Below are 56761 nucleotides of genomic sequence, written 5' to 3'. Positions count from 1 at the left end.
TGATGATCGCCGCCAGTTTCAGCGTTTCGGCGATCTCGCGGGCCGCCAGCGAAATGGCGTCGGCGCCGGTCGCTTCCGGCTCGGAGCGCTGGGCATTGATGATGCCGGCATAGGTCGGATCGGTTTCCACCTTGGTGGCGATGCGGTTCATCATCGCCACGGCTTCGACCGGATAGGCACCCGCCGCCGATTCCGCCGACAGCATGATGGCGTCGGCGCCCTCGAACACCGCGATCGAGACGTCGGAGACTTCGGCGCGGGTCGGGACCGGGGCGGTGATCATCGATTCCAGCATCTGCGTGGCGACCACCACCGGCTTGCCGGCGCGGCGCGCTGCGCGCGTGATCTGCTTCTGGATGCCGGGCACCGCCTCCAGCGGCATCTCGACACCGAGATCGCCGCGGGCGACCATCAGCGCGTCGGACAATTCGATGATCTCGGCCAGCCGGGCAACGGCCTGCGGCTTTTCGATCTTGGCCATGATGAGCGCCCGGCCGCGCGCGATCTTGCGCGCTTCGGCCAGATCTTCCGGCCGCTGTACGAAGGACAGCGCGATCCAGTCGACGCCCGTGGCGAGCACCGCGTCGAGATCCTTGCGGTCCTTCTCGGTCAGCGCGCCGACCGGCAGGTCCGTATCGGGCAGGCTGACGCCCTTCTTGTCGGAAATCGTGGTGCCGGCGACGACGGTGCAGGTGATCGACCTCCCATCGCTCTTCACCGCCTTCAGCTCGAGCTTGCCATCGTCGATCAAAAGACGGTGACCGGCCTCGACCGAACTCAGGATCTCCGGATGCGGCAGGTAAACCCTGGTCGACGTGCCGGGCTCGGGATTGTCGTCGAGCGTGAAGGTCTGGCCCGGCGTCAGCACTTCCTTGCCATTGGCGAACTTGCCGACGCGCAGCTTCGGCCCTTGCAGGTCGGCGAGGATGCCGATCGGCCGGCCGACCTTTTCCTCGACGGCACGGATGCGGGCGACCAGCGTGCGCATCAATTCATGGTCGGTGTGGCTCATATTGATGCGGAACACGTCGGCGCCCGCTTCGAACAATTTCTTCAGCATCTCCTCGGAGGAGGAGGCCGGACCGATTGTGGCTAGGATCTTGACCTTGCGGCTGCGTCTCATTGACTGTTGGTTCCCGGGGCGGCTGGAGCGCCTCCCGTTGCGGGCTCATCGGTCAGCTGGACCATCCAGCTTGCCTGTTCGCCCGTGTCATATTCCTGAAATCCGGCGCGCTGGAAGCCCCGGGCGACGCAGTCGTTTACGCCGGCGATCTTGAACTCTTTTTCAGCCACGCACATGTTGATCGGGCCGTCCCAGCGTCCACCGCGCTCGGCGTCTTCTGCATAAAGATAGTAAAACCTTGATGACAGCGGTCCTTCGATCAGCGTCTTGCAGCTCGATCCTTCGATGTGCCACCAGCCCTCGGTGATCCAGCCTGCCTTGGCGCGATAGCCGATGCCGACACCGACCAGGTTCTGCGTGGCGTTGCAGACGCGGAAATCGGCGCGCGCCGGCGAGGCCATGACCATCGCCGACACGCCAACGGTCAGGATCAGGAACGGCATGGCAAAGGCGGAGCGCATGCGCTGCCTGCCGGCGGACCTCATCGCAAAACCCCTCAAGAACCACATCAGCATCTCTCTGCGCCCCTTTTCGGAAAAGTCCGGGCGCATGTCAACGCGCCGTTTTGATCAATTCCAATCGATTTAGGAAGGCTCCCGGCGCACTATCCGTCGCCCCTTGCCAGATTTTCCGGGAAACCTTGGCCAAACAACGGCATTGCGCACGCGTCGTCTTCGTGGAATGACGATAGCACCCTCCCCGGAAGCCAGCGAACAGACCATTTCCCGCCAATGACCCGATCCACAGTTTTCGCGCCTTTCGACATTGTCGAGGGCGACCGCAAGCGGGGCATCGTGCTTCTGGCCGATCATGCCCGCCGCGACCTGCCCGACGACTATGGCAGCCTCGGCCTGCCCGCGGCGGAATTCGAGCGCCACATCGCTTATGATATCGGCGTCGAGGCGGTGACACGCGAACTCGCCGCCACGCTCGACGTGCCAGCGGTGATCGCCAATTTTTCGCGGCTCTTGATCGACCCCAATCGCGGCGAGGACGATCCGACGCTTATTCGCCAGCTTTATGACGGCACCGTCGTGCCGGGAAACTATCCTATCGCGCCGGAGGAGCGCGAAAGGCGGCTCGATCGCTTCTACAGGCCTTATCACGACGCCGTCGGCGCCATGATTGCCTCGGTCGCGCAGGCTTCCGGCTTGGCGCCCTTCATCTTCTCGGTGCATTCCTTCACGCCCGCCATGCAAGGCAGGCAACGTCCCTGGCATGTCGGCATTCTGTGGGACAAGGACGACCGGGTGGCGCGGCCGCTGATCGACATGCTTGCCGAAGACAAGAACCTCGTCGTCGGTGACAATGAGCCCTATGACGGCGCGCTGCGCGGCGACACCATGTTCAGGCATGCCATCGTCAATGGCTACGCCCACGCGCTGATCGAAATCCGTCAGGACCTGATTTCGGACCAGAAGGGTGCGGTCGCCTGGGCGCAGCGTCTGGCGCCGATCGTTGACGCCATCGACCGCCGTCCCGATATACATGCGGTAAGGATGTTCGGCTCGCGCACCGGGCCGTTATGACGGAGGTTTCGATGACCGAACTCAGCGACGAGCAGAAGCGCGACTTCGAGGCGGCGGCCTTTCGCCGGCTGATCGAGCATCTCCGGGAACGCAGCGACGTGCAGAACATCGACCTGATGAACCTCGCCGGCTTCTGCCGCAACTGCCTGTCGAACTGGTATCGCGATGCGGCCAATGCCGAGGGCGTCGATCTCTCCAAGGATCAGTCGCGCGAGATCGTCTACGGCATGCCCTATGCCGACTGGCAGGCGCTCAACCAGACCGAAGCGTCGGATGCCAAGAAGGCGGAGTTCGAGGCCAGGCGGCCGAGGGACCACTGAGCCGAAGCGCCTTGCTCGCGGACCTCACGGCTTCGTCAATCTAGGGTCTACGCGCGTCGCTTCGCTCCTTGCTCCGCCCGTGGATGACGACGTGGAGGATGTTTCGGCCAAGCGCCAACGTAGATAGTCCGCCACGCACGCTCACGGTTACGCTTCATAGCTTGGTCCAAGCCTTTCCCGCTGCAATCGCTTGACTACGAATTGAATCGATCTAATTTGCCGCGCAAAGCCATTTTTGGACCGGATTCGCCTTATGAACGTCTCGAACGCCATGCAAATTGCCATTCGCGGGCGATGGGCCGTGGCGGCCATTTTTCTCGCCAATGGCTTCCTGACCGGCAGCTGGGCGCCGCAGATCCCGGTGTTCCTGACCCGGCTGGACATCTCGAAGTTCACACTCGGCCTGTTGATCCTGTTGTTTGGCGCCGGCGCGGTCACCGCCATGACCTGGTGCGGCCACCTGATCTCGAAACATGGCTCGCGCACCGTGCTGCGCTGGTTCGGCCTTTGCGGCAGCCTCGGCCTGCTTGTCGTGGCGCTGGCGCCCAACGTGCCGCTGGCGGCTATCGCCATGTTCATCTTCGGCGGCTCGATCGGCGGCATGGATGTCGCCATGAACGCCAATGCGGTGGTGGTTGAGCGAAAACTGTCCCGCGCCATCATGTCGTCCTCGCACGGCTTCTGGAGCCTTGGCGGTTTCGCCGGCGGCGCGCTCGGCGGCTTTGCCATTCAACAATACGGCCACCTCGCCCATGCCGCGGTCGTGACCGCGCTTGCCTTCGCGGCGATAGCGCTGGCGGTCGGGTATCTCATCGCCGAGGACAGGCCCCAGGCGGCCGAGCATCACAAATTCGCTCTGCCGGCAAACCCGCTGGTCTACCTGATTGGGCTGATGGCCCTGCTGACGATGATCTCCGAAGGCGCGGTGCTAGACTGGGCGGCGCTGTATCTCCGGCAGGAACTCGGCGCCGATCTTGCCGTCGCCGGTCTTGCCTACGCTGCCTTTTCGGGCGTCATGGCGATCATGCGCTTCTTCGGCGACGGCGTGCGCAACCGCTTCGGCGCGGTGGCGACGCTGCGCGGTTCGGCTATTGTCGCCGCCGCCGGCATGCTGGTCGCCGGCCTGTCGCCCTCACCCTGGCTCGCCATCGCGGCCTTTGCGCTGTGCGGCTTCGGCATCGCCAACATGGTGCCGATCATCTTCTCCGCCGGCGGCAACCAGGAAGGCATGTCATCGGGCACCGGCATGAGCGTCGTCACCACCATGGGCTATTCCGGCATCCTGGTGGCGCCGTCGGCGATCGGCTTCGTCGCCGAACATTCCAGCTTCGGACCTATCTTCATCGCCATGTCGGTGCTGCTGATCGTCGTCTTGCTGATGGCGGGTCTCGCTCACCGCGCCGAATTCGCACCCGCACCCGCCGAGTAGCGCTTCAGTTCCTCGTGCAGGAAATCCGCCACGCGGCGGATGCGCACGCTGCCGCGCACGTCGCGATGCATCGCCAGCCATACCGGCAGCTCGGGCAGCGGCAGGCCGGGCAGCACCTTCTCCACCAGCGGATCGCGATCTGCCAGCGGCGCCTGGCCAAGGCCAATACCATTTCCCGTCCGCACCGCCTCCCACAGGACCATCTGGCTGTCGGCCCTGAAGCGGAAGCTGCTTCGGGTGACCGGAATGCCCAATTGCGTAAAGCCTCGGATCATCTCGTCGCTGCGATCGAAGCCGATCAAGGGGTGATCCACGAGATCGGCTGGCCCGAGCGGGCGGCCGCGCCGATCGAGATAGGCAATGGCCGCGCAGGCACAGAGCGGGATATCGCAGACCTTGCGCGCCACCAGTTCGTTCTGCGCCGGTTTGACCATGCGGATGGCGATGTCGGCATCCCGGCGCAGCAGGTTCTCGACCTGGTTCGACGCGACGATCTCGACCTCGATGCCGGGTTCCTCGATGCCGAGCCGCGCCATCATTTCGGGCAGCACATAGGCCGCCACCACTTCGCTGGCGGCGATGCGCACGGTGCCTTCGATCGCCTCGACCGAACCCAGCGCCAGCCGTGAAAAAGCACTCGCCTGCTCGCTGACCGTCTTGCCGCGCTCGAACAGGGTGGCCCCGGCTTCCGTCAGCGCATAGCCGCTTCGACCACGCCGGAACAGCGTGACGCCGAGCTCCTGTTCCAATTCCGAGATGTGACGCCCAAGCGTTGGCTGGCTGGCCGACAGTTTTCGCGCCGCAGCCGAGAGGCTGCCGGTTTCCGCGACCGTGACGAAGCTCTTGATCAGGTTCCAGTCGATGTCTGCCATTCAAGAATGAATATCAAACCTGCATCCATGGTCAATTTCAATTCATCGATTGGGCAATCATATTCGCCCTGCAAACACCGATACGGATTGCAACCAGCAACCAAGGAGAACTTCGAAATGACCAAGATCGCACTTACCGCCGCCGCCAGCACCGCTTTTGCCGGCAGCGACAAGTATGGCTCGGACAATGCCAGCCAGACGGCCGTCGCCAGCACCGACACCACGATCACCACGTCGATCGGCAAATCCGATGGGACCGATCGGAAGCCGGTCGTCCAAGGCAGCAACCGCGACCTCTTCGGCAAACGCTGAGCCAAGAGAAATCACGAAGCGACGGGCTGGTCCTGTCGCCTCGAACAAGGAGACGAACAATGACCAAGATCGCAATTCTCGGCGCCAACGGCCGGCTCGGCCGCGTGGTTGCCAAAGCCTTCATCGACGCCGGCTTCGATGTCCGCGCCGTCACCCGCACCGGCAAGGGGCCGGCCGAACTCAAGGGCGCCACGGCGGTCACCGGCGATGCGCTGGACCGTCAGTCGCTGATCCGCGCCACCGAAGGCGTCGACATCATCTTCAACGGCCTGAACCCGATCTACACCGATTGGGGCAAATGCCTGCCGATGGCGCAAAATGTCATGGCCGCCTGTCATGCCAACGACGCGCTGCATCTGTTCCCCGGCACCGTCTACAACTACGGCTCGCCGATGCCGGCGGTGATTACGGAAGACACCCCGTTCCATCCGACTACCGAAAAGGGCCGCATCCGCTGCGCCATGGAGGAGCTGTTCCGCCGCGAGGCAGACGCGGGCCACGTGCGCACCATTATCTTACGGGCTGGCGATTTCTTCGGCGGCACCGGCAGCGGCTCCTGGTTCGACCTTGTCGTCGCTGCCAAGATAAGCAAAGGCGTCTACACCGCGCCCGGCCCGGCCGACCTCGTGCATGAATGGGCCTATCTCCCGGATTTCGCCGTGGGCTTCGTCGCGCTGGCCAAGAACCTCGACAAGCTCGGCTCCTATGAGGCGCTGAACTTTCCGGGCCACGCGGTCACCGACCTGCGGATCAAGGCGGCCGCGGAGAAGGCCGTCGGCCGTTCGCTCAAGATGACGTCGATGCCTTGGTGGGTGTTACGTGCCGGCAGCCCGTTCGTGGCGATGTGGCGCGAGATCGTCTCGATGTCCTACCTGCGCTTCGAACCGCACCAGCTGGCTTCGACGCGGCTGGAGAGCATCATCGGTGAGATCCCACATACGCCACTGGATCAGGCTGTCGCCCAGGCTCTCGGCGACATCGGCATCGCCACTGTGAACGGCGTTTCGAAAGCTGCCTGAACGCTCTATCTCTCTGTTTTGACGCAATTCCGAAGGGAAAGCGGTTTGACACTTTTCCAGCAATTGCTCGAGGGCGGCGAGCCAACTCAGAGCCGCCCCATCAGCAGCAACACCAGAACCACTACCAGCACCACGCCAAGAATACCCGACGGTCCATAACCCCACGAGCGCGAATGCGGCCACGCCGGCACCGCGCCGATGATGACAAGGATCAGGACGATGATGACGATGGTGCTGATCGGCATGAAGAGACCCCGCGTGTGAATTCGTGCGGGGGAACAATGCAAAAGGCCGCCCGGTTGTTCCGGGCGGCCTTTTGCATTCCAAATCACGCAGCCTGCCTATTCGGCGGCTTTCGGAAAGGCGATCGCGGGTTCCGCGCCGGCTTCCGCTGCCGTCGCCTCCGACGATATCTCGCCCTTGCCGCGCCGGAACAGCCGGCTTAACAAGCCGCGCCGCGCACCGGGCTTGACCTTGGCGCGGGTGAACACCATCAGCATCGACGGCGTCACCACCAGCGTCAGCACGGTGGCGAAGGACAGGCCGAAGACGATGGCCGAGGAAAGCGAAATCCACCATTGCGTCGACGGCGCGTTGATCGTCGTCTCGTGATGGAAGATTTCCAGCCCCAGGCCGAAGGCGATCGGCAGCACGCCGAGGATGGCCGACACCGCCGTCAGCACCACCGGACGCGCACGCTCGCGGCAGGTCTGCAGCACCGCGTCCATCTTGTCCCAGCCTTCTTCACGCAGCCGGTCATAGGTATCGATCAGCACGATGTTGTTGTTCACCACGACGCCGGCCAGCGCGATGACGCCGATACCAGACATGACGATGCCGAACGTCTCGCCGGTGATCAGCAGGCCAAGGAAAACGCCGATCGTCGCCATGACCACGCAGGACAGTACCAGCCAGACGCTGGTGAACTTGTTGAACTGCGCCAGCAGCACCAGGAAGATCAGGAAGATCGCGGCACCAAAGGCCTTGCTGAGGAAGGCGCTGGCTTCGGCGCTGTCCTCGTTGGAGCCGGCCAGCTTCCAGCGGATGCCGCTGCCGAGGCCCATGTCGGTGACGGCCTGGGTAACCTCCTGCTGGACGGCGGCGACCTGGGCGCCAGCCGTAACGTTGGCCTGCACCACCACGGTGCGGGCGCCGTCTATGCGGTTGAGGATGCCGACGCTCGGCTTCGCCTTGCGGACGACAAAGTTCGAGATCGGCACCGATCCTTGCGAGGTCTGCACCCTGAGCTCGGCGAGCGTGGACAGCGTGCGCCGGTCCTCCGGCAGGCGCAGCCGGATGTCGACCGCCTTGTCGGCGCCGGCAGGCCGGTATTCCGACAGCTTCAGACCATTGGTGACGAGCTGCACCACCGTACCAACCGAAGTCGGGCTGATACCGTATTGCGCGGCCTTGGCCCGGTCGACCTCGAGCGCCCAGTCGACGCCGGGCGGCGGCAGGCCGTCGGAAATGTCGATGACGCCAGGCACCTTGGCAATGCGCGCGGCAACGGCCCGAGCCTTGTCGTCGAGCCCCTTGGGATCGACCGCCGAAAGCCTGATCTGGATCGGCTTGCCGGTCGGCGGCCCGGCTTCGGGAACGCGAACCTCGACGTCGACGCCGGGAATGCCGGCCATGACGCCGCGCAGATCGTTCAGGATATCATTGGCCGATTTGCGTTCGCGCCAGTCGATGAACTCATACTGGATGACACCGACGACGTCCTCCGGCACATCCTGGCCGCCGCCTTGCGACTTGCCGACGCGGGTATAGACCGACTTGATGCCGGGCCAGCCGAGCAGCCTGTTTTCGGCAATCTTGGTCGCCGTGTCCATTTCGGCCAGCGAAAGGTTGCCGCGGGCATGCACGTAGAGCAGGCCGTAGTCGGGCTCGACACTCGGGAAGAACTCGACGCCGGCACCGTACTTCGAATAGCCGACGAAGATGCCGGCCAGCAGGACGACGGTGAGCACCATCACGGTGATGGGGAAGCGTACCGCCTGTTTGACGACAGCCATGTACCAGCCATCGCGATTGCCATCCTCGTGATGCTGCGGCGCCTTGGCGAAGATTGCGCCCAGTGTCGGCGCGAAGACCAGCGCATAGAGCATCGATGCCGACAGTGTGACGATCAGCGTGATCGGCATGTACTTCATGAAATCGCCGATGATGCCGGGCCAGAACAGCAATGGCGAGAAGGCGGCGATGCGCGTCATCGTCGCCGCGATGACCGGACCGGCCATGCGCTTGGCGGCGAGCGCGAAAGCTTCCTGCTTCGGCATACCCTCGCTCATGCGCCGTTCGGCGAATTCGGTGACGATGATGGCATCGTCGACCAGCATGCCGACCGCCAGGATGAGGCTGAACAGCACGATCATGTTGATCGTGTAGCCCATCATCGCCAACAGCAGGATGCCGATCAGGAAGGATGATGGAATGGCCAGCCCGATGAGCAGTGAGGCACGCCCGGACAGCGCGTAGAGGATGACGATGAACACCAGGATGACGGCGATCATCACGTGATTCTGCAGGTCGCCGAGCAGCTGGTTGACGAAGACCGACTTGTCCTGCGTGTAGGTGACGTGCATGCCCTCGGGCATGGTCTTGACGAAGGTGTCGGACACCTCCCTGACCTTCGTCAGCGTGTCGATCAGATTGGCGCCGATGCGCTTCTTCACCTCGATGGCGATGGCCGGCTTGCCGTTGAGGCGCGTGATCGTCGTGGCGTCGGCGAAGGTCGAACGGATCGTCGCTATGTCCTTGGCCTGCACGACGGCATTGGGGCCGGCAACGACCGGCAGCGCCGCCACATCCTCGGGCGTTTCGATCAGCGACGGCACTTTGACGGCGTATTTGCCTTCGGAGCCTTCGATATTGCCGGCGGCGACCAGGCTGTTGGAAGCGCCGACGGCACCGATCAGCTGGTCGAGCTGCAAGCCATAGGACGACAGCTTCATCGGATCGATGACGACTTCGACGAGATCGTCGCGCGAGCCCTGCAGCGAGCCTTCGAGAACACCGGGCACCTCTTCGATGCGGTCGCGCAATTCACGCGCTGCGGCGGTCAGCACGCGTTCGGGCAGATCGCCCGACAGTGTGACTACCAGCACAGGGAATTCGGAGATGTTGATTTCGGTGACGACAGGCTCCTCAGCCGCCTGCGGAAGGTCGGCCTTGCCGTCCTGTACCTTGGAGCGCGTGTCTTGCAGCGCTGTCGCCAGGTTCGTCTGCGGCTGGAACTCGACCATTACATAGCCGCCGCCCTGGAAGGCGGCCGAGCGCATCTCCTTGAGGCCTTTGAGGCTCTTCAGCTTGTTTTCCATCGGTCGCAGCAGAAGTCGCTCGGAATCCTCCGGCGAGATGCCCTGATAGATCAGGCTGACATACATATTCGGAACCGGAACATCCGGCTCCGCTTCCTTCGGCGTCGACTGATAGGCGAACCCGCCAGCGATTAAGAGGAAGACGAGGACCGCGATGGTCAGGCGGGCGTTGTTGATCGCGAGTTTGACGATATCCATGGCTTGTGCCTGCTGTTGCGCGGGGGAGTGGCGAACGGACTGCCGTCGCAGGGCAAGGCCCGGCGCTGGCGCCCTGCGCTACTGCGTCCCCGCGGTGGCTTCGCCGATCAGCTTGTTGATGGTCGCCTGGTCGGCCTCGACGGGCTTGACCTCATCGCCTTCCTTCACCAGCTCCTGACCGGCAACGATGATGCGCGCATCGGCCGGGATGCCGCCAAGCACGAGGCCGGTCGGCGTGTCGTCGACCAGGTCGATCGGGAAGAACGCCACCTTGTTGTCCTTGCCGACGGCGCGGATGCCGAGATCGCCCTTGTCGCCGAGCGTCACCACCGAACGCGGCAAAAGCACCGCGTCGGTCGGCAGCGCGCTGAGCTGGATTTCCGCCGTCATGCCGGCCGGCACGGAGCCGTCGGCATTGGGAATGGCGACCTCGATACGGAAGGTGCGGGTCGCCGACGACGCATCGCGGCTGATGTAGCGCACCGTGCCTTCGACCGTCTGGCCGCCGACCAGCCGCACATTGGCCTTGTCGCCGAGCTTGAGATAGCCGAGGTCGCGCTCGCTGATCTCGCCGCGCGCGATCACCGGATCGAGCTTGAGGATGGTCGCCACCTCGCCGCCCTGCATGACGGAGCTGCCCAGTTCCACCGGCACCCGGTCGATGACGCCGTCGAACGGCGCCTTGACTTCGTTGCGGTCGAGCTCGGCCTGCGCGGTATCCAGCTGCGACTGCGCCAGGGTCAGATTGGAGCGGGCGGTGTCGAGCTGCAGCTTGGGCAGATTGCCGGTCTTCATCAGCCGCAGCGACGCGTCCAGCTCCGCCTGGCGCTGCGCCACAAGCTGCTTGGCGTTGTCGACCATCGAGATCTTTTCTTCCGCCGCGAGCATCAGCACCAGGTCGCCAGTCTTGACGTGATCGCCTTGCTTGACTGGCAGCTTGTCGATCACGCCGGCGACACGCGTTGCGAGCACCGCGCGCTTGTCGGCCTCGGTCAGCCCGGAAATGCGGATGGCGCGCGCATAGGTCTTGCGCGGCGGCGTCACCACCGCGACGGTGCGCAACACCGCCTTCGGTTCGGCTTCCGCCGCCTTCGGCCTGCTGGCGTCTGGCGCCTTGCCTTGCTCGACTTCGGCTGCCTTGGCCTTGTTTGCGGCAACGCTGCCGACCGATGAGAACTCGCCAGTCCCCATCCAGGCCGCGAAGCCAATGAGCACAACAATGGCTGCAAGCTTGTGAAACCTGATCTTAGGCATCGTCATTTGTCCACTGCGGGTTCGGCCAGCACCGCGCCTTCATAGCGCGGGCGCGTCGCCGATATGGGTGCGCGCCTGACCGGGTTCAAATTGCCGTGATCGGCGAGCGCGCTTCTACATCAAAGTTGCACCGCAATATAGTCCGAAAGTTGCAGCAGCATTGCGTGACCGGGCAAGGTGTGGCCGCCGGGAAACGGTTCTCGATCTGCTAAAATACTGGTTCAGTGGCCTCGCTGCCAGCTCACGATCCGCCTTTACTGACCAGCCTCAAACGACTGATCTGTCATTGGCGACGGGCAGCGCGATGCACGCCGGGATGGAGCCGTCATCCTCGCTGGATACTTTACGAGGATACCCATTTCGAGGAACGGGCCAGAAGATTTTTGGCCAGCGAAGCAATATCGAAGCGCGGCTTCGTGAAGTTGGCTAATACATTGAAATTCCTGGCAAAAGGCCAAAGCGAGCCAATAAGGCGAGGTTCTCCGAGGCAGGTCGCCGGCATAGGGTCCGGCGCCGCGAGGCGTCGACACGCTGCCGCGCGGAATGTCGGGGATCGGCAAGGCCCACCGGTTCGCGGTGAACGCCGGGCACGGTGCGGCTGCGCAAACCCGGACTATTTTCCGTGCCGGTCGCAGAGGTTGGTGTGGACCGCTCCGCGCACCACTGTCCAGCCATGCCGTGCGACAGCGCGCAACGTCGCTGGCAGCAGGCGTCAGCATGATGAAGCCTCCCACACACGCGAAGGTTGTCGCCCCGCCGGATCGCCGGATTGCCAGGCGCCATCCAATGACAGCGGGCGCCGGCGGGTTCAGGCCCGGCGGCGCTCCGCCTCCGGGTTCTTGCGCGCGGCAAGAAACTCCTTGACCCGGCGGCCGGGTGCTGGACCACGCACCGGCTTGTAGCCATCGCCGAGTTCGCCGGAAAGATCCAGCGTCGGCCGCTTGCCGACGGCGTCGTAGTTTTCCTCCAGCCAGTCGCTGGCGGCGGTGCGGCCGAGATCTCTGAGATAGCTCAGGAACGCCCATTCGGCATTGACCTTGGACGAAGCCGACAGATCCTTGAACGCCTCGTCGGCATCGATGCGGTGCATGCGGATGTCGCGGTATTCGCCATGCGGCAGGCGGCCGGCGGCGATCAGTTCCTTGACGAAGGCGATCGACCGGAATTCGCGCAACAGCCCCGCGTTGAAGGTGATCTCGTCGATCCGGTTCTGGATCTCGTTGGCGCTCTTTGGCGTGCCCTCGCGCACCACCGGATTGATCTGCACCAAAAGCACATCCTCGGTCGCCGCCGACTTGAAGAACGGGAACAGCGCCGGATTGCCGCCATAGCCGCCATCCCAATAGGGTACGCCCTTGATCTCGACGGCGCGGAACAGTTGCGGCAGGCAGGCCGAGGCCATCACCGTGTCGAGGTCGATCTCGCCGTCGGAGAACACCCGCAACTGCCCGGTCTCGACATTGGTGGCGGAGATGAACAGCTCCATCGACTTGCAGGCGCGGACATTCTTGAAGTCGATCTCCTGCTCCACCACGTCGCGCAGCGGATTGAGGCCGAGCGGGTTGGCGACATAGGGCGAGAACACCCGAGACATGGTGTCGAAGACGACGTAGCCCGGCGTGTTCTCGATCGACCAATTGCCCCAGGCGACGTCCCACGGCATCCGTTGCACCGGGCTGAACCGGCCTTTCGCCGCCACGGCACGCCAGAAATCGTGCAGCTTCTTGCGCGCCCCGTCGACACCGCCGCGCACATATCCGTCGGCCAGCGCCACGGCGTTCATGGCGCCGGCGCTGGTGCCGGAGACGGCCGATATCTCCAGCCTGCCATCCTCCAGCAGCCGGTCGAGCACACCCCAGGAAAAGGCGCCGTGCGAGCCGCCGCCCTGAAGCGCGATGTTGATCCTCTTCTTTTCCTCCGCCTTGCCGTTCTTCGTCATGGCGTTCCTGTCATGCTGATGCGCCAAGCTGCCCTCACGTCATTGAAAGGAAGCAACTTCCGGCGCCCTATGTTGCAGTGCAGCATATAAGGACGGACCAAGGCAAGAACACGAACACGGTCGCGTGATCACATCAAATTTCGGTCATGCGGAAAAGCCCCTCCGCTTCAAGCGGAGGGGCTGGCTTCTCTAATCGGCAGGGAAGCCTAAGCGACCAGATCCGGCACGGGGCCGATATAGCGCGATTGCGGGCGGATCAGCCGTCCGGTCGTCTGCTGTTCGCGCGCGTGTGCGATCCAGCCGCAAACGCGGCCGGCGGCAAAGACGTTGCTGAAAGCCTGCGGCGGAAAACCCGCCGCTTCCAGCACCAGCGCGGTGTAGAACTCGACATTGGTCTGCAGCGAGCGCTGCGGCTTGGCGATCCGCAGCACCTCGAGCGCCGTCTGCTCGACCTTTTCGGCGAAAGCCAGCCGTCGGCCGGTCTCACCCTCGCCGCCGAGCTGCCGCACAACCGCTTTGAGGACATCGGCGCGCGGATCGCGCACGCGGTAGATGCGATGGCCGAAACCCATGATGCGCCTGCCATGCGCGATCTCGTCGCGCAGCCAGCCGGCCGCGTCGCCATGCGCCTCGATCGCGTCGAGCATTTCGATGACCGGGCCGGGCGCGCCTCCATGCAGCGGCCCCTTGAGCGCGCCGAGACCTGCCAGCACCGACGAAGTCAGCCCGGCCAATGTCGAAGCGACGACGCGGGTGGCGAAGGTCGAGGCGTTGAGACCATGGTCGCAGACGGTCACCAGATAGGTGTCGAGCGCCTTTGCCATCGCCGGCGATGGAACGGAACCCCTGAGCATCCGCAGCATGTCGACGGCATGACCAGCCTTGTCGTCCGGCGCCACCGGCTGCTCACCGCGCCGCAGGCGCAGCAGAGCAGGCGTCAGCACCGCCGGCGCCGCGATCAGCCGCAAGGCGTCCGTCAGGGTCTCGCCGTCGGGCAAAAGAGCCATCCCTGCGCGCATGGCGCTGTAAACGTCAAGCGGCGCCAGCAAGGTCAGCGAAGGCAGGAGCCGGTCGAACACCTCGCCGCGGGCCTCGCCCAGCCTCGCCGCCAGTTCGGCATCACCAGGCAGATCCTCGAAGAAGCCATCGAGCAGCAGGCGCACCACTTCCGGATAATTCCATCGTCCGGCCAGTTCCGGCAGCGAATGGCCGCGGATCGTCAGGCGGCCGCCCAGGCCATCCACGTCGGACAGCACGGTTTCGGCCGCCACCACATCATCGAGCCCATTCGCCATGGCCTTGTCTCCTTGAAGCTTTTGCGGATCGGAGATAGAGCTAGGCAAAGCGGTCATCAATCTTGATCAATAGAATCAATATCAAGGCCAGAAATGTCGGAATGGTTGTCGCGGGAGGAGGCGCTGGAGAGGCTCAAGGTGCGGCCGCAGACGCTCTATGCCTATGTCAGCCGCGGGCGCATCGGCATGCGCCCGGACCGCGGCGATCCGCGCCGCAGCGAATATCGCGCCGACGACATCGCAGCACTTGCAACGCGCAGGGCACGCGGACGCAGACCCTCGGCCATAGCCGAAAGCGCCATTGCCTGGGGTGAGCCGTCGATCGTCACCGCGGTCTCGACCGTTTGGCACGGCCAGCTCATCTATCGCGGCAAGGCCGCCGCCACGCTGTCCAACCATGCCACGCTGGAGGAGACCGCCAGCGTGCTTTGGGCCCTGCCTGAACCGGTCCATTTCGAAGCGCCTGCGCCGGATGCACCGCATCAGTTCGGCCGCGCCCAGGCCTTTGCACAACTCGCCTTGCTCGCCGGTCAGGGGCGACCCTCGCTTGGGCGCAGCGCCGCCTCGCTGTGCGCAGACGCCGCGCGCGCAATCGGCACGCTCGCCGGCGCCCTTGGCGCTTCGGCGGGACCGGATCCGGTGCATCGGCGACTGGCGCGGGGCTGGTCAGTCGATGATGGCGGCGCCGAAGCGATCCGCCGCGCCCTCGTGCTGCTCGCAGATCACGAACTCAACGCCTCGACCTTCGCCGCCCGCGTCGCGGCCTCGACCGGCGCCTCGCCGGCCGCTTGCCTGCTGGCCGGCCTCGCGACACTTTCGGGCCCGCGGCACGGTGGGGCCGGCGAAGCCGTGATGCAGTTGGCGGAGGATGCGGCGCGCCATGGCGCCGATGCCACGATCCGGCGCTGGCTTGGCCATGACCGGCCGCTGCCTGGGTTCGGCCATCAGCTTTATCCCGAGGGCGATCCCCGGGCCACGGCGCTTCTGTCGGCCATCGGCAATACCGACGAGACCTTGCGCGCACTGGAAGCGGCCGCCACTGCCGCGACCGGCGCCCGCCCGAACATCGATTTTGCCTTGGCCGTGCTGACGCGCGGCCTCGGTCTGCCGCGCGACGCGCCCTTTCATTTGTTCGCGCTCGGACGCAGCGTCGGCTGGGCCGCGCACATGGTCGAGCAGATCGTCAGCGGCAGCATCATCCGGCCGCGCGGCCGCTATGAGGGACTGTTGCCCTGACGGCGGGCGAAACCGTCAGGTGGCGTTGGTCCCGAACCGCGCCCGGTACGCGGCGGGCGTGGTCGAGAATTGTTGACGAAAGTGATGCCGCAACGTCGCCGCCGCGCCAAATCCGGCGGTCTCGGCAATCCGCTCGATCGGCATGCTCGTGTCTTCCAGCAGCGTGCGCGCCCGCGAAAGCCGTTCCGAAAGCAGCCAGCGCGCCGGCGTGACGCCGGTTGCGGCCGCGAACCGGCGCAGAAATGTCCGCTCGCTCATCCCGGCCAGGCCGGCCAGGATGGCGACGGGATAATCGGCGGAAATATTGGCGCGCATCCTGTCGATCAACGGTCCAAGCCGGCTGCGTTCATGGATCTCGGGAACCGAGTTCTCGACATACTGCGCCTGGCCGCCATCCCGATGTGGCGGCACGACCAGTCGGCGCGCAACCATGTTGGCCGCCTTGGTGCCGAAGTCGCGCCGCACCAGGTGCAGGCACAGATCGATGCCGGCAGCACTTCCGGCCGATGTCAGCACACTTCCCTCATCGATATACAAGACGTCCGGGACCACGGCGATGTGGGGATACATCTCCCTCAGCCTCTCGCTGTAGCGCCAATGCGTGGTCGCCCTCTTGCCTGCCAGCAGGCCGGCCGCGGCAAGCACGAAGACGCCCGAGCAGATGGACAGAATGCGTGCGCCCCGCTCGCTGGCCTTGCGAAGCGCTTCGATCAACAATGGCGGCACAGGACAATCCACACCGCGCCATCCAGGCACGATCACCGTGCCGGCCTCGCCGATCAGATCGGGCCCGCCATCGGCGACGATGCGCACACCGCCCATCGCGCGCATTTCACCGGCATCTATGCCGGCGACGGCGAAGCGGTACCAATCCGCGCCCATCTCCGGCCTGGGCAAGGCGAACATTTCGGCCGCCACGCCAAATTCGAACGTGCACAACCCGTCATAGGCAACGGCAACGACAAGCCGATTGGCAAGGGGTGGATTAGTGGGGGGTGGATTAATGGGGCGCGGATTGGCGAGAGGCAAGTTTGGCATGATCTTGACGATATATGGCAAAGCTGCCAGCTGCAATCGCCTGGCTCGCCGCGCTATCTCGGATCCATCAACGGATGGAGACCAGCTCCGTCAGAGATGGAGACATTTGATGAGCTACGTGACAGACATACCGGCGGCATCGCCGGAGATTGCCCGGGACCATTTCCTGCACCGGCTTTCCGTCGAGACCGACTGTTCCGACGTCGCCGCCACTCTACGCGCCGGCGAGCCGGACTTTGTCCTGCTGCACGTGGTTGGTTCGCCGCAAGCCTATGAACGCCGCCATGTGCCGGGCGCCCTGCATCTACCGCACCGCGAGATATCGGCCGGGCGGATGGCGGAATGGCCGGCAGGCACGCTGTTCGTGGTCTATTGCGCCGGCCCGCATTGCAATGGCGCGGATCGGGCGGCCTTCAGACTTGCCAGCCTCGGCTTGCCGGTCAAGATCATGATCGGTGGCATTTCAGGCTGGCAGGACGAAGAGCTTGCTTTCGCCTCGGGCAAGGAGCCTGGTACTTTTCCGGCATGATCCAAACGCGGAGCCCGGCGGGCAAAACGGCGACGGTTATCGTGCGTCCGTTCGAGCGGCGGGATGTCGGCGCGGTGCTCGTCCTCATGCGGGCGCTGGCGGTGTTCGAGGGCTATGACGACAAGTTCCGCGTCACCGAAGCGGACATCGTCGAGCATGGGCTCGGACCATCGCCCCGCTTAGGCGTGTTGGTGGCGGAAGTCGACGCGGCGATCGTCGGCATCGCCGTCCACTATCTCATACCCTGGACCTACGATCTGAAGCCGGTCGTGGTGCTCAAGGAACTCTACGTCGCCGGGGCGGCGCGCGGCATGTCGGTTGGACATGCCCTTGTCGGCCGGCTCCGCGACCATGCCATCGGCATTGGCGCATCCGCCATCAAGTGGACGGTGTTGCGATCCAACGAGCCGGCCAAGGCATTCTACCGCTCGCTCGACGGGCAGGCAGACGACATCTGGGAATTATGGCAGCTCACGATCGACGGGTAAGGCAAGGGCCGGATCTGGCCCAAGCCTTGCCGATGACCAGCCGGCTCACGACATCGTGTCGAGTTTGCGCTGCATGGCCGCGATCTGATCCTTCAGCTGTTGCAGATCGTCGGGCTTTTCGGGCTGCGCTTCTTTCCTGGCCGGTTCGGCAGGGGCCGCTGCGGGCGCCGAGCCCGCGGGCGGAAACGGTGTGAACAGCCGCATCGCGTTCTGGAACATTTCCATGTTGCGTCGCGTCTGCTCTTCCAGCGCCTTCATCGGCGTCGCCATCTTCATGACGTCGAGCGGCGACTTGCCGATGGTGCCCTTCATCTGCTCGCGAAACCGCTCCTGCTCCTTGGAAAAGGCGATCATCGACTGTTCGAGGAAGCTCGGCACGATCATCTGCATCTGGTCGCCATAGAAGGCGATCAACTGGCGCAGGAACGGGATCGGCAGCATGTTCTGCCCATCCTTGTTCTCAAGCTCGAAAATGATCTGTGTCAGCACCGGATGCGTGATGTCGTCACCGGTCTTGGCATCCTGGACGGTGAACTCCTCGCCCTTCTTGACCATTTCGGCCAGGTCCTCGAGCGTCACATAGGTGCTCGTCCCCGTATTATAGAGGCGGCGATTGGCGTATTTCTTGATAATGATCGGGTCGTCTTTTGCGGCCATCTGCATCCTCCCCGGACACCGGCGCGCCTGAGTAAGCAGCCGGTAACGATTGCGCCCTTTTTGAGGATATGCGCAAAAGCCTCATAATTCCAAGCAGTTTGTGCAGTGCGGCATCATTTAATGCTGCAGGACGGGCACAATATGCTGCGCAGCAATGCAAGGACCGCCTCCATGGCAACATGCGGCCTGCTTGCGGCGCATGGGCGCCATGCCCATTTCAGGTTTGACTTGGATCATGGAAAGGGCAAGAAAAGTCGCCAACAATGCCCAAAAACACGACAGCTCGAAGTCTGGAGAAGAAAATGTCCTCTGCCAATTCCATCGTTGTCGCCAGTGCCGCACGCACGGCCGTTGGCTCCTTCAACGGTGCTTTCGCGGCCACCCCGGCGCATGAACTCGGCGCCGTCGTCATCAAGGGGCTTTTGTCGCGCGCCGGTGTCGAGGCCGCCGAAGTCGACGAGGTGATCCTCGGTCAGGTGCTGACCGCGGCCCAAGGCCAGAACCCGGCCCGTCAGGCCTCGATCCTGGCCGGCCTGCCCAAGGAGACCACCGCCTGGGGCCTCAACCAGGTTTGCGGCTCGGGCCTGCGCGCCATCGCGCTCGGCATGCAGCAGATCGCCACCGGCGACGCCAAGGTGATCATCGCCGGCGGCCAGGAGTCGATGTCGATGTCGCCGCACGCCGAACATCTGCGCGCCGGCGTCAAGATGGGCGACTACAAGATGATCGACACCATGATCAAGGACGGGCTGTGGGATGCCTTCAACGGCTATCACATGGGCAACACCGCCGAGAACGTTGCCCGCCAGTTCCAGATTACCCGCGACGACCAGGACCAGTTCGCGCTGGCCTCGCAGAACAAGGCCGAGGCGGCGCAGAAGGCCGGCAAGTTCAAGGACGAGATCGTCGCCTTCACCATCAAGGGCCGGAAGGGCGACACCATTGTCGACCAGGACGAGTACATCCGCCACGGCGCGACGCTGGATGCCATGACCAAGCTGAAGCCGGCCTTCGACAAGGAAGGCACCGTGACTGCCGCCAACGCCTCCGGCATCAATGACGGTGCGGCCGGCGCTCTGCTGATGAGCGAAGCCGAAGCCGCAAGGCGCGGCATCACGCCGCTGGCGCGCATCGCCTCCTGGGCAACCGCCGGCGTCGACCCGGCGATCATGGGCACCGGCCCGATCCCGGCTTCGAAGCGCGCGCTGGAGAAGGCTGGCTGGTCGGTCGGCGATCTCGATCTGGTCGAAGCCAACGAGGCTTTCGCCGCGCAGGCTTGCGCGGTCAACAAGGGTATGGGCTGGGATCCCTCGATCGTCAACGTCAACGGCGGCGCCATCGCCATCGGCCATCCGATCGGCGCTTCCGGCGCCCGCATCTTCAACACGCTGGTCTTCGAGATGCGGCGCCGCGGCGCCAAGAAGGGCCTCGCCACATTATGCATCGGCGGCGGCATGGGCGTCGCCCTGTGCGTGGAAGCGCTATGACAAATCCTTGACGGGCGGCGCGAGCCGCCCGTTTCATATCCAGTGCCTGCCAAGCCCGACAACAGGGCGATATCAAAAGGGGAAACGCATGACCAAGGTAGCAATCGTCACCGGCGGATCGCGAGGCATTGGCGCGGCGATCTCGATCGCTTTGAAGAACGCCGGCTATTCGGTCGCCGCGAACTACGCCGGCAACGATGAGGCGGCGGCGAAGTTCAAGGCCGAAACCGGCATTCCGGTCTACAAATGGTCGGTCGCCGACTACGACGCTTGCGCCGCCGGCATCAAACAGGTCGAGGCCGATCTCGGCCCGGTCTCGGTGCTGGTCAACAACGCCGGCATCACCCGTGACGCCATGTTCCACAAATTGACGCGCGAGCAGTGGAAGGAGGTCATCGACACCAATTTGTCGGGCGTCTTCAACATGACGCACCCGCTTTGGGGCGGCATGCGCGACCGCAAGTACGGCCGCGTCATCACCATCTCCTCGATCAACGGCCAGAAGGGCCAGGCCGGCCAGGTCAATTATTCCGCCGCCAAGGCCGGCGACATCGGCTTCTCCAAGGCACTGGCCCAGGAGGGGGCTCGCGCCGGCATCACCGTCAACGTCATCTGCCCGGGCTATATCGCCACCGAGATGGTCAAGGCGATCGACGAGAAGGTGCTCAACGAGCGCATCCTGCCGCAGATTCCGGTCGGCCGCCTTGGCGAACCGGAAGAGATCGCCCGCTGCGTCGTCTTCCTCGCTTCGCAGGATGCCGGTTTCATCACCGGCTCGACCATCACGGCCAATGGTGGCCAGTACTTCACTTAAGGCTTCGCGACGATCGTCAGGCGGCCCGTTTCAGATGCAGACCGGCTTCAGACTTGCTGGCCGCGACTGATCCCGGCTTGCCCGACGGCGCCGGAAGCCGAGCCAGTGGCGCCCGGCTTAGCCCTGACAGTTTCAGCGCGATGCGACGCTTCAGCGGCGGGCTGAGGTTCACCACGGAAAGCGCCAGATTACGCAGGAACCGCTTCACCGGATTGCGGGCAAGCGCCATGTCGGTCATCCTGCCCGCGAGGTCGAGGACCTCCTGAGCCGCCGGGCGGCGCAGCGTTTCATAAAGGTCGAGTGCCGCCTCGGAACGAACGCCGTTCACCACATCGCCAAGCAACTGGCCAAGCACGACCGCATCGATGATGCCTGTGTTCATGCCTTGCCCACCCGCTGGGCTGTGGACATGGGCGGCATCGCCCATCAGGAACAGCCGGTCCTTGCGATAGGCCCGGACCAAGCGATGATGAACGCGGAAGCGCGAACTCCAGCTGATGCCCAGCACCCGGGCTGGCTTTCTGGTCGGTCCGCGGCTGTCGAGCAGCGCTTGGATGTCGGCGGCATCGGGTTTTTCCGGCGCCTCATCCATTGTCGCGACGACACGATAAGATCCGTCCGGAAGTGGCGCCACCACCACCAGTCCAGCCGGGGCAAAAAACAGCGACACCTCCGTCGGCCCAACCGGCCAGTCGAGATGAACGTCTGCCAGCACAAACGAACCGTCATAGGCCTCGCCGTCGAACTCGATGCCTGTCGACTTGCGTACTAGGCTTTGCATGCCGTCGGCACCGACGACGTAGCGCGCCGATATGATTTTCTTTTGGCCGTCTTGAACCACTGTCACCTGCGCGCCGTCACTGTCTTGAGCAATCGCCACAGCCTCTACTTCTCGATGAATGGTGCCGCCAAGTGCAGAGATCCGTTCGGCAAACACCTGCTCGGTCAGATTCTGCGGCAGCATCATCAAGTAAGGATATCTCGATGGGAGCTTGCCGAAATCGAGCTTAAGCAGCGCCCTGTTTCGGTCGCGTATCGCGAAATCTTTCAGCTTGACCGAAAGTTCGCTCAGCCGCTGGGTGACGCCAAGCGGTTCGAGCGACTCCAGTGTTTGCGCATGGATGACACCGGCGCGCGACGTCTGCAGGCGGTGAGCAAGCTTCTCGATCAGCACGTGATCGACGCTGGCCTGGTGCAGAGCAATGGACAGCGCCATGCCGGTCGGGCCGGCCCCGATGATCAGGACTTCAGTTTTTTCGGGCAGCATCTTCTCATCTCCGTTTATCAACAGTCGTTGACTTTTCAGCGAGGTGCATTGCATTTGTCAACAGCCGTTGGCATATGCTTCCTCATGACCGAGAATCAGCCGAAAATCACCAAGTCAGACCGTACACGGGCTCAAATCCTCGAGGCCGCGCGCCAACTTTTCGCCGAGCGCGGCTATGACGGCGCCTCCATCCGGGACGTTGCAGCCCAAGCCTCGATCGATCCGGCGATGGTGATCCGTTATTTCCACAGCAAGGACGAGTTGTTCGCCAGGGCGGCAGTCGTGGACCTGCAACTGCCCGATCAGCGGGTCGATCCAGCCGCTGTCGGCGAGACGCTGATCAGGCGCTTTCTCGTGAACTGGGAAGGTCCAGCCAACGGACCCGGAATGATAATTCTTTTGCGCTCGGCGGCTTCGAACGAGCACGCAGCCCACAAGGTCCGCGATGTCTTCGCTAACCAGGTTAGGCCCATGGTCGCTTCGATCGGCGACCCGGCGGATGCCGGCAGACGTGCCGGACTGGTTGCCAGCCAGTTGCTGGGCCTCGCCATGTGCCGATACCTGCTACGGCTTGAGCCGGTGGTAGCGTTGTCGCCCGAAGAGATCATTCGAGATGTCGGCCCCGTATTGCAACGCTACGTTATGGGTCACGATGCCCATTGAATTGTGCGGCACGTGCCCGAGTGGCACGCAAAGGTTAATGGCGGCAGCGCCGTCTGTGCGAACCCTGTGATCAAGCCTGTGGATTGTCGGTGGATAAGCTGTTCACAACTCCACATATTGGAGGAACAAAACGGGAAAATGTCGCTGGCGCCGTTTTGTCGCCGATTTGTTCTGGCTTTGAGCGGAAGTTAACATTAATGGCCAGGAATCGCTCGGAACTCCTTAACACTCAATTCAGAAAGATTAACAATTTCATAATCTTGCGCAAAAGGCATCGAGCCGTTTCCGTCATTCTCCGGCAAAGCTTAACGGCATGGCCCGCCAAGCACAAAACGGGCCAATTCCGCGATTCAGCATGTGGTGAGAGTCAGGGTCCGAAAATCCATATGTAGCCGTGAACAAAAGCGGAATCTCGGTGAGTCAGCGATTCGTCGCCGATTCGTTCCAGACTCGTTCCAACTGTTAAGCAGCGACTTATTTGCGGATAGAAGCGAGCGTCCCCAGCGACCTGCCGGAACATTCCGCTTTCGCTTCGCGCCCGAAATCCCTATGTGTCGCCTGTCATACGCGCCGCCCAGGCACGCTCCCGACAACGAGTGGCCAGAAAGCCTTATTTCCGAGCCGATGAACATCCAGCCGAAACACACCCAGCCGCTGATCCTGTCGGGGCGCGACGTGACCGCCGTGCTTGGGCCGACCAACACCGGCAAGACCCATCTCGCCATCGAGCGCATGGTGGCACACGAAACGGGTGTGATCGGCCTGCCGCTCAGGCTGCTGGCGCGAGAAGTCTACACCCGCGTCTGCGAAAAGGTCGGTGCCCACAAGGTGGCGCTGATCACCGGCGAGGAGAAGATCCAGCCGCCAGGCGCGAAGTATTCCGTCTGCACCGTCGAGGCCATGCCACGTGAGACGGATGCCGCTTTCGTCGCCATCGACGAAGTACAGCTTGCCGGCGACCTCGAGCGCGGCCACATCTTCACCGACCGCATCCTTCACTTGCGCGGCCGCCAGGAGACGCTGCTGCTTGGTGCCGCCACCATGCACGGCATCCTGCAGCGCCTGCTGAAGGGCGTCTCGGTGGTGACGCGGCCGAGGCTGTCGCATCTCGCCTATGCCGGTTCCAAGAAACTGACCCGGCTGCCGCGCCGCACCGCGATCGTCGCCTTCTCCGCCGACGAGGTCTACGCGATTGCCGAGCTGATCCGGCGCCAGCAGGGCGGTGCGGCCGTCGTGCTCGGCGCGCTCTCGCCGCGCACCCGCAACGCCCAGGTGGCGCTGTTCCAGTCGGGCGATGTCGACTATCTCATCGCTACCGATGCCATCGGCATGGGCCTCAACCTCGATCTCGACCACGTCGCCTTCGCCCAGAACCGCAAATTCGACGGCTACCAGTACCGCAATCTGACGGCGGCCGAGCTTGGCCAGATCGCCGGCCGCGCCGGCCGGCATCTGCGCGACGGCACCTTTGGCGTCACCGGCCAGGTCGACCCGCTCGACGAAGAGCTGGTCAAGAAGATCGAAGGCCATGACTTCGATCCGGTGAAGGTGCTGCAGTGGCGCACGGCACAGTTCGATTTCGCCAGCCTCGATGCGCTGAAGCGCTCGATCGAGACCAACGCGCCGGTCGAGGGCCTGACGCGCGCGCTGCCCGCGGTCGATGCACAGGCGCTCGAATATTTGTCGCGCGACGGCGACATTCGCGCGCAGGCCACCGATGCCAAACGCGTGGCGCTGCTGTGGGAAGCCTGCGCGCTGCCCGACTACCGCAAGATCGCGCCGGCCCAGCATGCCGACCTCATAGCCTCGATCTACATGGACCTCGTCCGCCATGGCCATGTCGACGAAAACTACATGGCCGAGCAGGTACGCCGTGCCGACACCACCGAGGGCGACATCGACACGCTGTCGCACCGCATCGCCCAGATCCGCACCTGGACATTCGTGTCGAACCGGCCCGGCTGGCTGGCCGATCAGGCACACTGGCAGGAAAAGACGCGCGAAATCGAAGACAGATTGTCGGATGCGCTGCATGAGCGGTTGACGAAACGCTTTGTAGACCGCAGGACTTCCGTCCTCATGCGGCGCCTTAGAGAAAATACCATGCCTGAAGCCGAAATCAGTCCTACCGGAACCGTCCTTGTCGAAGGCCACCATGTCGGCGAGTTGCAGGGGTTCCGCTTCACCGCCGACCAGACCGCCGGCGGCGAAGACGCCAAGGCCGTGCGCACGGCCGCGCAAAAGGCGCTGGCCGCCGAATTCGAGGCGCGCGCCGAACGCTTCGGCGCCTGCGCCAATGGCGACCTGGCGCTTGGCTCGGACGGCACGCTGCGCTGGATCGGCGCGCCGATCGGCACGCTGGTTTCCGGCGAGGACGCGCTGAAGCCGCGCCTCGTATTGCTGGCCGACGAACAATTGACCGGCTCGGCGCGCGACAAGGTCGCCGCGCGCGCCGAACGTTTCGTCAATTTCCAGATCGAAACGCTGCTGAAGCCGCTGGTCGACCTGAAGAATGCCGAGCAGATCTCCGGTATCGGCCGCGGCATCGCCTTCCAGCTGGTCGAGAATTTCGGCGTCATCAACCGCCGCGATATCGCCGAGGAGATGAAGTCGCTCGACCAGGAAGGCCGTGCGGCGCTGCGCCGGCTCGGCGTGCGCTTTGGCGCCTACCATGTCTTCGTGCCGGCACTGATCAAACCGAACCCCGCCGGGCTGGTGACCTTGCTGTGGGCGCTGATGAACGATGGCAAGGACAAGCCGGGTTTCGGCGACGTCGTCCACGCACTGGCGTCGGGCCGCACGTCGGTGGTCATCGATCCGGCCTTCGACAAGGCCTTCTACAAGCTCGCCGGTTACCGCAACCTCGGCCGCCGCGCCGTGCGCATCGACATATTGGAGCGGCTGGCGGATCTTATCCGTCCGGCGACCAACTGGAAGCCTGGCCTCGGCCAGCGGCCGGACGGCGCCTATGACGGCCAGTCCTTCATGGTAACGCCGCCGATGATGTCGATCCTCGGCGCCACCGCCGACGACATGGAAGAAATCCTCAGGGGTCTCGGCTATCGCTCCGAGCCGAAGCTGGCCGCCGAAGTCAAGGCACGGCTCGACGCGCAGGACACTGCCGCGCGGGAAGCCGCCGCGGCCAAGCTCGCGGCGGAAGAAGCCGCTCGCGCCGAGCAGGCCAAGGCCGCGGAGGCTGCCGCAACGGATACGGCCGCGGAAGCCGCGGTCGAGATATCGGAATCGGCTGCCGTCGAAGCCACCGTTGACGTTCCGGCGGAAGCCGTCGCGGAAGCGGCTGCGGAGCCCGCCGCGCAAGAGCAACCGGACGCTCCGGCCGAGGCCGTGGAGGAGCCTGCAGCGGAGGCCGTCGCCGAAGCCGCTGCGGAACCTGCTCCCGAGCCCGAGGCGGAAGCCGAGCCCGTCGAGGCCGCGCCAGTGGAACCGGTTTCCGAGGCTTCGCCGGCGACGGAAGCGGTTTCGGGCGAGCCTGCCGCGGTCGCCGAAGCGGCCGCCGGCGAGCCCGCTGCCGAAGCTCCCAAGCCGATCCTGTTGTGGCGCCAGGGTCGTTTCGAACAGCGCCCCCGCCATCACGAAGGCCGCAACAACCGCCAGCGCAACGGACAAGGCCGTGGCCGAGGCAATGCACCAGCCGATGCCGGCGGCGCACCGGCCTCTTCTGGTCCCGGAGAACGGCCCGCCCAGGAAGGGCGGCGCGACGGCGCCGGCAAGCCGCGCTTCGACCGTTCGAAGTTCAAGCCCAAGCCTCAGGGTGAAGGTGAACAGCGCCGTGACGGCCGCCCGCAGGGCGAGCGTCCCGAGCGCCGCGAAGGCCGGCCCGACTGGAAGGGCGGCAGGCCCGACGGCAAGGGCGGTCCTGATCGCGGCAAGGGCGGCGCCAAGCCAGCCTTCCAGCCGAAGCCGCGCGAGGAACGTCCGGTACGCTTCGACCCGGACTCGCCCTTCGCCAAGCTCGCCGCCTTGCGCGACCAATTGAAGAAGTAATGCATGTCGCCGATAACGACATGCATGGACCAAAGACCTGAAGCGCGTCGCAGACGCGACACGCTTTAAGCTCGGTTCGTTCGATGGTTGCTGAAGGCCGCCAGCGCATCGACAAATGGCTGTTCTTCTCGCGCGCGGTGAAATCGCGTTCGCTGGCGGCCAAACTGGTCGTCGCCGGACGCGTGCGCATCAATCGCGACAAAGCAGCGCAGGCCTCCGATCTGGTCAAGCCGGGCGACGTGCTGACCATCACGCTCGACCGGCGTATCTTCGTCTGGAAAGTGCTCGGCACCGGTGTGCGGCGTGGCCCGGCGGAGGAAGCCCGCACCCTGTATGAGGACATGTCGCCGCCGCCCACGCCGAAGGGCGAGGCGCTTCCCGACGCTATCCCTGCCCTGCGCGAGGCCGGCAGCGGCCGTCCGACCAAGAGAGAACGCCGCCAGACCGACCGCTTGCTTGGCGAAGAGTAAGGCTTGCCGCTCGTAACGCGGCTGGGCAATGTGGCACAAGATGCGGATGCGGGACAGAACAGAACCCGGCAAACAACGCGCTCCACTCGACATCACGCATCCTTGGAGCGCTTGCCGCTTGGAATTCCATTCCGGAAACGCCGAGGCCGCCAGGCATGGCAACCCTTGCAAGCGACTGACAAAGGCGTTACCTCACGGAAAAAGCCCAACAAAACTGGCCCATTCAAGCTGGGACGTCCCGGAGCCGATCGATGACCTATGTCGTGACCGACAATTGCATCAAATGCAAATATATGGACTGCATCGAGGTCTGTCCGGTCGACTGTTTCTATGAAGGCGAAAACATGCTCGTCATCCATCCCGACGAGTGCATCGACTGTGGCGTCTGCGAGCCCGAATGCCCCGCCGACGCTATCAAGCCCGACACCGAGCCCGGCCTCGACAAATGGCTCCAGATCAACACCGAATACGCCGAGAAATGGCCCAACATCACCGCCAAGAAGGAGCCGCCGGCAGACGCCAAGACCTTCGATGGCGAGGCCGGCAAGTTCGAGAAATACTTCTCCGCCGAACCCGGCGAAGGCGATTGACAATACGGCCGTAAAGGCTTGTATGACGTTGCGTAACAGGCGCGCGGGATTATCCGCCTTGACAGGCGGCGCTGACCTGTGGCCTTCGCGAACTCAGCAAAACCTTGATTCTTCCGACTTTTTGTGTTACATCAGCGAAACATGCCGGTGACACAACGTCGATTTATGGCGCAGACGCCCCAAATCACTGAAAGGTGAGAAACCCATTCCGGACCAGAGCGATCTGGGCCAGGCGATCGCAATCATGCGGTTTGCCGGTCCCGGCTTTTCCGGTGGGTTCATCTGTTGTGCGGCTAACGGTCGGTGACCCCGATCGCACGAGTTCAGCCGGCACCGCCGCCGGCCCACAACAAGGAGTTCAGGGCGTAATGGCAACGATCACCCCGCAGAAGAAGTCCACCGGTGCGCGTCACGGCTTCAAGACCGGCGAGTACATCGTCTATCCGGCGCACGGCGTCGGCCAGATCGTGTCGATCGACGAGCAGGAAGTGGCTGGTCACAAGTTGGAACTGTTTGTCATCGACTTCCAGAAGGACAAGATGCGCCTGAAGGTGCCGGTCGCCAAGGCGACCTCTATCGGCATGCGCAAGCTGTCGGAAGAGGATTATGTCGAGCGCGCGCTGAAGGTCGTGCAGGGCCGTGCCCGCGTCAAGCGCACCATGTGGTCGCGCCGCGCCCAGGAATACGATGCCAAGATCAATTCGGGTGACCTGATCTCGATCTCGGAAGTCGTGCGCGACCTCTACCGCGCCGACAACCAGCCGGAGCAGTCCTATTCCGAGCGTCAGCTCTATGAGGCGGCGCTCGACCGCATGGCCCGCGAGATCGCGGCCGTTAACCGCATGTCGGAAACCGAAGCTGTGCGCCTGATCGAGGTCAACCTCAACAAGGGCCCTAAGCGTGGCGCCAAGGCCGACAATGAGGAAGCCGAGCAGGAAGAAGCCGCCTGAGCGCTTTCGAATTTGAATTTGAAAAACCCGGCCTCGCGCCGGGTTTTTTGTTGCTCGGACAAGCAAGGGTCGCACCTAAAGCGCGTCGCGTCGAAACGGATGCATGCGGCGCGCTTTAGGTCTTTGTTTTTATGCATGTCGTTCTCCCAGAACCGAGGTCACTTCTGGGCGACATGCATTAATCTAAGCCTGACCGCCGCTCTCCTTCTCGGCTTCCTGCTTCAGCGTCGCGATGAAGCGCTTGGTCCGTTCACGCTCCGGGTTGCCGAACAAAGTGGCCGACGGCCCCTGCTCGACAATGACGCCGGCATCGAGGAACACCGCTTCCTGAGCGATCTTGGAGGCAAGCCGCAGGTCATGCGTCGCCATCACCATGGTCGTGCCTTCGCTGGCGAGCTTGCCAAGCACATCGACCACTTCTTGCGCCAGTTCCGGATCGAGCGCCGAGGTCGGTTCGTCGCACAGCAGCACCTTCGGCGACGGGGCGAGAGCCCGGGCGATCGCCACGCGTTGCTGCTGGCCACCCGACAGCGTCGCCGGCCAGGCATCGGCCTTATGCGCCATCCCGACCTTTTCCAGCAAGGCGAGCGCCCGCTCGCGAGCCCTCTCGGGCGACCACTTCAGCACTGTGACCAGGCCTTCCATGACATTCTCGATCGCGGTCCGGTGCGGGAACAGCTGGAAATTCTGGAACACCATGCCGGTCTGCAGGCGTAACCGCCTGATATCCCCGGCCGGCACTTTGCCCCCCGGGCGGAACTCGAGCATCTCGTCGCCGATCCGCACCGTGCCCGAGGTCGGAATCTCCAAGAGATTGATGCAGCGCAAGAGCGTGCTTTTTCCGCCGCCCGAAGGGCCGACAAGGGCGGTGACGCTGCCTTCGGCGATGGCGACGGTCACGCCCTTCAGCACGAGATTGTCACCGAAGCGTTTTTCGATGTTGCCGAGGCCGATCATGCGCGCGCCTCCAGGAAGCCGCCATAGCGGTTGAGCCGGGTTTCCAGCCGCGTCTGCAAGGCCGACAGCACCGAGCTCAGCGCCAGATAGAGGATCGCCGCCTCGACATAGAGGATCAACGGCTCGTAGGTGGTGGCGACGATGCGCTGCGCAGCCTGGAACATTTCCGGCACGGTGATGGCGGCGGCTAGCGACGTGTCCTTGACCAGCGAGATGAAGGTGTTGGAGAGTGGCGGCACCGCGACCCGTCCGGCTTGCGGAAGGATGGTGCGCCGCATCGCCTGGCTCCAGGTCATGCCGATCGAATAGGCGGCCTCCCACTGGCCTTTCGGTACCGAGCCGATGGCCGCGCGGATGATTTCCGACGTGTAGGCACCGATGTTGAGCGTGAAGCCGATCAGCGCCGCGGTAAAAGCGTCGAGCAGGATGCCGACCGATGGCAGGCCGTAGAAGATCAGGAACAGCTGCACCAGAAGCGGCGTGCCGCGAAAGATCCAGACATAGAAGCGCACCAGCATGACCACCGGCTTTGGTCCGAATAGCCGGCCGAGCGCTGCACCCAGGCCAACCGTCAAGCCAAGGACGAAGGACAACAGCGTCAACGGCACGGTGAAGATCAAAGCGGCCCAGAGCAGCGAAGGCAGCGACTCCAGCATCAGTTGCAGCCAGTGCGGCACGAAAGACCCTCCGGATTAGTGCAAGTCGCCCAAAAGTGACCTCGGTCTTGGGGAACCGACATGCGTAAACAAAGACCTAAAGCGCGTCGTATCAATCCGTTTCGACGCGACGCGCTTTAGTCGAAACCGCGTCGTCGAAATGCGAATGCGTCAGCCATATCACGACAAAAGCGGCGAGCCGTCAAAGACGCTCGCCGCTGGATACGCTGCGGGGCCGGAACCGGCCCGCCCTCGAAAAGCCTACTTCGAAACGTCCTGGCCGAAATAGGTGTCGGCGATCTTCTGATAAGTTCCGTCAGCCTTGATATCGGCCAGCGCCTTGTTGATGGCGGCGACCAGTTCCGGGTCGCCCTTGCGCACGATGACACCGGAATAGTCGGCGTTGTCCTCTTGCGCGGCGATCTTCACATTGGCGTCGGGCTTGTGCTTCTTGAAGTCGAGAAACGACAGGCTGTCATTGATGGTGGCGTCGGCGCGGCCGGTCAAAAGCAGCTGGATCGACTGGTCGAAGCCGTCGGTGCCGACCAGCTCCGCACCGTTGGACTCGGCCAGCTTGCCGAAGTTCGAGGTCAGCGACTGGGCTGACTTCTTGCCTTTGAGATCGGCGAAGGTCTTGATGTCGGTGTTGTCGCCGCGCACGATCAGCACCGCCTTGGAGGCGATGTAGGGATCGGAGAAATCATACTTGGCCTTGCGCGCGTCGGTGATGCCGACCTCGTTGATGACGGCGTCATAACGGCTGACGTCGAGCCCGGCGATCAGTCCGTCCCACTTGCCTTCGAGGAATTCGGCCTTGACGCCGAGCTTGTCGGCAATCGCCTTGGCGATCTCGACATCGAAGCCGACTAGGGCGCCGGAAGCGTCATGGTAGGTGAACGGCGCATAGGTGCCTTCCGTGCCGACCTTGAACACGCCGGCCTGCTTGATCTGGTCGAGGTTGGCGCCGGCATGGCCTGCCGTGACCGCCAGGGCCTGCAGCGTTCCGGCTACGATAAGCGACTTGAGCCATTTCATCTTTTTGTGATCCCGTCCTTGGCCTGATATCCGGCCTGTTGTGAGGGTTGGAAAATGACAGATGAGAGGCAAAAGAATAAGGAACCAGATTTCAAAAACAAAGAAGTCCAGAAACCAAATTCTCCAAAAGCGATTTTTTGCAGCGCTTGAACGCCTCTGGCAACTTCATCGAAATCGCCCGGACGGCATCACCCGCCTGCCCGCGCCAGCGGAACCTTTCCCGCGCATGGCAGTTTTGGCTGTTCTAGGGCGCGATGCCGCGATTTCAACCGGTCCCCCGCCAAGTTCGTAACGTCAGTCATATCGCCTGAGCCAGGGAGCGCCTCATGATGGAAGACACGGCAGGACGGATCATGGTCCGCGCGGCAATGAAGGCTCCCTACCTCGAACGCGACGAGGAACATCGGCTTGCCTTGCTCTGGAAAGACGACAACGACCAGAACGCGTTGCACAGCATCACCGTCGCCCATATGCGGCTGGTCATTTCAATGGCCTCGAAATTCCGCCACTACGGCCTGCCGCTTGGCGACCTGATACAGGAAGGTCATGTCGGCCTGCTGGAAGCCGCCGCCCGTTTCGAGCCCGAGCGCGAAGTGCGGTTTTCGACCTATGCGACGTGGTGGATCCGCGCCTCGATGCAGGATTACATCCTGCGCAACTGGTCGATCGTGCGCGGTGGCACCAGTTCGGCGCAGAAAGCCCTGTTCTTCAACCTGCGGCGGTTGCGTGCCCGGCTGGCAAATGGCCCAGAGCCGCTCTCCAACACAACCCTCTACCGGGAGGTGTCGGTGGCGCTTGGCGTCTCCGAGGCCGATGTGGCGATGATGGATTCGCGGCTGTCGGCGCCCGACTCCTCATTGAACGCGCCGCTCGCAGACGATACGGGCGCTACCGAGCGAATGGATTTTCTAGTGTCGGACGACCCCCTGCCCGACGAGATCGTCGGCGACAAGATCGACGTCGCGCGCCGCTCGCTTTGGCTGAAAGAGGCGCTTCATGCGCTGAACGCGCGCGAACTCAGGATCATCGAGGAACGCCGGCTGAACGACGACGGCGCCACGCTCGAAGCACTCGGCGAGACGCTCGGCATTTCCAAGGAACGCGTCCGCCAGATCGAGGCCCGCGCCATGGAGAAACTCAAGGTTGCGCTGGTCAAGCAGAACCCGGAATTCATGGCGACAGCCGCCTGACGGTAAAACAGAGACACAAGAGCAAAAATATCAGATTTATCTCAAATAAAATATGTAACCCTCTCGGTGACATATTTAGAGATGTGGAATGTGATTTCTCTAACAGAGAAAATCATGGCAAAAAGCCCTTTCTGGCTACCAGACCGTAACAAAGGTGGGTTTTGCCATGCTAAGGCGCTACGCGTTCCTTGCTGCCTTGATCCTCGTGAGCCTCTCCACATTCGACGCTCGCGCCGATCGAAGGATTGCACTCGTGATCGGCAATTCGCAGTATCGGGAAATCCCGGCGCTCAAGAATCCGGACAAGGACGCTGAGGACGTTTCGAATACGTTCCGGCAGGCCGGTTTCGACGTGTTCGTCGCCAAGGATGTGACCAAGCTCCAATTCGAAGAGAAGTTCCGCAACTATCTAGCCGCCGCCAACGGCGCCGATCTCGCCGTCGTCTATTATTCCGGCCATGGCTTTCAGATCGGCGGCGAGAATTTCCTGATCCCGGTTGACGCGTCGTTGACGGATGCGGCCGACATGGAGGTCCAGACGATCAGACTCAACGACGTGCTGCAGCAATTGCGCACTAAGTCGAAGATCCAGGTGATCATCCTCGATGCCTGCCGCAACGATCCGTTCCCGCGCAAGGACTACTGGCTGCGCGACCAATTGATCGTCTCCGGCGGGACCGGGCTGGCGCAGGTAACAGGCTCGCAGAATGCACTGATTGCGTTTGCCACCGAGCCCGGAGCCGTCGCTTATGACGGGTCCGGCGATCTTAGCCCCTTCTCATCCGCCTTTTCCCGCCGCGCCCTGGCGCCGAACCAGGAAATCCAATCCGTCATGGCCGCCGTGCGCCGGGATGTGGTCAAGGCGACCAATGGCAGGCAGGTTCCGTGGGAGAACTCCTCGCTGATCGATGACGTCGTGCTAATGCGCGCGCCGGGGCAACCGGCGCTGCCGGCGCCCGACGCCCAGCAAAACCAGCAGGTGGTGGAGCGCGGAATCCAGGTCGCCACTGCCGCCGAAGCTCTCGATAATCGTGACATCAATATCCCGGTCGGCGTCGGTCCGGTTGCGCTGAAGCTGGATTTTCCGGCCAGGAATGACCCGATCAGCCTCAAACTCGCGGGCTATCCGGCAGTTGGAACGCTGTCCCTGCCGGATCGCGTCCTGTCGCCGCAGTCGAGCCTGATGGCTGCTGAGGTCGGCCAATTGCGCTACGAGCCTCAGATCGGCTCGGCGGCTCCCGTCGAAATTGACTTTCAGATACGCGCCGGCAACGCATCGAAACGGGCGACGATGAAGCTGTCTCCCAGCGTAGACCCCTGCGACCAGGCCGCCGGCGAGCCGCTCGATCCGCAAGGCGTCGTCTCCGGCCGGTTAGAGAACGAGATCGCGGACGGCGCGGTCGGCGCCTGCGAGGCGGCGGTGAAAGCCTATCCCGATATCGCCCGCTTCCGTTATCAACTCGGGCGGGCGCTGCTGGTCGCCGGCAACATCGACGAGGCCAGGAAGGCTATCCAGGAGGCATCCGACAAGGGACACGTCCGCGCCATCTACGAACTCGGCCACCTCGCCTCCTCGGGAATAGGGGTGGTCGTGAATGCCACCCAAGGGAATGGCTTCTATTCGCAGGCGTCCGACAGGGGGGACCCCTACGCCATGAATGCGTGGGGCCACGCCCTGTTCAATGGCGTCGGCGTCCAGCGCGATACCGGCAAAGGGCTTGACCTCATGCTCACGGCAGCAGCGATGGGGAATATCAGCGCCATGAATGATCTTGCGATGATCTTCAACGAAGGCCGCAATGGAGTGCCCGCCGATCCGGCCCGTGCTCTGGCTTTCCTCAAGGCCGGCATCGAACGGCAAGAGGCTTATTCGATGGGCATTCTCGGTCTTACGCCCAAGCGAAGCACGGTGACGGTCGCGGCGTGTACGCCTAAGGTGGTGACGAAAATCATCACGAAGATAAAGCTGATCCGTACACCTGTGCCAAAAGCGCCGCCGCCGAAGATCGCCAAGCCAAGGGTTCCGATTGTGCCAGGGGAAACCGGATCAGCACCCTGGCGTGGCGGCAATAGCGGCGACCACGACTCCAACACCGGCGGTGGCGGCAATCCCGGATGACGACAGCAACGCCATGGCCGCACCGTCCGAACAGGCAGTGTCGAAGCTGATTGTTCCGCAGCCGGCTGAACGCCGGCACCGACTTACTTGTCGGTGACGATCTTGACCTTGTCGCCGGCCGAAACCGCGGCACCCGGCGACAGCGCATTCAGCACCCGGAACAGGTCAAGCTTGCGGTCGACGCCCACCATCTGCGCGGCGAGCGAGCCCATGGTCTGCCCGGGCTGCACGGTGAGCACGCGGATGTGCAGCGGCTTCAAGGCCGCCTTTTCGGCAGGACTGAGGATACGGAACGAACCGCTGACAGAACGCGCCACCGTCTCCAGTGAGGTGCTGGCCGAGGGTGCCGCGGTCAGCAGCCGGTAGACCTGGCCGCCGGCGCGGATCACCGCGATGTCGAACTGCCAGCCTTCGGCGCCGGCATGCGCGGTCGCGGCCTCGTTGCCGTTGATGGTTTCCTGCTTGACGCTGCTGTCGTCGAGGCCGGCCACCCAGCCGCTTCTGATATAGTCGGTCAAAGCTCGGTTCTTGTCGATCGAAACGCCGTCGAAGCGGATCGCGATGTCGCCTGGCCCGGTCGCCGTCACCGCTGCCGCCGAATTGTCGATGATGAAACCGTCCGGCACCGTGAACGACACGCCCAGGCCCGGATGCAGGAAGGTCTCGCCGCGCACATAGCCTTCTTCCGGCGTGTCGCCATAGAGCAGCCCGTCTATGCCGGCCAGAAAGGAATCGCGGTCGCGCGTGCCGACGCCGGGCGCGCCGAACTGGCGGGCATGGCGTTGCGCCAGGTCGATGCGCTGCGGCGTGTTCGGATGCGTCGCCAGGAAGTCGAGGCTGGCGTCGGTGGCGCCTGATATCGAGCGGAAATCGGTATAGGCCGACATGGACTGCAGGAAGCGGCCGGCGGCATAAGGATCATAGCCGGCTTCGCCGATCGACTTGATGCCGATGGCGTCGGCCTCCAGTTCCTGATTGCGCGAGAACTGCGCCAGCCGGAGTTTGCCGCGGATCAGTGCCGCCTTGGCGGTCGGGCTGTCGCCCAGCACATCCGAGACCACCTTGGTCGCCAAGCCCTCCTCGGCCTCGAGCTGCTGGCGTTGCAGGCCGTGATTGGCGGTGACATGGCCCATCTCATGCGCGATGACGGCGGCGAGTTCGGACGAATCGTTGGCCAGCGCCAGCAGACCGCGCGTGATGTAGAGATACCCGCCAGGTAACGCGAAGGCGTTGACGTTGGGCGAATTGAGGATGGTGATGCGATAGGTCTGGGTCGGGTTGGCCGACACCACGGTCAGATTGCCGACCACCTTGGCGACCATGCGCTCGAGCTTGGGATCTGAATACTCGCCGCCATAGGTGGCCAGAATGCGCGGATGCTGCGCCTTGGCCATCTCGGCAAGCTTGCTGTTGGCGACGACATTGTCGACCGTGATCGGCTTGTCGGATGGCTGGAAGCCGGATTCCTGGACGTCCGGCGGCGTGAACATCTGGCAACTTGCCAGCGCCACGGCCAAGCTGGCCAGCGTCATGAAGCGCGCCAGCGGATTCCTTCTTGATCTGTCAGTGCCGATCGCCAGAACGGCTTCCTTTCAGGTCCCGGCGCATGACCACGAAAATCGGGGGCGATCCTCGGAACCTGTCATGCGCAAAACAAACTTCTACAGCATCCGTCACGCGTCCCTCGAGGCGTGCGGCGGATGCTGTAGGCAAATCACGGCTTGTGCCGGACCAGTAGGGCGGACCTAGCCACACTACTTCTGCCATGGCAAGCAAGCGCCCCATCGCCTGAGGCTGGTTTGACCGTAAATTATGTCCGCTTCCGGGCAATATCCCGTGATACGGCATTCCCGGCACCCGCACCGATATAGCGCCGGAACGCGTCGGGACCAGCCCCGGCAAAGAAATCGTCCGCCGTGCCGGTGGCCGCGACAGTGCCATTGTCCAGAAACACCACATTGCGGCCGATCCGGCGGGCGTCTTCGGGCTGATGCGTGACGAACAGCACCGTCATGCGGCGTTCATCATGAACAGCTGCCACCAGATCGAGCATATCGTCGCGCAAGGCCGGCCCGAGCGAAGCAAAGGGTTCGTCGAGCAGAAGCACCGGGCGATCGCGCACCAGAACGCGCGCCAGGGCAACGCGCTGGCGCTCGCCGCCGGAGAGTTCGCGCGGCAAGCGATTTTCCTTGCCGGCAAGGCCCGTGCGGGCAAGCGCCCCGGCGATATCGGCGCGGTCGGCTTCGGTCAGCCGCAGCGATGGCGAGCGGCCGAGCCCGACATTCTGCTCGACGCAAAGATGGGCGAAAAGGTTGTTTTCCTGGAACACCATCGACACAGGCCGCGCAGCCGGCGGCGCGGCGCTCACATCCGCCCCACCGATCAACACATGGCCGGACCCAGGCGTCTCGAAGCCGGCGACCAGATTGAGCAGCGTCGACTTGCCCGAACCGCTCGGCCCCATGATGGCGGTGATTTCCGCTGCGGCGAATTGGACATCGAAGGCGAGTTGAACCTCGCCATAGCTGAACGAGACCTTGTCCAGCCGCACCGGAACGCCCCTCCTGCCCATCGCCCCGTCAGACATTGCGGGCCTTCTCCCTTCCCAGCCAGTCCGCAGCCAGCACCAATGCGAGGCAGACGAGGCCAAGCAACAGCGCCAGCCCGGCAGCGTCCGCGGTGCGGTAGCTGCCCATGCGCGCCAGCAGAAGGTAGGGCAAGGTCTGCACGGAATCACTGCCGAACAGTGCGATGACGCCGAGATCGCCGAGCGACAACGCCATGGCGAAAGCGAAAGCGGTGGCGAGCGGACGGCGCAGGGAGGGCCAGTCGACCAGCCGCAGCCTGGCCCAGCCGGAAATGCCGAGCTGCGCGCAAAGCCGTTCGTGACGCTCGCTCGCTGCGTCATAGGCGGGACGGACGGCGCGCAGCGCGAACGGCATCGCCATGACAGCGTTGACGGTGACGACCATGACAGGGGCGATGGCAAAGACATCGCCGGCATGACGCAGCAGGAGGAACCAGCCGGCACCGATGACGATGGGCGGCACGACCAGGACAAAGCCCGCGCCGGTATCGGTTGCATGTTCGAGCAGCGTCCTTGCGCCGGCACGGCGGCTCAGCGCCAGTGCCCGGCGCGCCATGGTCAGCGCCAGCGACAGCATCACCGAAAGCAACGCCGACAGGAAGGCGAGCACGGCACTCGTGAATGTCGCCTGGCGGACAGTGGCCTCGCCGGCAAGCCGGCCGAGATCGGCGCCCAGGCCGGCCGCCACGGTCGCGGCCATTGGCCCGACGACGAACAGCAGCGCCAGCATGATCAGCCCGGCGTTGAACACGGCTTCGGTACCGTTGACGGAGAGATAGCGGCGCGGTGCGACCGGCAGGTTGGTGTCGCCGACGACGTTGGCGCCGAGCCGCGTCAGCGCCAGCACCACGATGAAGGTCACGGCGATCTGCAGCATTGTCAGGGCGACAGCCCGCGCGGGATCGAAATCGAAGCGGAGCGCCTGGTAGATGCCGACCTCGAGCGTCGTCGCGGCCGGCCCGCCACCAAGCGTCAGCACGATGGTGAAGGAGGTGATGCAGAGCATGAAGACAAGCCCGGCGACGCCAGGCAGGGCGGCGCGCAGCGTCGGCCATTCGATCAACCGGAACGCCGGCGGCGCGGCCATGCCGAGCTGGCTCGCCAGCCGCCATTGGTCGGCGGGGATGGTCTGCAGCGCCTCGAGGAACAGCCGTGTTGCCAGCGGCAGGTTGAAGAAGACATGGGCGACGAGAATGCCGGACAGGCCGTAAATGCCTGGCCAGCCCTGGCCGCCAATCGTGCTGAACAAGCCGGCGAAATAGCCGGCGCGGCCATAAAGCGCCAGGATGCCGAGAGCCGCAACGATCGCTGGCAGCGCCAGCGGCACGGCGAAGAGCCGCAGGATAGAGCCGCGGCCGAGAAAACGCGGATGCCGCGACAGGGCACGTGCGACGAAGAGTGCCGGGACGACCGAAAGCAGGGTCGACAGCGAGGCCTGCCAGAGCGTGAACCGGACGACTCGAAGGAGATAGGCATCGAAGGCCGCCCAGGCGCCCGAGAAGTCGTGGGCGCCCTCGACGAGCAGTCCGGCGAGCGCGCCGCCGATCAACAATGTGATCGCGGCGAGCGCAATGACGCCGGCGGCGACGCGGGGATCGGTCGGACGCGCCGGCGCCATCGCTTCGTCTACTTGCTCATCACCGCCAGCCATTCATCCACCCAGGCCTTGCGGTTGGCCGCGACCTCCTCGGGGCTGAACAGCAAGGTCTTGGTCGGCTTGACCAGTTTGTCGAAGGCCGGGTTGAGCGGCTTGTCCGTCTTGCCGGCGGGGAACATCCAGTTGGTCTCCGGGATGGCATCCTGGAATTTCGGTCCGGTCATGAAGGCCATGAACTTTTCCGCCAGAGGGTTCTTGGCGCCGGTAGTGGTGATGCCGGCGACCTCGATCTGCAGATACTCGCCTTCTTCGAACGAAGCCGCCTGGTAGCGCTCAGTGTTCTCCGCGACCATATGGTAGGCCGGCGACGTCGTGTAGGACAGCACCATCGGCGCCTCGCCCTTGGTGAACAGGCCATAGGCCTCGCTCCAGCCCGGCGTCACGGTCAACACCTTGGATTTGAGCTTGGCCCAGGCCTCCGGCGCCTTGTCGCCATAGACCGACTTCACCCACAACAGCAGGCCGAGGCCCGGCGTCGAGGTGCGCGGATCCTGGATGACGATCTTGTCGTCGGCAGTGCCTTCGACCAGTTCCTTCAGGCTTTTCGGTGGGGTCTTCAGCTTCTGCGTGTCGTAGACAACCGCGAAATAGCCATAGTCGAAGGGAACAAAAACGTCGTCGGTCCAGCCGCCCGGCACGCTGACATCGCTCACCGCGCCATGCGGGGCGAACAACCCGCTAGCCTTGGCATCGGCGGTAAGATTGGTGTCGAGGCCGAGCACGATATCGGCCTTGGTCGACGCGCCTTCGAGCTTGACGCGGTTGAGCAGGGCGACACCATCGGCGACCGAGACGAACTCGACGTCGCAGCCGCATTCGGCCTCGAATTCCTTCTTCACCACCGGACCTGGCCCCCAGTCGGCGGTGAAACTCTCATAGGTGTAGACGGTGAGCTTGTCCTTGGCCAAGGCCGGCCCGGACAGCGCCATGATCATGGCGGAAACAACAGAGTATAAAAGCGTGCGCATCGGCGCCTCCTTCGTTCGAATTGAAAGGAATTGAGGCGTCGGACTGTCCGAAACGTCTAATCCCTCCGCCGGTACAAACCGGATCAGGTTCAGCGGGTTGGCGAGATTGCCTCTCAGCCGGTCCGCGAAGATCGCGTCCGGCACCCCGTTAGAGCGTTTCGACACATAGGCCCGGTCGGCGAACCACGCAAGTGGCAGTTTGCCGGCCTTCCGTTTCAGCTGCCGGGCTGGTACAGGCCACCGGATATGAGCACATTCACCATCCTGCTTGGCGGCGATCTCATCCGCACGCCCCGGCTCGACCGGCAGGTCGAAGGCTCGCGCGTCATCGCCGCGGACGCCGGCATCGGCCATGCCCGACTGCTCGGCCTTGTGCCTGAACTATGGGTGGGCGATTTCGATTCTGTTCCCGCCGATCTGCCCGCCGACCTCGCTTCGGTGCCTCGCCAGACCTTCCCGGCGGAGAAGGACAAGACCGACGGCGAACTGGCGATCGCCGCCGCGCTCGAGCGCGGCGCGACCCGCCTTGTGCTGGCCGGCGCGTTCGGCGGCAAGCGCGCCGACCACGCCTTCCTGCATCTGGCGCTCGCCCTGCGCCTGGCCGAGGCCGGAACGGAGGTGCTGCTGACCAGCGGCGCCCAGGAAGGTGTCCCCTTGCTGTTGGGAAAGGCCGGCTTCGATTATACCGACGGCACGCTGTTTTCGATCCTCGGTTTTTCCGAACTTGCCGGCCTGACCGTCACCGGCGCCAAATGGCCGCTCAACCAGGTCGAGGTCGCCTTCGGCTCGTCGCTGACCATTTCCAACGAGGTCAAGTTCGACAAGACCGGCCGCCGCCTCGAAATCGCGCTCGGCCACGGCCGCGCGCTGCTGCTCGCTCATCCCCATCCCTTGCCCGAAAGCTGACATGGCCCCGCCCCTCCTCAATCTCGACGGGATAAGACTGACGTTCGGCGGCACGCCGCTGCTCGATGGCGCCGCCTTGACCGCTTCGGCCGGCGACAAGATCGCCCTCGTCGGCCGCAACGGTTCGGGCAAGTCGACATTGCTCAAGATCGCCGCCGGCCTGATCGAGCCGCAGGATGGCGAGGTCTTCCGCCAGCCCTCGGCGACCGTCCGCTATCTGCCGCAAATGCCAGACATGGAAGGATTCGCCACGGTGCGTGCCTATGTCGAGGCCGGGCTTGGCCCCGCCGACGACCCCTACCGCGCCAGCTATCTGATGGAGCATCTCGGCCTGACGGGTGACGAGCGGCCGGGCGACCTGTCCGGCGGTGAGGCAAGGCGCGCCGCCCTTGCCCGCGTCATGGCGCCCGAGCCCGACATTCTGCTTCTTGATGAGCCGACTAATCATCTCGATCTTTCGGTCATCGAATGGCTGGAAGAGGAGCTTGTCCGCACCTCCTCGGCGCTGATCGTGATTTCGCACGACCGCCGTTTTCTCGAACGCGTCTCGCGGGCCACCGTCTGGCTCGATCGCGGCCAGACCCGCAGGCTGGACAAGGGTTTTGGTCATTTCGAGGAATGGCGCGACCTGGTGCTGGAAGAGGAAGAGCGCGAGCAGCACAAGCTCGGCCGCCAGATCGTGCGCGAGGAGCACTGGCTGCGCTATGGCGTGACGGCGCGGCGCAAGCGCAACATGCGCCGGTTGGGCGAGTTGCAGACCATGCGCCAGCGTTTTCGTGGCCATCGCGGCGCCGAAGGCACCGCGACCATGGTGGCGAGCGACGCCGCCGAATCCGGCAAGCTGGTGATTGAGGCGAAGAACATCGAGAAGAGCTTCGGCGATCTCACCGTGGTCAAGGGCTTCTCCACCCGCATCCAGCGCGGCGACCGCGTCGGCCTCGTCGGACCGAACGGCGCCGGCAAGACGACGCTTTTGAAGATGCTGACCGGCGAACTGGCGCCAGATGCCGGCTCGGTTCGGCTCGGCACCAATCTGGAGATCGCCACGCTCGATCAGAAGCGCGAGGCCGTCGACCCGCAGGAGACCCTGGCGCAGTATCTGACCGACGGGCGCGGCGAGAACCTCGTCATCAATGGCGAGCAGCGCCATGTCGTCTCCTACATGAAGGATTTCCTGTTCAAGCCGGAGCAGGCGCGCACGCCGGTGCGCGAGCTTTCCGGTGGCGAGCGGGCACGGCTGATCCTGGCGCGCGTGCTGGCCCGGCCGGCGAACCTGCTGGTGCTCGATGAGCCGACCAACGATCTCGACATGGAGACGCTGGAGCTTCTGCAGGAGCTGGTCGCCGGTTTTGCCGGCACCGTCATCCTGGTCAGCCACGACCGCGATTTTCTCGACCGCACGGTCACAAGCATCATCGCGCCGGACGGCGGCGGTCGCTGGATCGAATATGCCGGTGGCTATTCCGATATGCTGGCGCAGCGCGGCGGCACCAGGCTCGACGACCGCAAGGCGCGCGCCAGGGCCGAGGCCAGCGATGCGCCGGCGGCGGGCAAGAGTGAACCGGCAGCGGCGAAGGGGCCCGCGAAAAAACTGTCGTTCAAGCAGAAATTCGCCCTGGAATCCTTGCCGAAAAAGATCGAGGCGGTGACCGCATCGATCTCCCGGCTGGAGAACAACATCGCCGACCCCGCTTATTACGAGCGCGATCCGGCCTCGTTCCAGAAGACCATCGCCGCCCTTGACAAGGAGCGCGCGACGCTGGCCGCGCTCGAGGAAGAGTGGCTGGAACTGGAGATGCTGCGCGAGGAAATGGAAGGGTAAGAAGTCTAGGCCGTAGGCCGATCAATCGACAAAGATTTGTCGATTGAAGCGACGACCGGTGAAAGCCCGGAGGGCTGGAAGCCACGGCGGAGGGCTATCAGCCCCACCTGATTGTTGCCTCGATCCCGGAATGCGCATACATTATGCGCATGTTGCGGAGGCTAACATGCGAAAGATTGCCTTGAATGCGATCCGTCAGCCAGCAAATCTGTCGATCGACTCGAACCTTATGAGGGAAGCCAAGGGCCTTGACGTCAACGTCTCGCGCGCGGCGGAAGCGGGTATCGCGGAGGCGGTGGCTGCCGAAAAAACACGGCTGTGGAAGCTTGAGAACCGCGCCACGATGGATGCGTGGAACGACTATGTCGAGAAAAATGGCATTCCGCTGGACGAGTACCGGCAGTTCTGATGCCTCGTTATGATGTCTTCGCCAGCCGCATTGAAGGCAACTACCTGCTCGACGTTCAATCCGACCTGCTCGACAGTTTCAACACACGGGTAGTCGTCCCGCTCTTGCCAGTCGCAACAGTGCCGCCACCAATGCGAAAACTTCACCCTATTTTCGAGATCAACGGCCGGAAGTTGATCATGGCGACCCACCTGATTGCCGCCGTTCCAGCGAGCGAATTGGGTGAAACTCGGCTGAACCTGACGAAGCATCACGACGACATCGTCGCCGCGCTCGACATGCTATTCCAGGGCTTCTGAGCGAAGGGTAGCCTCCACGGCGTGCCCTCTCAGCCCGCCGTCTTCGCCTGCCAGGCCTTGATCGCCTCGTCGAACACCTTTTCGCCGGGAATGCCCTTTTCCATGGTCAGCAGCGCCCGCCGACCGGTCTTGTAGACGACCGGCACGTCGATCCAGTCCTGACCACGCAGCAAGGTCATGTTGGCATCCTCGTCGGCCTTGGTATCGTTGAGCGCGACGAGGAAGAAGCCGTCGGCGATCTTTGCCGGGATGCCGATCAGCGGGCTGCCTGCATCCTGCTCCGAACTCTTCATCGCGACGCGCAATATATTGTCGACACCGCCGCCTTCAAAACCTTCAGGCGTCAGGAAGATCATCTCTATGATGTGGCTGGCCGGCAGCGTCTGGTCGGTGTTGCGGCGTATAGTCATGCGCAACTGGATGTCCTTGCCGGGGATGGTCGCCTCGGCGCGGATCGCCGGTTCCGGCGGCAGGTCGCCACCGGGCGATTCCTGGACCAGCGACCAGACGATGCTGCCGGGCTCGGCCGAACCCTGCGCGGTGCTGGTGCGCTCCTCATAGAAGATCGCCTTCTGGCCGACTGGCACCGAGGCCTGCGTCGCCGGAGCGGCCGCCGGTGCCGCGGGGGGCGTGGCGGCTGCTGGAGCCGCCGGGGTGGCCGCCGCATCGGCCGGTGGCACGGGTGCGGTTCCGTTGGCAGGTGGCGTTGCGGCGGGCGCGGTGGCTGCCGCGGGCGCGGTGCCTGCCGCGGGTGCGGTTGCGGCAGGTGTGGCCGCAGCCGGCGCATTGGCAGCCGGTGCGGGTACTGCCGGGGCTGAAGTGGCCGGCGCATTCGTCGCCGATGGCGGCGTCGTCAGCGCGGCGACGGATTCACCCTCGCCTATGCCGGTCTGTCCGCCGGCCGGGCCGGGATCGGTCTCACCGCCTTCCGGCGTCAGCCGCTGCGTGAATTTCGTTCCTTCAGCACCGGCCGCGGGTGCCGGCGCCGCAGGCTCTGTCGTCGGCTTGGCCGGCGCCGGCTTCACCGGCTCGGTCTTGGCGACAACCTTGTTGCCGCCGCCGAGACCCAGCATCTTGCCGAAGGCGTCCTTGTTCAGCCAGATGCCGTAACCGCCGCCCGCAACGACCAGCAAGGCAACGACGGCAGCGATCAGCCCACCATAGCCGCGCTTGCGCTCGGCCGGACGCAGGCGCTGGAAAGTGTCGTCGGCCACAGGCGCTTCATCATTGGCGAAGACGTCGTCCTGATCGTCGTCCCGGACCATGTCCATTCCTGGCAGGGTCTTCTCCGAGAAGTCCGGGGCGGGTTGCGCCGGCGCGGGCCTTTGCCAACTCGGCTCCGTCTTCGCGGCAGGGGCAGGTGCCGCCCGATAAGGTTCGGGGCTAGCCGCGGGCGGCGGCGCCTTATACGGCTCAGGCCTGTATGGTTCTGGTCTGGCAGAGGCGGGCGCCGGCTGATACGGAGGCGAAGCGGGGAGGGAATCGGGCTTGGCTGGCTGCTTGGTGTGGCTTGGCTGATTCTTGTTGCGGTCGATGGAAGAAAAGATGTGCTCCAGCTCGGCGAGCGGGTCTGTTTCCGGCGCGCTCTTGGCATAGTCCCGCTCTACACTGGAGATCGCATCTTCCAGACCACGCTTCTGCCTGGCGGCATCCGACGGTGACAGCGGCGGATCGCGCTGGGCAATCTTCGCTGCAATCGTCGAGCGGGCCTTGTCATAGACCCTCGCCCGCATCTCCGGCGACTGATCGCTGAGATTGTCTATCGTTTTTTTCAGAACAACAACGAAATCTGCCATGCTTCAGTCGACCTGTAGTTTGCTTCCGCGCCGGCCCCCGCAAATCAGCCGCGATGCCCGGAAAGGCTTCAGAAACTAGTCTTGAAACGGATCGGTCACAAGTATCGTGTCGTCCCGTTCCGGGCTGGTGGAAAGGAGCGCGACCGGTGCGCCGATCAGCTCCTCGATGTAACGGACATACTTGACGGCCTGGGCCGGCAGGTCGTTCCAGCTGCGCGCGCCGGCGGTGGTGCCTTTCCAGCCCTCCAGCGTCTCGTAGACCGGTTCGACGCGCGCCTGCGCGCCCTGGCTGGCTGGCAGATAGTCGATCATCTCGCCGTCGAGGCGGTAGCCGGTGCAGACCTTGATCTCGTCCAGCCCGTCGAGCACGTCGAGCTTGGTCAGCGCGATGCCCTTGATGCCGTTGACGGCGACGGCCTGGCGCACCAGCACCGCGTCGAACCAGCCGCAGCGGCGCTTGCGGCCGGTAACGACGCCGAACTCATGGCCACGCGTGCCGAGGAACTCGCCGATCTCGTTCTTCTGTTCGGTCGGGAACGGACCTTCGCCGACGCGCGTCGTGTAGGCCTTGGTAATGCCGAGCACATAGCCAATGGCGCCCGGACCGACGCCCGACCCGGCCGCCGCTTGTCCGGCAACCGTGTTGGACGAGGTGACGAACGGATAGGTGCCGTGGTCGATGTCGAGCAGCGTGCCTTGCGCGCCTTCGAACAGGATGCGCTCGCCGGCGCGGCGCTTGTCGTCGAGGATTTTCCAGACCCGGTCCATATAGGGCAGGATCTGGTCCGCGACCGAGGTCAATTCGGTCATGATCGCGTCATGCGTGACTTCGCCATGGCCAAGCCCGCGGCGCAGCGCATTGTGGTGCGTCAGCAACCTGTCGACCTTCAGGGGCAGCGTTTCCAAATCCGCCAGATCCATCACCCGCACCGCGCGCCGACCCACCTTGTCCTCATAGGCCGGACCAATGCCCCGGCGGGTCGTGCCAATCTTCGTTCCGGAATTTGAGGCGGCGTCCTCGCGGAATCCGTCCAGCTCCCGGTGCAGCGACAGGATAAGCGCCGTGTTTTCGGCTATTTTCAGGCGATCCGGCGTCACTTCGACGCCCTGCGCCTTGAGCTTCGCCGCTTCCGCCACGAAAGCATGCGGGTCGAAGACCACGCCGTTGCCGATGATGGACAGCTTGCCTTGCCGCACGACGCCGGACGGCAACAGCGACAGCTTGTAGACCTTGCCGTCAACGACCAGCGTGTGGCCGGCATTGTGGCCGCCCTGGAAACGCACCACGACATCGGCGCGCTCCGACAGCCAGTCGACGATCTTGCCCTTGCCTTCGTCGCCCCACTGCGAGCCGACGACCACCACATTGGCCATGTTTCTTTTCCCTTGAGACGCCGCCGAGCGGCTTGGATATGGTTCGAAACGACAGGCCTCTATAGCGTCAAGACCTCGCGAGTGCGACCTTTCTTTGCCGCCGAAAATGCGCTGAGGCACAACAATTTTCGGCTGTGACATCATTTACTTGGGCTGACGGCGGCAATAGGCCGGCAAACACCGCAGCGTATCCACCGCGGCCGGAACCAGCGATGCATCGAAACGCCTACATATTGCTGCTGCTCACCACCTTGCTGTGGGGCGGCAACTCGGTGGCCGGCAAGCTTGCGGTCGATCACGTCTCGCCGATGACGCTGGTCTTCCTGCGCTGGGCACTGGCGGTGGCGATCCTGCTGCCGATCGGCTGGCGCACGATCCAGGAGGACTGGCCTGTGGTACGCAGGCACTGGTTCGTCCTGGCGGCACTCGGCGCCAGCGGCTTCACGCTGTTCAACGTGATCTTTTACTCGGCACTCAACTACACGACCGCCATCAACGTCTCGATCGAACAGGCGGCGATACCTATCCTGATCATCGTCGCCAACTTCATCTTCTTCCGCCTGCTCGTGAACTGGGCGCAGATTGCAGGCGTCGTGCTGACCATTGCCGGCGTCGTCCTGACCGCTTGCCACGGCGACCCGCGCCGGCTGCTGACGCTGGAGCTCAATTTCGGCGACGCCATCATGCTCATCGCCGTGCTTCTCTACAGCCTGTATTCGGTTGGGCTGCGGCTGAAGCCGGTGATGCGCTGGCAGAGCCTGATGCTTGCGATGTCTATCGCCGCGCTCATCACCTCGTTGCCCTTCTTGCTGTGGGAGGTCGCTGCGGGCAAGGTCATCGTGCCCGACGCACGCGGCTGGGCGGTCATCGTCTACACCGCCATTGGCGCCTCGGTTGTCTCGCAGATAACATACATCAGAGGCAACGAGCTGATCGGCGCCAACCGTGCCGGCCTGTTCATCAATCTGGTACCGATCTTCGGCACGCTGCTGTCGGTGCTGATCGTCGGCGAGACGTTTCAGCTCTATCAGGCGCTGGCGCTGGTTCTGGTGCTGGGCGGCATCACGCTTGCCGAATACAGTGGGCGCAAGATGGCGATGCGATGACCAACCCGGACACGCTGAGCAGCAAAAAGGCGCGACCAGGGTCGCGCCTTTGGATCTTCACAAACGGTGGGGATCACACCCCGCCGACATCGAACTGCAGCCGCTTGGCCGAGTCGATCGACTTGTGCGCCCGCACCTGCTCCAGCACCTTTTCCGGGAACGGCGCATCGAGGTAGAGCAGCGCGATGGCGTCACCGCCCGGCCGGTTGCGGCCAAGCTGGAAGTTGGCGATGTTGACGCCGTTCTCGCCGCACACCGTACCGAGCAAGCCGATGATGCCCGGCGCGTCGGCATTGGTGGTGTAGAGCATGTGCTGGCCGACCTCGGCGTCGAGATTGATGCCCTTTATCTGGATGAAGCGCGGCTTGCCGTCGGAGAAGCAGGTGCCGGCGATCGAGCGCGTCCTGTGCTCGGTCTTGACGGTCAGCTTTATGTAGCCGTCGAACACGCCCGACTTGTCGCGCTTGACCTCGGCGACGATGATGCCGCGCTCCTTCACCATGATCGGCGCCGACACCATGTTAACGTCGGCGACCTGCGGCCGGATCAGCCCGGCCAACGCCGCACTGATCAGCGCGCGCGTGTTCATCGTCGCGGTGGAGCCGTCGAACAGGATCTCGACCTCGCTGATCGGATCCTCGGTGACCTGGCCGACAAAGGCGCCGAGCACTTCGGCCAGCTTGACGAAGGGTTTCAGCCGCGGCGCTTCTTCCGCCGTGATCGACGGCATGTTGATGGCGTTGGAGACCGCGCCCTTGATCAGATAGTCCGACATCTGCTCGGCGACCTGCAGCGCGACATTCTCCTGCGCTTCCGCCGTCGAGGCGCCGAGGTGCGGTGTCGCCACCACATTTTCCATGCCGAACAGCTCGTTTTGTTCGGCCGGCTCCACCTCGAACACGTCAATGCCTGCGCCCGCAACCTTGCCGCTCTTCAGCGCCGCGATCAGATCGGCCTCGACGATGAGCCCACCGCGCGCGCAATTGATGATGCGCACGCCCTTCTTCATCTTGGCGATTGCCGCGGCATCGATGATGTTGCGCGTCTTGTCGGTCAGCGGCGTGTGCAGCGTGATGAAGTCCGCGCGGGCGAAGAGCTCGTCGAGTTCCACCTTGTCGACGCCGAGTTCCTCGGCACGCTTGTCCGACAGGAACGGGTCGAAGGCGATGACATGCATCTTCAGGCCGACGCCGCGTGTGGCGACGATCGAACCGATATTGCCGCAGCCGATGACGCCCAGCGTCTTGCCGGTGATCTCGACGCCCATGAAGCGGTTCTTCTCCCACTTGCCGGCATGGGTCGAGGCGTTGGCTTCCGGGATCTGGCGGGCGAGCGCGAAGATCATCGCCACGGCATGTTCGGCCGTCGTGATCGAATTGCCGAAGGGCGTGTTCATCACGATGATACCCTTGCGGCTCGCCGCCGGGATATCGACATTGTCGACGCCGATGCCGGCGCGGCCAATCACCTTGAGATTCGTGGCGGCGTTGATCAGCTTCTCGGTGACCTTTGTCGCCGAGCGGATGGCGAGGCCGTCATACTGGCCGATCACTTCGAGCAGCTTTTCCTTGTCCTTGCCGAGGTCGGGCAGATAGTCGACCTCGACGCCGCGGTCCTTGAAGATCTGCACGGCGGTGGGAGAGAGTTTGTCAGAGACGAGAACGCGGGGCGCCATGGCGACCTCCTTCAAATTGGATTGATCCAGGGAATGGGCGGCCTGAGGGCCGCCACAGAAATCTCAGGCCGCAGCCTTGAGCGACGCCTTTTGAGCCGCAAAAGCCCAGTCGAGCCAGGGCAGCAACGCTTCGAGATCGGAGGTCTCGACCGTCGCACCACACCAGATCCGCAGGCCGGGAGGCGCGTCGCGGTAGGAGCCGATGTCGTAGGCGACACCTTCCTTGTCGAGCGCCGAGACCAGTGCCTTGGCGAAAGCCGCCTGTCCGTCGGCGTCGAGCGCCGCCACGTCAGCATCGGTGAAAGACAGGCAGACAGAGGTGTTTGACCGCGTCGCCGGCTGCACGGCGAGATGGCCGAGCCACGAGGACTTGTCGACAAAGCCATCGAGGACAGCCGCATTGGCGTCCGCCCTGGCGACCAGCGCATCAAGGCCGCCGATCGACTTCGCCCAATGCAGCGCGTCGAGATAATCCTCGACGCACAGCATCGACGGCGTGTTGATGGTCTCGCCCTTGAAGATGCCCTCGATCAACTTGCCGCCCGAAGTCAGGCGGAAGATTTTCGGCAGCGGCCATGACGGCTTGTAGCTCTCCAGCCGTGCAACAGCGCGGGGCGACAGGATCAGCATGCCATGCGCGCCCTCGCCGCCCAGCACTTTCTGCCAGGAGAAGGTGACGACGTCGAGCTTTTCGAAATCGAGCTTTTGCGCGAAGGCGGCGGACGTGGCGTCGCAGATGGTCAGGCCCTTGCGGTCTGCCGGGATGAAATCACCGTTCGGCACGCGCACGCCCGACGTCGTGCCATTCCAGGTGAAGACCACGTCGCGGTCGAAATCGATCTTGGCCAGATCCGGCAAGGCGCCGTAGCCGGCCTCGATCTTTCTGATATCGGCGAGCTTCAACTGCTTGACCACGTCGGTGACCCAGCCGGATCCGAAGCTTTCCCAGGCGACCATGTCGACGCCGCGTTCGCCGAGCAGCGACCACAGCGCCATCTCGACTGCGCCGGTGTCCGACGCCGGCACGATGCCGATGCGGTAGCCGGCCGGAACCTGGAGGATTTCGCGCGTCAGCTCGATCGCCTGTTCGAGCTTGGTCTTGCCGATCTTGGCGCGATGGGAACGGCCGAGCGCAGCGTTTTTGAGCGCCTCGACCGACCAGCCGGGGCGTTTCGCGCAGGGACCTGAGGAGAAATTGGGGTTTGCCGGACGGAGTCCGGGCTTCGTATGCGTCGTCATCGTGGTCTATCCTTCCAGATAGTGGCCCCTCGTTGGGGAGGGGTGGCCCACGGACGGCGATATGCGTTCAGGCCTCGGGCGTCAAGAGGAAAGTTTTTGTCGCAGCCGGAATACCGGATGCATGCCGCCGAAAAGATTCGCGAGGATTGGGGACGACGACATGCATCGAACGGAGAAGGCGCCGCGGTCAGGATCGCCTGATTTTCAAACGCAAACGGCGGACCGCTAAGGTCCGCCGCCAAGACCTGGTGTGGCCGAGGTCTACCAGAGATCGTAGCGCAGCCCGAGCTTGACCTGGTGATTGCTGATCCCCTTTTTGACCGGGAATGAGGTCAGGCTTTCAGCCGTCACATATTCGGCATTCGGGGCGGAGAAATACTGATAGCCCAGATCGACGGAGACGTTCTTCGTCACCTGGTAGGCAAGGCCCGCATTCAGCGTATAGGCGAGCGAGTATTGTGTCGCATTGTCCTGCAGGCTGAAACTGTTGGCGGGGTTATTGTTGTCCGTGTAAGTCGCCGACAGCTTCCGCGAACTGCGGACAAAGCCGACGCCGGCGCCAACATAAGGCGTGATTCCGACATAGGTGCCGAGATCGACATAGCCGTTGAGTATCCCAGAGAAGGCGTAGTTCTTCAGCGATCCCGATCCCTGGGTCGGCAATGTCGGCAGTACGACGACCGCTGAATCGTCATAGCTGAAGCTGGCATTGTTACCCGGCAGATAGCCGAAGTTGAGATCGGCGCGGAGGTAATCGTTGAAATGATATCCGAAGCCGACGCTCGCGAAAACTGCGTCTTCGCTCTCGTTAAAGTTTTCGTTGTTGATCACCGACGGGAAGGTGAAATCCCCATTCTTGAAGCTCTTCTGCACCAGATAGGAGACGTCGCCGCGCAGATACCAGCCCGAACCGACCTCGACCGGTACATAGTCAGGTGCCTGGTCGGCATAGATCGGAGGATCGTAGTCAGCGGCGAGTGCGGATGTCAGCGGCAGAAGCCCGAATCCGGCAAGCGCCAGCACAATACGCGATGTGAGTGTCATGATCCCCGACTCCCGGATTTGGCGACATCTGCAATCAACAATCAACGCAGCAGCCGTCGTTTCAGGAAGCATTGTTAACCATAGTGGTTAAGTCGCGGTTAAGGCTAACAGAGCGTTAGCGAATTCATTTCAACTAATGCACGGCGCCCGAAATGACCTTGGCCCCCAGGCGTTTGATTTGGCGGCGGCTCAAACGAAAACCGCCCGGCTGAGCCGGGCGGTTCGCGACCACTCGATGGAGAGTCTTACTTGGTGTAGATCGGCTCGGGTTCGGGCTGGTAGGCCACGACCGGTGCCGCGCATCCATTGTTGCCGCCGAACTGATAGCGCAGGCCACCGCGTACTTCGTGGGTGTTGATGCCACGGTCGAAGCCAGGACCGGCGCTGCTGACATCCCATTCGAACATGCGACCGCCCTGGATATGGGAGAAGCGATAGCCGGCATCGAGGATGACCTTGTCGGTCAAGCAGTAGGAGGCACCGGCCATCAGAGCATAAGCAAACCGCCAGTTGGATGCACCGGGATTGGTCTCGGTGGTGTTCGGATCGTAGACGGTATCCCACTTGACGCGCGCGCCGCCGATACCGGCGCCGACATAAGGCGTGATGCCGTGCCAGGTGCCGATATCGACATAGGCATTGGCGAGCAGCAGCAGGGCGCTCATCTTCGACACTTCGGTCGAGGTCGTGACGAGATCCGAGGTGCCGCCGTTGAAGTTCGACTTGAACCAGTAGTCGGCGGTCACGTCCGCACGCAGATGATCGCTGATCTTGTAGCCGACGCCGGCGCCGAGCGAGAAGCCGCCCTTGAGCTTGGCGTAGTCGAAGCTCTTGCCGCCAACCAGGATGTTACCGCAGTTGCAAGGATCGAGAGAATAGGTCGAGTAGTCGATGCCGCTCACATCTGACTTGTGATAGTCGATGTCGCCACGGATATACCAACCGCCGACATCGACCGGCTGCTCATAGACCGGCGGCGGTGCTTCTTCGACCTGCGGCTCGGGCAGGTCGGCTGCGAAGACTGGCCAGGCCATGCCCGCGAACAGCAACGCGAACAGGGCCTTTCTTGCTGTATTGAACATGCTTGTCACCCCTAGGAACCCTCGAAACGCGATCGCGTCCGAATGAGACTGGCTTTCAGGCGTGGATAATGAATTGCAAAAGTTAAAAGGCGTTTAACCCTGTCGATTAACCACGAATCTCTAGATTTCGAGAGATCCGCGAATGATTTCGACAGCCCTGCATTGGTTTTCGGGCCAACGAAAAAGCCCGCCGGAAGGGCGGGCTTGAGTGCAACCAGACGGTTTGACGCGTGACGCCCTTCGGGCGCGCCAGTGATCAGGCGGCGCTGCGGGTCTCCGAAATGACCTCGACGATGTCGTTGACGACAGCCTCGACCAGTTGCGGATCATCGCCCTCGGCCATGACACGGATCAGCGGCTCGGTGCCGGATGGCCGGATGACCAGCCGCCCGGCCTTGCCGAGACGGTGACGTGCATCCTCGATGGCGGCCTTGACCGGAGCTTCCTCGAGCGGCTTGCCGCCGGCGATGCGGACATTCTTCAGGAGTTGCGGCACCGGCTCGAACTTCTTCGACAGTTCGCTGACCGGACGACCCTGGCGCTTGATGCAGGCCAGCACCTGCAGCGCCGACACCAGGCCATCGCCGGTGGTCGAGAAATCCGACAGCACGATGTGGCCCGATTGCTCGCCGCCGACATTGAGCCCATGCGCGCGCATATGCTCCACGACATAGCGGTCGCCGACCTTGGTGCGGTGCAGTTGCAGCTTCATGTCGCCGAGAAAGCGTTCCAGGCCGAGATTGGACATGACCGTCGAAACCACGCCGCCGCCGGCAAGCCGTCCGCTCTGCTGCCAGGACTCGGCGATCAGCGCCATGATCTGGTCGCCATCGACGATGGCGCCATTCTCGTCGACGATGACGACGCGGTCGGCATCGCCGTCGAGCGCAATGCCGATATCGGCTCGCACTTCATGCACCTTCTTCTGCAGGCCGGCCGGATGAGTCGAGCCGCATTCCTTGTTGATGTTGAAACCGTTGGGTTCGACATTGATGGCCACGACTTCGGCGCCAAGTTCCCACAGCGCCTCGGGCGCCACCTTGTAGGCCGCGCCATTGGCGCAATCGACGACGATCCTGAGGCCCGAAAGCGACATCGAGCGCGGCAAGGTGCGCTTGGCGAATTCGATGTAGCGGTCATGCACGCCGTCGACGCGCTTGGCACGGCCAAGCCCGTCGGAATCGGCGAGCGCCAGTTCGATATCCTTGTCGAGCATGCTCTCGATACGCTCTTCGATCTCGTCCGAGAGCTTGTAGCCGTCCGGTCCGAACAGCTTGATGCCGTTGTCGTAATAGGGGTTGTGCGAGGCCGAGATCATGACGCCGATATCGGCGCGCAGCGAACGCACCAGCATGGCAACGGCCGGCGTCGGGATCGGGCCGAGCAGGAACACGTCCATACCCGCGGCGCAGAGGCCGGCGACCATGGCGTTCTCGATCATATAGCCGGAAAGCCTGGTGTCCTTGCCAAGAACGACGCGATGGCGGTGGCTGCCGCGCTGAAACGAAAGCCCGGCGGCCATGCCGACGCGCATGGCGATCTCAGCGGTCATCGGAAACTTGTTGGCGCGCCCGCGGATGCCGTCCGTGCCGAAGTAATTCCCTGCCATGCTAGTTGGATTCCCTGACGGTTCTTTGCCGGCATCTAATGCCACAATTGGCCGATGCGCCACGATCACATTGTGTGATTATATGTTACCAATCCTTAGAAAATCATTGTTGTGCAGTGCACACAACTAGGCTGCAGCCTAGCATGATGCCACCGCGGCGCGGCAATATACCAGTTCTGCGAGCTATTCGACGCAGATGCACGCGGAAAATCTTGTTTTTGACCCGGTAAGGAACAATGATTTCATCACCTTATCGGGAGGATCGCGCTTCCGGCGAGATATACCTCACTTAGCATCTGGCGCAACCGATCGTTGAGCGTTATTGATTCGGCGGGACGTATAATGGGCTGCAGCAACGGAGAAACGCTATGCTCATCCACCGACTTGCCACTCTGACCGGCCTCGCCGTAGCGACGTTGTTCCTGGCTGCGCCAGCCAACGCGTTGACGATGGCCGAATGTAGCACGAAGTATAACGCAGCCAAGGATGCGGGGACACTTGCCGGGGCGACCTGGAACCAGTTCCGCAAGGCACAGTGCGGCACCGATGCCGCTGCCGCCACGGACACCAAGCCGGCCACGACAAAGGCTGCCGAAACCAAGCCGGCCAAGACCACCAAGGCTGCGGCCGCGGCGGCTGACAGCACCGCCAAGGGCCTGACGGCCAAGGAATGCAGTGCCAAGTACCAGGCGGCGAAGGCTGCCGGCACGCTGAACGGCCAGAAGTGGAACGACTTCCGCAAGGCCGAATGCGGCGCCGGCGCATCCGCGGCCGCCGACACCACCAAGCCGGCGACCACCAAGGCTGCGACGACCACGGCTCCGGCCGCTGCTGCCGGCAAGGGCCTGACCATGGCCGAGTGCAGCGCCAAGTACCAGGCTGCCAAGACGGCGAACACGCTGAAGGGTCAGAAGTGGAACGACTTCCGCAAGGCCGAATGCGGCGCTGCCGCGTCGGATGACGATAGCGTGCCTGCTCCGAGCGAAGCGAATTACACCAAGGAGCCGGAAAAGCCGACGACGGTTGCACCCAAGGGCGTCACCTTTCCGTCCGCGATCTCGGCGAAGTATGCCAGCGAGACCCCCGGAAAGGGCCGCATGCACACCTGCCTCGACCAGTACTATGTCCTCAAGGACGCCAAGGCGCTTGGCGGCCTGAAGTGGATCCAGAAGGGCGGCGGCTTCTACAGCCTGTGCAACGCCAAACTGAAGGGTTGATCGCCTAATTATTCGAATAAGGAAGGCCCGTGCACCGTGAGGTGCGCGGGCCTTTTTGTTGGCCGCGGAGATGCCCGCGGCCCCTGCTCGCATCTGCATCTGGCGGGAGCGACCGGCATCATCACCCCACTTCCCTCCCAGGCTTTATAAGTAGCTCGCAAAGATTCCTATTGAACATATGAGGAACAAACAGTATACAAACAGACATCAAACTCGTTATCAACCGGGAGGGTCTTAATGTCCAGTTTGAAGTTGACGATATTGGCTGTGACGGCATTGGTCGCGTGGGGCGTCGCCCCTGCAAGCGCACTGACGATGAAGGAATGTGGAGAAACGTATCGAGCAGCCAAGGAAGGCGGCACTCTGAACGGCTTGGACTGGGCCGCTTTCCGCAAGGAGAAATGCGCGACATCAGCTGCGGACAGTGTCAGCGCGGACGCGGTCAAAACCGAGCCGCAGCCGAAAAAGGAAACCAGCGCGGCGGTCGCCCCCACGGTAGCGCCAGCGGGCGTGACATTCCCGACCACCCTCGCCGCGGAGTTCAAGACCGAAAAACCCGCAAAGGCGCGGATGAAGACCTGCCTGCAGGGTTACCACGGCAACAAGGACGCAGGTACGCTGAACGGCCTTCGCTGGATCCAGAAGGGCGGCGGCTATTACAGCCTCTGCAATGCACGGCTGAAGACCTGATCGGCAGCAATAGCTCAACAAAGAAAGGCCCACGAGCCGCAAGGTTCGCGGGCTTTTTCTTTGCCGAGCGATCTACACGCGTTTGCGCCGCCCCTCACCTGCCTGCCGGCATCCTCTCCCCGTATAGTGACGGGGAGAGGGACACTTCCATCGATGGTTCGCCAATCACCAAGGTTGCAGAAGAGGCGCCGGCGTTGCGGCTACTGCTTTCTCCCCGTCACTATACGGGGAGAAATGCCCGGTGTCCGAACCGGATAGATAGGTAACAGAATGGACTGATTAGATGGGTGACAGTTTTCTTGTCCGCCGGGAGGACCGGCGATGGTTTGGCGAGAGACTGGCATCATGGATGAGCGGCTCCGGTTTGTTGTGGACTGCCTTTCTGGCGAGGAGACGATGACGCAGCTGTGTGCGGCCTACGGCATCTCGCGCAAGAGCGGCTACAAATGGCTAGGGCGTTATCGGGAGTTTGGTCCGGAAGGTTTGCACGATCGGCCGCGAGCGCCGCTCAATCACGGCC

Annotated in this window: 51 protein-coding genes and 1 riboswitch (1 of these 52 cut by a window edge); of the genes, 26 read left to right on the top strand and 25 right to left on the bottom strand. The window is 63.5% G+C overall.

The features are described from left to right. Both pyk and A3AU_RS0116895 read right to left on the bottom strand, forming a co-directional pair. Positions 1-1123, bottom strand: partial view of a pyruvate kinase gene (gene pyk, locus A3AU_RS0116900; protein WP_027053908.1) — the 5' portion only. It extends 314 nt beyond the left edge of the window; the window shows 1123 of its 1437 coding nt (coding positions 1-1123); it begins with the start codon at positions 1121-1123; the stop codon falls past the left edge of the window. Next, positions 1120-1566: a DUF1036 domain-containing protein gene (locus A3AU_RS0116895; RefSeq protein WP_244277693.1), complete on the bottom strand. Its 447-nt coding sequence runs from the start codon at positions 1564-1566 to the stop codon at positions 1120-1122. Before A3AU_RS0116895 ends, pyk begins: the two co-directional genes overlap by 4 nt. Between A3AU_RS0116895 and A3AU_RS1000000140400 the strand changes: the two genes are divergently transcribed. The 4 genes from A3AU_RS1000000140400 to A3AU_RS0116880 all read left to right on the top strand — a co-directional run bounded on the left by A3AU_RS1000000140400 (position 1523) and on the right by A3AU_RS0116880 (position 4401). After that, entirely contained in the window at positions 1523-1711 is a 189-nt protein-coding gene (locus A3AU_RS1000000140400) for a hypothetical protein (RefSeq protein WP_167335243.1), read from the top strand. The two genes, A3AU_RS0116895 and A3AU_RS1000000140400, sit on opposite strands and share 44 nt — an antisense overlap. 143 nt (positions 1712-1854) lie before the next feature. Beyond that, positions 1855-2652: an N-formylglutamate amidohydrolase gene (locus A3AU_RS0116890; RefSeq protein ID WP_027053906.1), complete on the top strand. Its 798-nt coding sequence runs from the start codon at positions 1855-1857 to the stop codon at positions 2650-2652. 11 nt (positions 2653-2663) lie between these two features. After that, positions 2664-2972 carry a DUF1244 domain-containing protein gene (locus tag A3AU_RS0116885; protein ID WP_027053905.1) on the top strand — a complete coding sequence of 103 codons (309 nt, stop codon included), beginning with the start codon at positions 2664-2666 and terminating at the stop codon, positions 2970-2972. A 253-nt stretch (positions 2973-3225) separates the two neighbouring features. Beyond that, the gene (locus A3AU_RS0116880; RefSeq protein ID WP_027053904.1) at positions 3226-4401 is read left to right on the top strand and encodes an MFS transporter; all 1176 of its coding nucleotides are present in this window, start codon (positions 3226-3228) and stop codon (positions 4399-4401) included. Here the strand turns inward: A3AU_RS0116880 and A3AU_RS0116875 are convergent. Next, positions 4365-5273, bottom strand: a complete 909-nt coding sequence (locus A3AU_RS0116875; RefSeq protein WP_027053903.1) for a LysR family transcriptional regulator — start codon at positions 5271-5273, stop codon at positions 4365-4367. The two genes, A3AU_RS0116880 and A3AU_RS0116875, sit on opposite strands and share 37 nt — an antisense overlap. A gap of 117 nt (positions 5274-5390) precedes the next feature. On the opposite strand from A3AU_RS0116875, the gene A3AU_RS0116870 reads away from it, so the two are divergent. Beyond that, positions 5391-5585 carry a DUF680 domain-containing protein gene (locus tag A3AU_RS0116870; protein WP_027053902.1) on the top strand — a complete coding sequence of 65 codons (195 nt, stop codon included), beginning with the start codon at positions 5391-5393 and terminating at the stop codon, positions 5583-5585. A gap of 59 nt (positions 5586-5644) precedes the next feature. Next, positions 5645-6604 (top strand): SDR family oxidoreductase, encoded by a 960-nt coding sequence (locus A3AU_RS0116865; protein WP_027053901.1) that lies wholly within the window; start codon positions 5645-5647, stop codon positions 6602-6604. An 86-nt stretch (positions 6605-6690) separates the two neighbouring features. On the opposite strand, the gene A3AU_RS1000000137980 is transcribed toward A3AU_RS0116865, so the two are convergent. The 5 genes from A3AU_RS1000000137980 to A3AU_RS0116840 all read right to left on the bottom strand — a co-directional run bounded on the left by A3AU_RS1000000137980 (position 6691) and on the right by A3AU_RS0116840 (position 14610). Further along, positions 6691-6849: a DUF3309 family protein gene (locus A3AU_RS1000000137980; protein WP_032917548.1), complete on the bottom strand. Its 159-nt coding sequence runs from the start codon at positions 6847-6849 to the stop codon at positions 6691-6693. 96 nt (positions 6850-6945) lie between these two features. Continuing rightward, positions 6946-10122, bottom strand: coding sequence for an efflux RND transporter permease subunit (locus A3AU_RS0116855; protein ID WP_027053900.1), 3177 nt, complete (start codon positions 10120-10122; stop codon positions 6946-6948). Between the two features lie 78 nt (positions 10123-10200). Then, positions 10201-11376 carry an efflux RND transporter periplasmic adaptor subunit gene (locus A3AU_RS0116850; protein WP_027053899.1) on the bottom strand — a complete coding sequence of 392 codons (1176 nt, stop codon included), beginning with the start codon at positions 11374-11376 and terminating at the stop codon, positions 10201-10203. An 808-nt stretch (positions 11377-12184) separates the two neighbouring features. Further along, complete coding sequence (locus A3AU_RS0116845; protein ID WP_027053898.1) at positions 12185-13315, bottom strand: patatin-like phospholipase family protein; 1131 nt, start codon at positions 13313-13315, stop codon at positions 12185-12187. A gap of 206 nt (positions 13316-13521) precedes the next feature. Then, positions 13522-14610: a citrate synthase/methylcitrate synthase gene (locus A3AU_RS0116840; RefSeq protein WP_027053897.1), complete on the bottom strand. Its 1089-nt coding sequence runs from the start codon at positions 14608-14610 to the stop codon at positions 13522-13524. 93 nt (positions 14611-14703) lie between these two features. Here A3AU_RS0116840 and A3AU_RS0116835 point away from each other — a divergent pair, with 93 nt between their 5' ends. Further along, positions 14704-15846, top strand: a complete 1143-nt coding sequence (locus A3AU_RS0116835) for a citrate synthase family protein (RefSeq protein ID WP_027053896.1) — start codon at positions 14704-14706, stop codon at positions 15844-15846. Between the two features lie 15 nt (positions 15847-15861). Here A3AU_RS0116835 and ftrA read toward each other — a convergent pair whose 3' ends face one another. Next, positions 15862-16884 carry a transcriptional regulator FtrA gene (gene ftrA, locus A3AU_RS0116830; RefSeq protein WP_418001069.1) on the bottom strand — a complete coding sequence of 341 codons (1023 nt, stop codon included), beginning with the start codon at positions 16882-16884 and terminating at the stop codon, positions 15862-15864. A 106-nt stretch (positions 16885-16990) separates the two neighbouring features. Here ftrA and A3AU_RS0116825 point away from each other — a divergent pair, with 106 nt between their 5' ends. Both A3AU_RS0116825 and A3AU_RS01000000135605 read left to right on the top strand, forming a co-directional pair. Beyond that, complete coding sequence (locus A3AU_RS0116825; RefSeq protein WP_209444655.1) at positions 16991-17413, top strand: rhodanese-like domain-containing protein; 423 nt, start codon at positions 16991-16993, stop codon at positions 17411-17413. Then, complete coding sequence (locus tag A3AU_RS01000000135605) at positions 17410-17901, top strand: GNAT family N-acetyltransferase (RefSeq protein ID WP_051355390.1); 492 nt, start codon at positions 17410-17412, stop codon at positions 17899-17901. Before A3AU_RS0116825 ends, A3AU_RS01000000135605 begins: the two co-directional genes overlap by 4 nt. A gap of 45 nt (positions 17902-17946) precedes the next feature. On the opposite strand, the gene phaR is transcribed toward A3AU_RS01000000135605, so the two are convergent. Next, positions 17947-18558 (bottom strand): polyhydroxyalkanoate synthesis repressor PhaR, encoded by a 612-nt coding sequence (gene phaR / locus A3AU_RS0116815; RefSeq protein WP_027053893.1) that lies wholly within the window; start codon positions 18556-18558, stop codon positions 17947-17949. A gap of 302 nt (positions 18559-18860) precedes the next feature. Between phaR and A3AU_RS0116810 the strand changes: the two genes are divergently transcribed. Further along, positions 18861-20045: an acetyl-CoA C-acetyltransferase gene (locus tag A3AU_RS0116810; protein ID WP_027053892.1), complete on the top strand. Its 1185-nt coding sequence runs from the start codon at positions 18861-18863 to the stop codon at positions 20043-20045. A gap of 88 nt (positions 20046-20133) precedes the next feature. Next, the gene (phbB, locus tag A3AU_RS0116805; RefSeq protein WP_027053891.1) at positions 20134-20859 is read left to right on the top strand and encodes an acetoacetyl-CoA reductase; all 726 of its coding nucleotides are present in this window, start codon (positions 20134-20136) and stop codon (positions 20857-20859) included. A gap of 16 nt (positions 20860-20875) precedes the next feature. Here phbB and A3AU_RS0116800 read toward each other — a convergent pair whose 3' ends face one another. After that, positions 20876-22075, bottom strand: coding sequence for an FAD-dependent oxidoreductase (locus A3AU_RS0116800; RefSeq protein WP_245235513.1), 1200 nt, complete (start codon positions 22073-22075; stop codon positions 20876-20878). On the opposite strand from A3AU_RS0116800, the gene A3AU_RS0116795 reads away from it, so the two are divergent. The 5 genes from A3AU_RS0116795 (at position 21977) to A3AU_RS0116775 (ending at position 28804) form a co-directional block, all read left to right on the top strand. Next, on the top strand, positions 21977-22789 hold the full coding sequence (locus A3AU_RS0116795; protein ID WP_335335953.1) for a TetR/AcrR family transcriptional regulator: 813 nt from the start codon (positions 21977-21979) through the stop codon (positions 22787-22789). The two genes, A3AU_RS0116800 and A3AU_RS0116795, sit on opposite strands and share 99 nt — an antisense overlap. Positions 22790-23413: 624 nt before the next feature. Further along, positions 23414-26794 carry a helicase-related protein gene (locus tag A3AU_RS0116790; RefSeq protein WP_027053888.1) on the top strand — a complete coding sequence of 1127 codons (3381 nt, stop codon included), beginning with the start codon at positions 23414-23416 and terminating at the stop codon, positions 26792-26794. 83 nt (positions 26795-26877) lie between these two features. Beyond that, positions 26878-27264: an RNA-binding S4 domain-containing protein gene (locus A3AU_RS0116785; RefSeq protein ID WP_027053887.1), complete on the top strand. Its 387-nt coding sequence runs from the start codon at positions 26878-26880 to the stop codon at positions 27262-27264. Positions 27265-27515: 251 nt separating this feature from the next. After that, positions 27516-27854 carry a ferredoxin FdxA gene (fdxA, locus tag A3AU_RS0116780; protein ID WP_008873823.1) on the top strand — a complete coding sequence of 113 codons (339 nt, stop codon included), beginning with the start codon at positions 27516-27518 and terminating at the stop codon, positions 27852-27854. 368 nt (positions 27855-28222) lie between these two features. Further along, a complete protein-coding gene (locus A3AU_RS0116775; RefSeq protein ID WP_010911999.1) occupies positions 28223-28804 on the top strand; it encodes a CarD family transcriptional regulator in 582 nt (193 codons plus the stop codon). Positions 28805-28987: 183 nt separating this feature from the next. Here the strand turns inward: A3AU_RS0116775 and A3AU_RS0116770 are convergent, their stop codons facing one another. From A3AU_RS0116770 to A3AU_RS0116760, 3 genes are all read right to left on the bottom strand, one after another. Next, positions 28988-29761, bottom strand: a complete 774-nt coding sequence (locus A3AU_RS0116770) for an amino acid ABC transporter ATP-binding protein (protein ID WP_027053886.1) — start codon at positions 29759-29761, stop codon at positions 28988-28990. Further along, positions 29758-30438 (bottom strand): amino acid ABC transporter permease, encoded by a 681-nt coding sequence (locus tag A3AU_RS0116765; protein ID WP_027053885.1) that lies wholly within the window; start codon positions 30436-30438, stop codon positions 29758-29760. The genes A3AU_RS0116770 and A3AU_RS0116765 overlap by 4 nt, the downstream gene beginning before the upstream one ends. 240 nt (positions 30439-30678) lie before the next feature. Next, the gene (locus tag A3AU_RS0116760; RefSeq protein WP_027053884.1) at positions 30679-31452 is read right to left on the bottom strand and encodes an amino acid ABC transporter substrate-binding protein; all 774 of its coding nucleotides are present in this window, start codon (positions 31450-31452) and stop codon (positions 30679-30681) included. A gap of 326 nt (positions 31453-31778) precedes the next feature. Between A3AU_RS0116760 and A3AU_RS0116755 the strand changes: the two genes are divergently transcribed. Further along, on the top strand, positions 31779-32642 hold the full coding sequence (locus A3AU_RS0116755; RefSeq protein ID WP_027053883.1) for an RNA polymerase factor sigma-32: 864 nt from the start codon (positions 31779-31781) through the stop codon (positions 32640-32642). Between the two features lie 166 nt (positions 32643-32808). Continuing rightward, on the top strand, positions 32809-34761 hold the full coding sequence (locus tag A3AU_RS01000000135600; protein WP_051355389.1) for a caspase family protein: 1953 nt from the start codon (positions 32809-32811) through the stop codon (positions 34759-34761). 83 nt (positions 34762-34844) lie between these two features. On the opposite strand, the gene A3AU_RS0116745 is transcribed toward A3AU_RS01000000135600, so the two are convergent. The 4 genes from A3AU_RS0116745 to thiB form a co-directional block, all read right to left on the bottom strand. Continuing rightward, positions 34845-36293: a M48 family metalloprotease gene (locus A3AU_RS0116745; protein WP_032917541.1), complete on the bottom strand. Its 1449-nt coding sequence runs from the start codon at positions 36291-36293 to the stop codon at positions 34845-34847. A gap of 278 nt (positions 36294-36571) precedes the next feature. Continuing rightward, positions 36572-37348: a thiamine ABC transporter ATP-binding protein gene (thiQ, locus tag A3AU_RS0116740; RefSeq protein ID WP_032917539.1), complete on the bottom strand. Its 777-nt coding sequence runs from the start codon at positions 37346-37348 to the stop codon at positions 36572-36574. Continuing rightward, positions 37341-38966 carry a thiamine/thiamine pyrophosphate ABC transporter permease gene (thiP, locus tag A3AU_RS0116735; RefSeq protein ID WP_027053880.1) on the bottom strand — a complete coding sequence of 542 codons (1626 nt, stop codon included), beginning with the start codon at positions 38964-38966 and terminating at the stop codon, positions 37341-37343. Before thiP ends, thiQ begins: the two co-directional genes overlap by 8 nt. Positions 38967-38974: 8 nt before the next feature. After that, entirely contained in the window at positions 38975-39973 is a 999-nt protein-coding gene (gene thiB / locus A3AU_RS0116730; RefSeq protein WP_027053879.1) for a thiamine ABC transporter substrate binding subunit, read from the bottom strand. A gap of 43 nt (positions 39974-40016) precedes the next feature. Further along, positions 40017-40131, bottom strand: a riboswitch (TPP riboswitch). A gap of 88 nt (positions 40132-40219) precedes the next feature. Between thiB and A3AU_RS0116725 the strand changes: the two genes are divergently transcribed. From A3AU_RS0116725 to A3AU_RS0116710, 4 genes are all read left to right on the top strand, one after another. Next, positions 40220-40879 carry a thiamine diphosphokinase gene (locus A3AU_RS0116725; protein WP_027053878.1) on the top strand — a complete coding sequence of 220 codons (660 nt, stop codon included), beginning with the start codon at positions 40220-40222 and terminating at the stop codon, positions 40877-40879. A 1-nt stretch (position 40880) separates the two neighbouring features. Continuing rightward, a complete protein-coding gene (locus A3AU_RS0116720) occupies positions 40881-42701 on the top strand; it encodes an ABC-F family ATP-binding cassette domain-containing protein (protein WP_027053877.1) in 1821 nt (606 codons plus the stop codon). A gap of 166 nt (positions 42702-42867) precedes the next feature. Further along, a complete protein-coding gene (locus A3AU_RS0116715; RefSeq protein ID WP_027053876.1) occupies positions 42868-43110 on the top strand; it encodes a type II toxin-antitoxin system CcdA family antitoxin in 243 nt (80 codons plus the stop codon). Continuing rightward, on the top strand, positions 43110-43409 hold the full coding sequence (locus A3AU_RS0116710; RefSeq protein WP_027053875.1) for a CcdB family protein: 300 nt from the start codon (positions 43110-43112) through the stop codon (positions 43407-43409). Before A3AU_RS0116715 ends, A3AU_RS0116710 begins: the two co-directional genes overlap by 1 nt. 29 nt (positions 43410-43438) lie before the next feature. On the opposite strand, the gene A3AU_RS0116705 is transcribed toward A3AU_RS0116710, so the two are convergent. Together A3AU_RS0116705 and A3AU_RS0116700 are read right to left on the bottom strand one after the other, a co-directional pair. Then, a complete protein-coding gene (locus tag A3AU_RS0116705) occupies positions 43439-45205 on the bottom strand; it encodes a hypothetical protein (protein ID WP_027053874.1) in 1767 nt (588 codons plus the stop codon). A gap of 75 nt (positions 45206-45280) precedes the next feature. Then, a complete protein-coding gene (locus A3AU_RS0116700; protein WP_027053873.1) occupies positions 45281-46579 on the bottom strand; it encodes an adenylosuccinate synthase in 1299 nt (432 codons plus the stop codon). Positions 46580-46791: 212 nt separating this feature from the next. Between A3AU_RS0116700 and A3AU_RS0116695 the strand changes: the two genes are divergently transcribed. Next, positions 46792-47685: a DMT family transporter gene (locus A3AU_RS0116695; protein ID WP_027053872.1), complete on the top strand. Its 894-nt coding sequence runs from the start codon at positions 46792-46794 to the stop codon at positions 47683-47685. Positions 47686-47758: 73 nt separating this feature from the next. Here A3AU_RS0116695 and serA read toward each other — a convergent pair whose 3' ends face one another. From serA to glmM, 5 genes are all read right to left on the bottom strand, one after another. Beyond that, complete coding sequence (gene serA, locus A3AU_RS0116690; RefSeq protein ID WP_027053871.1) at positions 47759-49360, bottom strand: phosphoglycerate dehydrogenase; 1602 nt, start codon at positions 49358-49360, stop codon at positions 47759-47761. A gap of 63 nt (positions 49361-49423) precedes the next feature. Further along, the gene (locus tag A3AU_RS0116685) at positions 49424-50599 is read right to left on the bottom strand and encodes a phosphoserine transaminase (RefSeq protein ID WP_027053870.1); all 1176 of its coding nucleotides are present in this window, start codon (positions 50597-50599) and stop codon (positions 49424-49426) included. Positions 50600-50860: 261 nt separating this feature from the next. After that, positions 50861-51643: an outer membrane protein gene (locus A3AU_RS0116680; protein ID WP_027053869.1), complete on the bottom strand. Its 783-nt coding sequence runs from the start codon at positions 51641-51643 to the stop codon at positions 50861-50863. A 245-nt stretch (positions 51644-51888) separates the two neighbouring features. Beyond that, on the bottom strand, positions 51889-52725 hold the full coding sequence (locus A3AU_RS0116675) for an outer membrane protein (RefSeq protein WP_027053868.1): 837 nt from the start codon (positions 52723-52725) through the stop codon (positions 51889-51891). 256 nt (positions 52726-52981) lie between these two features. After that, entirely contained in the window at positions 52982-54334 is a 1353-nt protein-coding gene (gene glmM, locus A3AU_RS0116670) for a phosphoglucosamine mutase (RefSeq protein ID WP_027053867.1), read from the bottom strand. Positions 54335-54990: 656 nt separating this feature from the next. On the opposite strand from glmM, the gene A3AU_RS0116665 reads away from it, so the two are divergent. The 3 genes from A3AU_RS0116665 to A3AU_RS1000000140395 form a co-directional block, all read left to right on the top strand. Next, positions 54991-55551, top strand: coding sequence for an antifreeze protein (locus A3AU_RS0116665; RefSeq protein WP_470362431.1), 561 nt, complete (start codon positions 54991-54993; stop codon positions 55549-55551). Positions 55552-55788: 237 nt separating this feature from the next. Continuing rightward, positions 55789-56241, top strand: a complete 453-nt coding sequence (locus A3AU_RS0116660) for a hypothetical protein (RefSeq protein WP_027053865.1) — start codon at positions 55789-55791, stop codon at positions 56239-56241. A 321-nt stretch (positions 56242-56562) separates the two neighbouring features. Beyond that, a partial coding sequence (locus tag A3AU_RS1000000140395; RefSeq protein WP_154674610.1) for a helix-turn-helix domain-containing protein occupies positions 56563-56761 on the top strand: 199 nt, incomplete at its 3' end.

The organism is Mesorhizobium erdmanii USDA 3471 (assembly GCF_000472705.1).
Classification (GTDB): Bacteria; Pseudomonadota; Alphaproteobacteria; order Rhizobiales; family Rhizobiaceae; genus Mesorhizobium; species Mesorhizobium erdmanii.
Note: the sequence above shows the minus strand (reverse complement) of the source record. Positions and strands in the feature narration are given on the sequence as shown.

Bases quoted from the DNA above. Each gene is read 5' to 3' on its own strand.
- A3AU_RS0116785 (WP_027053887.1), top strand. From the start codon at position 26,878: ATGGTTGCTGAAGGCCGCCAGCGCATCGACAAATGGCTGTTCTTCTCG.
- A3AU_RS0116875 (WP_027053903.1), bottom strand. From the start codon at position 5,273: ATGGCAGACATCGACTGGAACCTGATCAAGAGCTTCGTCACGGTCGCG.
- A3AU_RS0116760 (WP_027053884.1), bottom strand. From the start codon at position 31,452: ATGAAATGGCTCAAGTCGCTTATCGTAGCCGGAACGCTGCAGGCCCTG.
- thiB (WP_027053879.1), bottom strand. From the start codon at position 39,973: ATGCGCACGCTTTTATACTCTGTTGTTTCCGCCATGATCATGGCGCTG.
- thiP (WP_027053880.1), bottom strand. From the start codon at position 38,966: ATGGCGCCGGCGCGTCCGACCGATCCCCGCGTCGCCGCCGGCGTCATT.
- phaR (WP_027053893.1), bottom strand. From the start codon at position 18,558: ATGGCCGCAAAAGACGACCCGATCATTATCAAGAAATACGCCAATCGC.
- A3AU_RS01000000135605 (WP_051355390.1), top strand. From the start codon at position 17,410: ATGATCCAAACGCGGAGCCCGGCGGGCAAAACGGCGACGGTTATCGTG.
- serA (WP_027053871.1), bottom strand. From the start codon at position 49,360: ATGGCGCCCCGCGTTCTCGTCTCTGACAAACTCTCTCCCACCGCCGTG.
- thiQ (WP_032917539.1), bottom strand. From the start codon at position 37,348: ATGTCTGACGGGGCGATGGGCAGGAGGGGCGTTCCGGTGCGGCTGGAC.
- A3AU_RS1000000137980 (WP_032917548.1), bottom strand. From the start codon at position 6,849: ATGCCGATCAGCACCATCGTCATCATCGTCCTGATCCTTGTCATCATC.
- A3AU_RS01000000135600 (WP_051355389.1), top strand. From the start codon at position 32,809: ATGCTAAGGCGCTACGCGTTCCTTGCTGCCTTGATCCTCGTGAGCCTC.
- A3AU_RS0116695 (WP_027053872.1), top strand. From the start codon at position 46,792: ATGCATCGAAACGCCTACATATTGCTGCTGCTCACCACCTTGCTGTGG.
- A3AU_RS0116865 (WP_027053901.1), top strand. From the start codon at position 5,645: ATGACCAAGATCGCAATTCTCGGCGCCAACGGCCGGCTCGGCCGCGTG.
- A3AU_RS0116845 (WP_027053898.1), bottom strand. From the start codon at position 13,315: ATGACGAAGAACGGCAAGGCGGAGGAAAAGAAGAGGATCAACATCGCG.
- A3AU_RS0116755 (WP_027053883.1), top strand. From the start codon at position 31,779: ATGATGGAAGACACGGCAGGACGGATCATGGTCCGCGCGGCAATGAAG.
- A3AU_RS0116890 (WP_027053906.1), top strand. From the start codon at position 1,855: ATGACCCGATCCACAGTTTTCGCGCCTTTCGACATTGTCGAGGGCGAC.
- ftrA (WP_418001069.1), bottom strand. From the start codon at position 16,884: ATGCCAAACTTGCCTCTCGCCAATCCGCGCCCCATTAATCCACCCCCC.
- A3AU_RS0116895 (WP_244277693.1), bottom strand. From the start codon at position 1,566: ATGCCGTTCCTGATCCTGACCGTTGGCGTGTCGGCGATGGTCATGGCC.
- A3AU_RS0116850 (WP_027053899.1), bottom strand. From the start codon at position 11,376: ATGCCTAAGATCAGGTTTCACAAGCTTGCAGCCATTGTTGTGCTCATT.
- A3AU_RS0116790 (WP_027053888.1), top strand. From the start codon at position 23,414: ATGAACATCCAGCCGAAACACACCCAGCCGCTGATCCTGTCGGGGCGC.
- A3AU_RS0116770 (WP_027053886.1), bottom strand. From the start codon at position 29,761: ATGATCGGCCTCGGCAACATCGAAAAACGCTTCGGTGACAATCTCGTG.
- phbB (WP_027053891.1), top strand. From the start codon at position 20,134: ATGACCAAGGTAGCAATCGTCACCGGCGGATCGCGAGGCATTGGCGCG.
- A3AU_RS0116880 (WP_027053904.1), top strand. From the start codon at position 3,226: ATGAACGTCTCGAACGCCATGCAAATTGCCATTCGCGGGCGATGGGCC.
- A3AU_RS0116660 (WP_027053865.1), top strand. From the start codon at position 55,789: ATGTCCAGTTTGAAGTTGACGATATTGGCTGTGACGGCATTGGTCGCG.
- A3AU_RS0116870 (WP_027053902.1), top strand. From the start codon at position 5,391: ATGACCAAGATCGCACTTACCGCCGCCGCCAGCACCGCTTTTGCCGGC.
- A3AU_RS0116835 (WP_027053896.1), top strand. From the start codon at position 14,704: ATGTCGGAATGGTTGTCGCGGGAGGAGGCGCTGGAGAGGCTCAAGGTG.
- A3AU_RS0116745 (WP_032917541.1), bottom strand. From the start codon at position 36,293: ATGACGCTGGCCAGCTTGGCCGTGGCGCTGGCAAGTTGCCAGATGTTC.
- A3AU_RS0116680 (WP_027053869.1), bottom strand. From the start codon at position 51,643: ATGACACTCACATCGCGTATTGTGCTGGCGCTTGCCGGATTCGGGCTT.
- A3AU_RS0116675 (WP_027053868.1), bottom strand. From the start codon at position 52,725: ATGTTCAATACAGCAAGAAAGGCCCTGTTCGCGTTGCTGTTCGCGGGC.
- A3AU_RS0116685 (WP_027053870.1), bottom strand. From the start codon at position 50,599: ATGACGACGCATACGAAGCCCGGACTCCGTCCGGCAAACCCCAATTTC.
- A3AU_RS0116700 (WP_027053873.1), bottom strand. From the start codon at position 46,579: ATGGCCAATGTGGTGGTCGTCGGCTCGCAGTGGGGCGACGAAGGCAAG.
- A3AU_RS0116840 (WP_027053897.1), bottom strand. From the start codon at position 14,610: ATGGCGAATGGGCTCGATGATGTGGTGGCGGCCGAAACCGTGCTGTCC.
- A3AU_RS0116720 (WP_027053877.1), top strand. From the start codon at position 40,881: ATGGCCCCGCCCCTCCTCAATCTCGACGGGATAAGACTGACGTTCGGC.
- A3AU_RS0116795 (WP_335335953.1), top strand. From the start codon at position 21,977: ATGGATGACACCGGCGCGCGACGTCTGCAGGCGGTGAGCAAGCTTCTC.
- A3AU_RS0116810 (WP_027053892.1), top strand. From the start codon at position 18,861: ATGTCCTCTGCCAATTCCATCGTTGTCGCCAGTGCCGCACGCACGGCC.
- A3AU_RS0116725 (WP_027053878.1), top strand. From the start codon at position 40,220: ATGAGCACATTCACCATCCTGCTTGGCGGCGATCTCATCCGCACGCCC.
- A3AU_RS1000000140400 (WP_167335243.1), top strand. From the start codon at position 1,523: ATGACCATCGCCGACACGCCAACGGTCAGGATCAGGAACGGCATGGCA.
- A3AU_RS0116715 (WP_027053876.1), top strand. From the start codon at position 42,868: ATGCGAAAGATTGCCTTGAATGCGATCCGTCAGCCAGCAAATCTGTCG.
- A3AU_RS0116800 (WP_245235513.1), bottom strand. From the start codon at position 22,075: ATGGCGCTGTCCATTGCTCTGCACCAGGCCAGCGTCGATCACGTGCTG.
- A3AU_RS0116885 (WP_027053905.1), top strand. From the start codon at position 2,664: ATGACCGAACTCAGCGACGAGCAGAAGCGCGACTTCGAGGCGGCGGCC.
- A3AU_RS0116775 (WP_010911999.1), top strand. From the start codon at position 28,223: ATGGCAACGATCACCCCGCAGAAGAAGTCCACCGGTGCGCGTCACGGC.
- fdxA (WP_008873823.1), top strand. From the start codon at position 27,516: ATGACCTATGTCGTGACCGACAATTGCATCAAATGCAAATATATGGAC.
- glmM (WP_027053867.1), bottom strand. From the start codon at position 54,334: ATGGCAGGGAATTACTTCGGCACGGACGGCATCCGCGGGCGCGCCAAC.
- A3AU_RS0116705 (WP_027053874.1), bottom strand. From the start codon at position 45,205: ATGGCAGATTTCGTTGTTGTTCTGAAAAAAACGATAGACAATCTCAGC.
- A3AU_RS0116855 (WP_027053900.1), bottom strand. From the start codon at position 10,122: ATGGATATCGTCAAACTCGCGATCAACAACGCCCGCCTGACCATCGCG.
- A3AU_RS0116710 (WP_027053875.1), top strand. From the start codon at position 43,110: ATGCCTCGTTATGATGTCTTCGCCAGCCGCATTGAAGGCAACTACCTG.